Origin of the sequence: Arthrobacter sp. YD2 (genome assembly GCF_030410475.1) — a bacterium.
GTDB lineage: Bacteria > Actinomycetota > Actinomycetes > Actinomycetales > Micrococcaceae > Arthrobacter_B > Arthrobacter_B zhangbolii.
The window spans coordinates 112,885-170,058 of record NZ_JAUHHB010000004.1 but is presented as its reverse complement, the minus strand read 5'-3'; the positions used below and the strand labels follow the sequence as shown (position 1 = coordinate 170,058).

Annotated in this window: 52 protein-coding genes (2 of these 52 cut by a window edge); 27 read left to right on the top strand and 25 right to left on the bottom strand. The window is 67.1% G+C overall.

Annotated elements, in window-relative coordinates:
- The 6 genes from QWJ37_RS15555 to QWJ37_RS15530 all read left to right on the top strand — a co-directional run.
- A protein-coding gene (locus tag QWJ37_RS15555) for a 23S rRNA (pseudouridine(1915)-N(3))-methyltransferase RlmH (protein WP_227904966.1) crosses the window boundary here: on the top strand, positions 1-335 show its 3' portion. 121 nt of this gene lie to the left of the window's left edge; 335 of the gene's 456 nt are visible here — the last part of the coding sequence; its start codon lies off the left edge, out of view; the stop codon is at positions 333-335.
- Positions 336-446: 111 nt separating this feature from the next.
- Positions 447-1,058 (top strand): hypothetical protein, encoded by a 612-nt coding sequence (locus QWJ37_RS15550; protein WP_227904963.1) that lies wholly within the window; start codon positions 447-449, stop codon positions 1,056-1,058.
- 70 nt (positions 1,059-1,128) lie between these two features.
- The gene (locus tag QWJ37_RS15545) at positions 1,129-1,854 is read left to right on the top strand and encodes a YcnI family protein (RefSeq protein ID WP_290245871.1); all 726 of its coding nucleotides are present in this window, start codon (positions 1,129-1,131) and stop codon (positions 1,852-1,854) included.
- Between the two features lie 93 nt (positions 1,855-1,947).
- Entirely contained in the window at positions 1,948-2,616 is a 669-nt protein-coding gene (locus QWJ37_RS15540) for a DUF4232 domain-containing protein (protein ID WP_290245870.1), read from the top strand.
- Positions 2,617-2,685: 69 nt separating this feature from the next.
- Positions 2,686-7,572 carry an ATP-dependent helicase gene (locus QWJ37_RS15535; protein ID WP_290245869.1) on the top strand — a complete coding sequence of 1,629 codons (4,887 nt, stop codon included), beginning with the start codon at positions 2,686-2,688 and terminating at the stop codon, positions 7,570-7,572.
- 32 nt (positions 7,573-7,604) lie between these two features.
- Positions 7,605-8,402 carry a DNA-formamidopyrimidine glycosylase family protein gene (locus QWJ37_RS15530; RefSeq protein WP_290245868.1) on the top strand — a complete coding sequence of 266 codons (798 nt, stop codon included), beginning with the start codon at positions 7,605-7,607 and terminating at the stop codon, positions 8,400-8,402.
- 178 nt (positions 8,403-8,580) lie between these two features.
- Here the strand turns inward: QWJ37_RS15530 and QWJ37_RS15525 are convergent, their stop codons facing one another.
- Positions 8,581-9,447: a LysR family transcriptional regulator ArgP gene (locus tag QWJ37_RS15525; RefSeq protein WP_290245867.1), complete on the bottom strand. Its 867-nt coding sequence runs from the start codon at positions 9,445-9,447 to the stop codon at positions 8,581-8,583.
- Between the two features lie 69 nt (positions 9,448-9,516).
- On the opposite strand from QWJ37_RS15525, the gene QWJ37_RS15520 reads away from it, so the two are divergent.
- Entirely contained in the window at positions 9,517-10,113 is a 597-nt protein-coding gene (locus QWJ37_RS15520) for a LysE/ArgO family amino acid transporter (RefSeq protein WP_290245866.1), read from the top strand.
- Positions 10,114-10,205: 92 nt separating this feature from the next.
- Positions 10,206-10,625: a GNAT family N-acetyltransferase gene (locus tag QWJ37_RS15515; RefSeq protein ID WP_227904947.1), complete on the top strand. Its 420-nt coding sequence runs from the start codon at positions 10,206-10,208 to the stop codon at positions 10,623-10,625.
- Here QWJ37_RS15515 and QWJ37_RS15510 read toward each other — a convergent pair whose 3' ends face one another.
- The 5 genes from QWJ37_RS15510 to QWJ37_RS15490 form a co-directional block, all read right to left on the bottom strand.
- The gene (locus QWJ37_RS15510) at positions 10,626-12,176 is read right to left on the bottom strand and encodes an MFS transporter (RefSeq protein WP_227904945.1); all 1,551 of its coding nucleotides are present in this window, start codon (positions 12,174-12,176) and stop codon (positions 10,626-10,628) included.
- A gap of 92 nt (positions 12,177-12,268) precedes the next feature.
- Positions 12,269-13,744 carry a hypothetical protein gene (locus QWJ37_RS15505; RefSeq protein ID WP_290245865.1) on the bottom strand — a complete coding sequence of 492 codons (1,476 nt, stop codon included), beginning with the start codon at positions 13,742-13,744 and terminating at the stop codon, positions 12,269-12,271.
- Positions 13,741-14,622, bottom strand: coding sequence for an ABC transporter ATP-binding protein (locus QWJ37_RS15500; RefSeq protein ID WP_290245864.1), 882 nt, complete (start codon positions 14,620-14,622; stop codon positions 13,741-13,743). Before QWJ37_RS15500 ends, QWJ37_RS15505 begins: the two co-directional genes overlap by 4 nt.
- Positions 14,619-15,761, bottom strand: a complete 1,143-nt coding sequence (locus QWJ37_RS15495) for an iron ABC transporter permease (RefSeq protein ID WP_290245863.1) — start codon at positions 15,759-15,761, stop codon at positions 14,619-14,621. The genes QWJ37_RS15500 and QWJ37_RS15495 overlap by 4 nt, the downstream gene beginning before the upstream one ends.
- Positions 15,736-16,890, bottom strand: coding sequence for an ABC transporter substrate-binding protein (locus QWJ37_RS15490; RefSeq protein ID WP_290245862.1), 1,155 nt, complete (start codon positions 16,888-16,890; stop codon positions 15,736-15,738). The genes QWJ37_RS15495 and QWJ37_RS15490 overlap by 26 nt, the downstream gene beginning before the upstream one ends.
- Before the next feature lie 163 nt (positions 16,891-17,053).
- On the opposite strand from QWJ37_RS15490, the gene QWJ37_RS15485 reads away from it, so the two are divergent.
- Together QWJ37_RS15485 and QWJ37_RS15480 are read left to right on the top strand one after the other, a co-directional pair.
- A complete protein-coding gene (locus QWJ37_RS15485) occupies positions 17,054-17,560 on the top strand; it encodes a MarR family transcriptional regulator (RefSeq protein ID WP_290245861.1) in 507 nt (168 codons plus the stop codon).
- A 164-nt stretch (positions 17,561-17,724) separates the two neighbouring features.
- Positions 17,725-18,651: a serine/threonine-protein kinase gene (locus QWJ37_RS15480; RefSeq protein ID WP_290245860.1), complete on the top strand. Its 927-nt coding sequence runs from the start codon at positions 17,725-17,727 to the stop codon at positions 18,649-18,651.
- A 27-nt stretch (positions 18,652-18,678) separates the two neighbouring features.
- On the opposite strand, the gene QWJ37_RS15475 is transcribed toward QWJ37_RS15480, so the two are convergent.
- Positions 18,679-20,154, bottom strand: a complete 1,476-nt coding sequence (locus QWJ37_RS15475; RefSeq protein WP_290245942.1) for a SulP family inorganic anion transporter — start codon at positions 20,152-20,154, stop codon at positions 18,679-18,681.
- Between the two features lie 131 nt (positions 20,155-20,285).
- Between QWJ37_RS15475 and QWJ37_RS15470 the strand changes: the two genes are divergently transcribed.
- Positions 20,286-21,188 carry an RluA family pseudouridine synthase gene (locus QWJ37_RS15470; RefSeq protein WP_290245940.1) on the top strand — a complete coding sequence of 301 codons (903 nt, stop codon included), beginning with the start codon at positions 20,286-20,288 and terminating at the stop codon, positions 21,186-21,188.
- A 12-nt stretch (positions 21,189-21,200) separates the two neighbouring features.
- On the opposite strand, the gene QWJ37_RS15465 is transcribed toward QWJ37_RS15470, so the two are convergent.
- Positions 21,201-21,506, bottom strand: a complete 306-nt coding sequence (locus tag QWJ37_RS15465; RefSeq protein ID WP_227904933.1) for a hypothetical protein — start codon at positions 21,504-21,506, stop codon at positions 21,201-21,203.
- A gap of 43 nt (positions 21,507-21,549) precedes the next feature.
- Positions 21,550-22,020, bottom strand: coding sequence for a hypothetical protein (locus tag QWJ37_RS15460; protein WP_227904931.1), 471 nt, complete (start codon positions 22,018-22,020; stop codon positions 21,550-21,552).
- A gap of 354 nt (positions 22,021-22,374) precedes the next feature.
- On the opposite strand from QWJ37_RS15460, the gene QWJ37_RS15455 reads away from it, so the two are divergent.
- The 4 genes from QWJ37_RS15455 to QWJ37_RS15440 are packed head-to-tail and all read left to right on the top strand — an operon-like array spanning position 22,375 to position 27,699.
- The gene (locus QWJ37_RS15455) at positions 22,375-23,889 is read left to right on the top strand and encodes an aspartate aminotransferase family protein (RefSeq protein ID WP_279326975.1); all 1,515 of its coding nucleotides are present in this window, start codon (positions 22,375-22,377) and stop codon (positions 23,887-23,889) included.
- Positions 23,886-25,262, top strand: a complete 1,377-nt coding sequence (locus QWJ37_RS15450) for a SidA/IucD/PvdA family monooxygenase (RefSeq protein ID WP_290245859.1) — start codon at positions 23,886-23,888, stop codon at positions 25,260-25,262. The genes QWJ37_RS15455 and QWJ37_RS15450 overlap by 4 nt, the downstream gene beginning before the upstream one ends.
- Positions 25,259-25,795 carry a GNAT family N-acetyltransferase gene (locus QWJ37_RS15445; protein ID WP_290245858.1) on the top strand — a complete coding sequence of 179 codons (537 nt, stop codon included), beginning with the start codon at positions 25,259-25,261 and terminating at the stop codon, positions 25,793-25,795. Before QWJ37_RS15450 ends, QWJ37_RS15445 begins: the two co-directional genes overlap by 4 nt.
- Positions 25,792-27,699 carry an IucA/IucC family siderophore biosynthesis protein gene (locus tag QWJ37_RS15440; RefSeq protein ID WP_290245857.1) on the top strand — a complete coding sequence of 636 codons (1,908 nt, stop codon included), beginning with the start codon at positions 25,792-25,794 and terminating at the stop codon, positions 27,697-27,699. The genes QWJ37_RS15445 and QWJ37_RS15440 overlap by 4 nt, the downstream gene beginning before the upstream one ends.
- Positions 27,700-27,910: 211 nt before the next feature.
- Here the strand turns inward: QWJ37_RS15440 and QWJ37_RS15435 are convergent, their stop codons facing one another.
- Complete coding sequence (locus QWJ37_RS15435) at positions 27,911-29,107, bottom strand: acyl-CoA dehydrogenase family protein (protein WP_290245856.1); 1,197 nt, start codon at positions 29,105-29,107, stop codon at positions 27,911-27,913.
- Between the two features lie 5 nt (positions 29,108-29,112).
- Complete coding sequence (locus tag QWJ37_RS15430) at positions 29,113-29,886, bottom strand: SDR family NAD(P)-dependent oxidoreductase (protein WP_227904920.1); 774 nt, start codon at positions 29,884-29,886, stop codon at positions 29,113-29,115.
- Between the two features lie 141 nt (positions 29,887-30,027).
- On the opposite strand from QWJ37_RS15430, the gene QWJ37_RS15425 reads away from it, so the two are divergent.
- Positions 30,028-31,158, top strand: a complete 1,131-nt coding sequence (locus QWJ37_RS15425) for a glycoside hydrolase family 76 protein (protein ID WP_290245855.1) — start codon at positions 30,028-30,030, stop codon at positions 31,156-31,158.
- Positions 31,159-31,192: 34 nt separating this feature from the next.
- On the opposite strand, the gene QWJ37_RS15420 is transcribed toward QWJ37_RS15425, so the two are convergent.
- Both QWJ37_RS15420 and QWJ37_RS15415 read right to left on the bottom strand, forming a co-directional pair.
- Positions 31,193-32,065 (bottom strand): class II glutamine amidotransferase, encoded by an 873-nt coding sequence (locus QWJ37_RS15420; protein WP_290245854.1) that lies wholly within the window; start codon positions 32,063-32,065, stop codon positions 31,193-31,195.
- 21 nt (positions 32,066-32,086) lie between these two features.
- Positions 32,087-32,713, bottom strand: a complete 627-nt coding sequence (locus QWJ37_RS15415) for a YdeI/OmpD-associated family protein (RefSeq protein WP_227929340.1) — start codon at positions 32,711-32,713, stop codon at positions 32,087-32,089.
- Between the two features lie 126 nt (positions 32,714-32,839).
- Here QWJ37_RS15415 and QWJ37_RS15410 point away from each other — a divergent pair, with 126 nt between their 5' ends.
- Complete coding sequence (locus tag QWJ37_RS15410) at positions 32,840-33,379, top strand: NUDIX hydrolase family protein (RefSeq protein WP_227904911.1); 540 nt, start codon at positions 32,840-32,842, stop codon at positions 33,377-33,379.
- A gap of 68 nt (positions 33,380-33,447) precedes the next feature.
- The gene (locus tag QWJ37_RS15405) at positions 33,448-34,314 is read left to right on the top strand and encodes a DUF6707 family protein (protein WP_227904909.1); all 867 of its coding nucleotides are present in this window, start codon (positions 33,448-33,450) and stop codon (positions 34,312-34,314) included.
- Here the strand turns inward: QWJ37_RS15405 and QWJ37_RS15400 are convergent.
- Complete coding sequence (locus QWJ37_RS15400) at positions 34,311-35,348, bottom strand: FUSC family protein (RefSeq protein WP_290245853.1); 1,038 nt, start codon at positions 35,346-35,348, stop codon at positions 34,311-34,313. The two genes, QWJ37_RS15405 and QWJ37_RS15400, sit on opposite strands and share 4 nt — an antisense overlap.
- A gap of 186 nt (positions 35,349-35,534) precedes the next feature.
- Here QWJ37_RS15400 and tgt point away from each other — a divergent pair, with 186 nt between their 5' ends.
- Positions 35,535-36,809, top strand: a complete 1,275-nt coding sequence (gene tgt, locus QWJ37_RS15395; protein ID WP_227904907.1) for a tRNA guanosine(34) transglycosylase Tgt — start codon at positions 35,535-35,537, stop codon at positions 36,807-36,809.
- A 45-nt stretch (positions 36,810-36,854) separates the two neighbouring features.
- Here tgt and QWJ37_RS15390 read toward each other — a convergent pair whose 3' ends face one another.
- The 3 genes from QWJ37_RS15390 to QWJ37_RS15380 form a co-directional block, all read right to left on the bottom strand.
- A complete protein-coding gene (locus QWJ37_RS15390; protein WP_290245852.1) occupies positions 36,855-37,085 on the bottom strand; it encodes a hypothetical protein in 231 nt (76 codons plus the stop codon).
- Positions 37,086-37,130: 45 nt separating this feature from the next.
- Complete coding sequence (locus tag QWJ37_RS15385; protein ID WP_227904902.1) at positions 37,131-37,349, bottom strand: hypothetical protein; 219 nt, start codon at positions 37,347-37,349, stop codon at positions 37,131-37,133.
- Between the two features lie 113 nt (positions 37,350-37,462).
- Entirely contained in the window at positions 37,463-38,200 is a 738-nt protein-coding gene (locus QWJ37_RS15380) for a queuosine precursor transporter (RefSeq protein WP_290245851.1), read from the bottom strand.
- A 213-nt stretch (positions 38,201-38,413) separates the two neighbouring features.
- On the opposite strand from QWJ37_RS15380, the gene QWJ37_RS15375 reads away from it, so the two are divergent.
- Together QWJ37_RS15375 and thiD are read left to right on the top strand one after the other, a co-directional pair.
- Entirely contained in the window at positions 38,414-39,067 is a 654-nt protein-coding gene (locus tag QWJ37_RS15375; protein WP_227904897.1) for a TetR family transcriptional regulator, read from the top strand.
- A gap of 112 nt (positions 39,068-39,179) precedes the next feature.
- On the top strand, positions 39,180-40,025 hold the full coding sequence (thiD, locus tag QWJ37_RS15370; RefSeq protein WP_290245850.1) for a bifunctional hydroxymethylpyrimidine kinase/phosphomethylpyrimidine kinase: 846 nt from the start codon (positions 39,180-39,182) through the stop codon (positions 40,023-40,025).
- 89 nt (positions 40,026-40,114) lie between these two features.
- Here the strand turns inward: thiD and QWJ37_RS15365 are convergent, their stop codons facing one another.
- Positions 40,115-40,885, bottom strand: coding sequence for an Ltp family lipoprotein (locus tag QWJ37_RS15365; protein WP_290245849.1), 771 nt, complete (start codon positions 40,883-40,885; stop codon positions 40,115-40,117).
- Positions 40,886-41,247: 362 nt separating this feature from the next.
- On the opposite strand from QWJ37_RS15365, the gene QWJ37_RS15360 reads away from it, so the two are divergent.
- Positions 41,248-44,874, top strand: a complete 3,627-nt coding sequence (locus QWJ37_RS15360; RefSeq protein WP_290245848.1) for a S8 family serine peptidase — start codon at positions 41,248-41,250, stop codon at positions 44,872-44,874.
- A gap of 120 nt (positions 44,875-44,994) precedes the next feature.
- Here the strand turns inward: QWJ37_RS15360 and QWJ37_RS15355 are convergent, their stop codons facing one another.
- Both QWJ37_RS15355 and QWJ37_RS15350 read right to left on the bottom strand, forming a co-directional pair.
- Entirely contained in the window at positions 44,995-45,879 is an 885-nt protein-coding gene (locus QWJ37_RS15355) for a DNA-formamidopyrimidine glycosylase family protein (protein WP_290245847.1), read from the bottom strand.
- A gap of 33 nt (positions 45,880-45,912) precedes the next feature.
- Positions 45,913-47,430 (bottom strand): helix-turn-helix domain-containing protein, encoded by a 1,518-nt coding sequence (locus QWJ37_RS15350; RefSeq protein WP_356882794.1) that lies wholly within the window; start codon positions 47,428-47,430, stop codon positions 45,913-45,915.
- Between the two features lie 147 nt (positions 47,431-47,577).
- Here QWJ37_RS15350 and aceA point away from each other — a divergent pair, with 147 nt between their 5' ends.
- The 3 genes from aceA (at position 47,578) to QWJ37_RS15335 (ending at position 51,440) form a co-directional block, all read left to right on the top strand.
- Positions 47,578-48,876: an isocitrate lyase gene (gene aceA / locus QWJ37_RS15345; RefSeq protein WP_227929333.1), complete on the top strand. Its 1,299-nt coding sequence runs from the start codon at positions 47,578-47,580 to the stop codon at positions 48,874-48,876.
- Positions 48,877-48,971: 95 nt separating this feature from the next.
- Complete coding sequence (aceB, locus tag QWJ37_RS15340) at positions 48,972-50,603, top strand: malate synthase A (RefSeq protein WP_227929332.1); 1,632 nt, start codon at positions 48,972-48,974, stop codon at positions 50,601-50,603.
- Positions 50,604-50,723: 120 nt separating this feature from the next.
- Positions 50,724-51,440, top strand: a complete 717-nt coding sequence (locus QWJ37_RS15335) for a DsbA family oxidoreductase (RefSeq protein WP_290245845.1) — start codon at positions 50,724-50,726, stop codon at positions 51,438-51,440.
- A gap of 27 nt (positions 51,441-51,467) precedes the next feature.
- Here the strand turns inward: QWJ37_RS15335 and QWJ37_RS15330 are convergent, their stop codons facing one another.
- Positions 51,468-52,151 carry a LytR C-terminal domain-containing protein gene (locus tag QWJ37_RS15330; protein WP_227904875.1) on the bottom strand — a complete coding sequence of 228 codons (684 nt, stop codon included), beginning with the start codon at positions 52,149-52,151 and terminating at the stop codon, positions 51,468-51,470.
- The gene (locus QWJ37_RS15325) at positions 52,144-52,443 is read right to left on the bottom strand and encodes a type II toxin-antitoxin system VapB family antitoxin (RefSeq protein ID WP_227904874.1); all 300 of its coding nucleotides are present in this window, start codon (positions 52,441-52,443) and stop codon (positions 52,144-52,146) included. The genes QWJ37_RS15330 and QWJ37_RS15325 overlap by 8 nt, the downstream gene beginning before the upstream one ends.
- 145 nt (positions 52,444-52,588) lie before the next feature.
- Between QWJ37_RS15325 and QWJ37_RS15320 the strand changes: the two genes are divergently transcribed.
- Positions 52,589-53,488 carry a hypothetical protein gene (locus tag QWJ37_RS15320; RefSeq protein ID WP_290245844.1) on the top strand — a complete coding sequence of 300 codons (900 nt, stop codon included), beginning with the start codon at positions 52,589-52,591 and terminating at the stop codon, positions 53,486-53,488.
- Positions 53,489-53,494: 6 nt separating this feature from the next.
- Here the strand turns inward: QWJ37_RS15320 and QWJ37_RS15315 are convergent, their stop codons facing one another.
- On the bottom strand, positions 53,495-54,007 hold the full coding sequence (locus QWJ37_RS15315) for a glutathione peroxidase (protein ID WP_290245843.1): 513 nt from the start codon (positions 54,005-54,007) through the stop codon (positions 53,495-53,497).
- A 150-nt stretch (positions 54,008-54,157) separates the two neighbouring features.
- Between QWJ37_RS15315 and QWJ37_RS15310 the strand changes: the two genes are divergently transcribed.
- Entirely contained in the window at positions 54,158-55,189 is a 1,032-nt protein-coding gene (locus QWJ37_RS15310) for a 2-oxoglutarate and iron-dependent oxygenase domain-containing protein (RefSeq protein WP_227904872.1), read from the top strand.
- 85 nt (positions 55,190-55,274) lie between these two features.
- Here the strand turns inward: QWJ37_RS15310 and QWJ37_RS15305 are convergent, their stop codons facing one another.
- Both QWJ37_RS15305 and QWJ37_RS15300 read right to left on the bottom strand, forming a co-directional pair.
- The gene (locus QWJ37_RS15305) at positions 55,275-55,967 is read right to left on the bottom strand and encodes a glycosyltransferase (protein ID WP_290245842.1); all 693 of its coding nucleotides are present in this window, start codon (positions 55,965-55,967) and stop codon (positions 55,275-55,277) included.
- Positions 55,964-57,174, bottom strand: the 3' portion of a protein-coding gene (locus QWJ37_RS15300) for a bifunctional PIG-L family deacetylase/class I SAM-dependent methyltransferase (RefSeq protein WP_227904870.1). 139 nt of this gene lie beyond the right edge of the window; 1,211 of the gene's 1,350 nt are visible here — the last part of the coding sequence; its start codon lies beyond the right edge, outside the window; it ends in the stop codon at positions 55,964-55,966. Before QWJ37_RS15300 ends, QWJ37_RS15305 begins: the two co-directional genes overlap by 4 nt.

The following is a 57,174-nucleotide window of genomic DNA, read 5'->3' as shown; positions in this document are numbered from 1 at the left end:
CGGCCCGCGAGGGGGATGCTGCCCGCAAGGAGGAATCCGAGCGGCTGCTGGCCAAGGCGGGCTCCGACTATGTGATCCTGCTGGATGAGCGCGGCAAGGCCATCACTTCCCCTGCCCTGGCCAAGACACTGCAGAAACCGCTGGACTCGTCCCGCAACGTCACGCTGATCATCGGCGGAGCATACGGTGTGGATCAGAGCGTGCATGACCGGGCGGACTTTGTCTGGTCCCTCTCCCCCCTGGTTTTCCCGCACCAGCTGGTCCGGCTGATCCTGGCCGAGCAGGTTTACCGGGCGCAGGAAATTGCCGGCGGCCGCCCCTATCACCACGAATAGGCACGCCTCACATCCGGCCGGACCGGGCAGCGGACCGGGGTAAACTGGGGGCAGTTTTTTTAGCAGTCCGGCTGGCCCTGCGCCGCAGCCGGCAGGAGCGGAAAGGGAGCCATGCCCCAGCGCACTGACCCCTTCCGGCTGCTGCGTGCCGCAGCCGCCACCGCAGTAATCCTGGCCCTGGCCGTGGGTGCACACACGGCAGCGGGCGGAACGCTTCCCGCGCCCGTCCTGCTGTTCGCCCTCGGCGCTTTTACGCTCGCCGGCGTCACAGCCACGGCGGGGCGCAGGTTCCGCCCGGGGCGCCTGTTCCTGGTGCTCGGTGCCGCCCAGCTTGGCCTGCACCAGGCCTTCGCACTGCTCACGCCGGCCAATCCCGTCTCCTGCACTCCCGGGCCCGGGCACGGCGGCCACCATGGCGCGGTGCTGGACTGCCTGCCGGCGGCCGTACCTGCTGCGGCAGGGCACGGCCTGCACGACGCCGGCCCCGCCCTGTTCCTGGCGCACCTTGCGGCAGTGGTCCTCACAACTCTGGCACTGGCCCGCGGCGAAGATGCGCTGCACGCAGCTGCGGCCTGGCTGCGCCCGCTGTTCACCGCTCCGGTGCCCCACACCTTCCGGATCATTCGCCCCGCGGCCGTTCCTGCACCGACGCCCGGCCGGGCCCGCTCCCGGCACTGCCCCGCCCGCCCGGTGCGCGGACCGCCGTCGTACGCCTTGGCCTAAACCTTTTTCCTTATCCCTTGCCGCAATCTGCGGCTCCCGGCGCCCCTGCGCGCCATTGAAAGGCTTACCCATGCGTACCCGCACCTCTGCCCTGCTTGCCGCCGGCGGCACCGCCGCCCTGATGACCCTGGGCCTCGGCTCTGCCGCTGCCCACGTCCACGTCACTCCGGACACCACGGGCGCCGGCGACACGGCCCTGCTCACCTTTGACCTCTCGCACGGCTGCGAAGGCTCCCCCACCACGGCCCTGACCTTCACGCTTCCCGATGAGCTGACGGATGCCACTCCCACCGCGCACGCAGGCTGGGACGTCAAAAAGGTCACCGAGGAACTCTCCGAACCCCGGACCCTGCCCAACGGCTCACAGGTCAGCACGCGCACCAGCGCCGTGGTGTACACCGCCAAGGACCCGTTGGCCGACGGCGTGCGGGACACCTTTACGCTCAGCGTCACGCTGCCGGAGGATGAGGGCGCCACCCTGGCTTTCCCCGTCCTGCAGACCTGCACCGAGGGCGAAACCGATTGGGCGCAGGTGCCCGCGGAGGGGCAGTCCGCGCACGATCTGGACTCACCTGCCCCGGTGGTAACCATCACGGAGGCCGACGACGACCACAACGGCGGGCACGGTGACGACCACGGCACACCTGCCGGCTCCGACCGGGAAGATGCGGAGGAGCGGGACGACGATACCGAGGCCGCCGCAATTGCCGGGTACACCGGACTGGGTGCCGGGCTGCTTGGCCTGGCCGCCGGCGTCACCGCACTGATCCGTACCCGGGGCCGCAGCCGGGGCTAGCGCATTCCCGGGAACCCGTAACGGTTTTGCGTCTTTCCGCCCCGCCCAGCGGGGCGGATTGACGCACCCCCGGCGCCGGGACAGGGTGAGAGCATGAACACCCGAACCGCCGTTTCCCGCGCCGCTACAGCCCCAGCACGCAAGGCACTCACCCTGTTGGCCCTCCTCACCCTTTCCGGAGCGGCCCTGGCCGGCTGCGGTTCCGCGGACAGCGACGACGCCGGGTCCAGTTCCCCCTCCCCCACCGCTACTGCCAGCGCCCCGTCCGCGGCGCCTTCCACATCCGCTGCACCAAGCACCCCCGCGGCTGAACCCAGCACCGGGGCTGCGGCCGCCGGACCGGCCCCCTGCACGGCGGGCACACTTAGCGGCGCGGTGGAGGACGTCCCCGGCGGTGCGACCGGCGGCGGTGTGTACCGTGCCATGGTGCTTACCAACACCTCGGCCGATGACTCCTGCACGCTGGCCGGCTACCCCGGCGTCTCCTACCTTGACGCGGCGGGCACCCAGGTGGGCGCACCCGCTGCCCGGACAGAAGGCACCCAGGCGGTTCCGGTCACCCTGGCCCCGGGCCAGTCCGCCGCCGCGGAACTGCAGGAAACCGTGGCACAGAAGTACGGCGAGTGCCAGGTACAGCCCACCGCCTCCCTGCTGGTGTACCCGCCGGAGGACACCGCGTCCCTGACCATCACCTACCCCTCCACCGGCTGCCTGAACCAGGACATTGAGCTGCTGCACATTGGGGTTCTGCAGGCCCGCTGATATTCGGCCTGCAGCCAAACCCGCCGCGACGGCGGGGAAACTGTCAGCGCAGTGGGGAAGAATGGTGGCATGACATCGGCGTCCTCGGTGCAGGCCCTGTCCCGGCAGGCCCGGACCGTGCTCGGCAAGTTCACCCCAGCCACCCGGGAGTGGTTCGAGGGTGCCTTCGCCGCGCCCACACCGGCGCAGCTGGGCGCGTGGGACGCGGTGTCCGAAGGCGCCAACGCCCTGGTGGTTGCCCCTACCGGATCCGGCAAAACCCTGGCCGCGTTCCTCTGGGCGCTGGACAGCTTCATTGCCGCCGCGGCGCAGGACACAGATCCCACCCTGGACATTTCCCTGCCTGCCGAGACCAAGGTCTCCGGGTCCCGGCGCGCCAAGGAACCCAAACGCAAAACCAAGGTGCTGTACATTTCGCCGCTGAAGGCCCTGGGCGTGGACGTGGAGCGCAACCTGCGGGCCCCGCTGATCGGCATTACGCAGACCGCCAAACGGCTCGGCCTGCCGGCGCCGTCCATCACCGTGGGCGTACGCTCCGGCGATACCCCGCAGAACGAGCGCCGCGCCCTGCTGACCCGGCCGCCGGACATCCTGATCACCACGCCGGAGTCCCTGTTCCTGATGCTGACCTCGCAGGCCAGGGAAACCCTCGCCGAGGTGGAAACCGTCATTGTGGATGAGGTCCACGCAGTGGCCGGCACCAAGCGCGGCGCACACCTGGCTGTGACCCTGGCCCGGCTGGACGCGATGCTGGAGAAGCCGGTGCAGCGGATCGGGCTCTCCGCCACCGTGGAACCACATGAAACCGTGGCCCGCTTCCTGGGCGGCAATGCGCCGGTGCGGATCGTGGCGCCGGAGTCGAAGAAGAACTGGAACCTCACGGTCACGGTTCCGGTGGAGGATATGTCGGACCTGGGCGGCGCTCCGGCGGTCGAGGACACCGTTGAGGGCGGTTACGCTCCGCAGGCGAGCATCTGGCCGCATGTGGAGGAGAAGATTGTCGACCTTATTGAGGCCAACCGCTCCACCATTGTGTTTGCCAATTCCCGCAGGCTTGCCGAACGGCTGACCGCACGCCTGAACGAGATCCACGCCTACCGGTTGGAGGCAGCCGCCGCGGCCACCGGGACCGACGACGCCGCGCCCGCTCCGCGTACAGGAACCTCCCGTCCGCCGGCCCAGATCATGGCCCAGGCCGGGGTCTCGGTCCTGCGCCGCGAGGACCTGGCGGTCGACGACGACGGACCCCTCCTCGCCCGCGCCCACCACGGCTCGGTGTCCAAGGACCAGCGTGCCCTGATCGAGGATGACCTGAAATCCGGGCGGCTGCGCTGTGTGGTGGCCACCAGCTCGCTGGAACTGGGCATCGATATGGGCGCTGTGGACCTGGTGGTACAGGTGGAATCCCCGCCGTCCGTGGCCAGCGGACTGCAGCGCGTGGGCCGGGCCGGACACCAGGTCGGGGAAATCTCGCAGGGCGTGATGTTCCCCAAGCACCGCGGGGACCTGCTGAATTCCGCCGTCACCGCCGAGCGGATGCTGGCCGGCCAGATCGAGCCGCTGGCCATCCCGGCCAACCCGCTGGATATCCTAGCGCAGCAGACCGTGGCGGCCTGCGCCCTGGGTTCCATTGATGTGGAGGAATGGTTCGACGTCGTCCGCCGGTCCGCTCCGTTCGCCGGCCTTCCGCGCTCCGCGTTCGACGCCACCCTGGATCTGCTCTCCGGCCGTTATCCCTCGGACGAGTTCGCCGAGCTGCGCCCGCGGATTGTGTGGGACCGCACCGAAGGGACCATCACCGGCCGGCCCGGCGCCCAGCGGCTGGCGGTGACTTCCGGCGGCACCATCCCGGACCGCGGGCTCTTCGGCGTCTATCTGGTGGGTGATTCCGAAGGCAAAAACAGCCGCCGGGTCGGGGAACTCGATGAGGAGATGGTCTATGAGTCCCGGGTGGGAGACGTTTTCGCGCTTGGTGCCACCAGCTGGCGGATAGAGGACATCACCCATGACCGGGTGCTGGTCTCCCCCGCGTTCGGCCAGCCCGGCAAGCTGCCGTTCTGGCGCGGTGACTCCCTGGGCCGGCCGGTGGAACTCGGCCGTGCCCTGGGCGCCTTTGTCCGGGAAATGGCCGGCTCGGAGGACGCCGCCGCCCGCGAACGGCTGGCCGCCGTCGGGCTGGACGAGTGGGCCGCAGGAAACCTGATCACCTACCTGCGCGAACAGCAGCAGGCCACGGACGTGGTGCCCAACGATAAATCCCTGGTGGTGGAACGCTTCCACGATGAACTCGGCGACTGGCGGGTGGTCCTGCACAGCCCGTACGGTATGCCGGTCCACGCGCCCTGGGCACTGGCCGTGGGGGCCCGGCTGCATGCGAAGTACGGGCTGGACGGCTCGGCGATGGCCTCCGATGACGGCATTGTGCTGCGGGTACCGCTGATGGAGGATGAACCGCCCGGCGCCGAGCTGTTCCTTTTCGATCCCGAGGAACTCGACTCCATTGTCACCGCCGAGGTGGGCGGGTCCGCCCTGTTCGCCTCGCGTTTCCGCGAATGCGCGGCGCGCGCCCTGCTGCTGCCGCGGCAGAACCCGTCCAAGCGGACCCCGCTCTGGCAGCAGCGGCAGCGTTCCGCCCAGCTGCTGGATGTCGCCAAGAAGTACCCGACTTTTCCCATCGTGCTTGAAACCGTGCGCGAATGCCTGCAGGACGTCTACGATCTGCCGGCTTTGAAAGACATTGCGGCCGGGATCGAGCGGCGTGAGATCCGGCTGGTGGAAACCACCACCCCCTCGCCGTCCCCTTTCGCCCGGTCCCTGCTCTTCGGCTATGTTGGCGCCTTCCTCTACGAGGGTGACTCCCCGCTGGCCGAACGCCGGGCCGCCGCCCTGTCCCTGGACCCGACGCTGCTCAATGAGCTGCTGGGCCGGGCCGAGCTGCGCGAATTGCTGGACGCACGGATCATTCACCGGATCGAGCAGGAGCTGCAGCGCCTGGCTCCGGACCGCAAGGTCCGCGGATTGGAAGGCGTGGCCGACCTGCTGCGCCTGCTCGGTCCGCTGTCCGTTCCCGAGGTGGCTGCCCGGCTGCAGCCTGCGGAACCCGGCCCGGAAGGCAGCACCCCCGAACCGGCATCCCAGGACTACGCCGAGGAGCTGCTGGAGGCACTGGTCCGCGCCAATCGTGCCCTGAAGATCGGCATGGCCGGTACCACCCGGTACGCCGCCATTGAAGACGCCGCCCGGCTGCGCGATGCCCTGGGTGTTCCGCTGCCCATGGGTGTTCCGCTCGCCTTCATTGAGCCGGTGGCGGATCCGCTGGGGGACCTGGTGGGCCGCTACGCGCGCACGCATGGCCCCTTCACCGCGGCCGAGGCTGCGGCGCGGCTGGGCCTGGGTGTTGCGGTGGTGACCGGCACCCTGCAGCGGCTGGCGGGCGAAGGCCGGGTGGCTGAAGGCGAATTCCGGCCGGCGGAAACCCTGCTGCTGGACGCCAACGACGGCGTGGATTCCACTCCCGCCGCCACCGTCACCGTCCCGGGCACCCCGGGCGGCACCGAATGGTGTGACGTGGAGGTGCTGCGGCGGCTGCGGCGCAGCTCGCTGGCGGCACTGCGTTCCGAGGTGGAACCGGTGGACCCCGCCACCTACGGCCGGTTCCTTCCCGTGTGGCAGAACGTGGGAACCGGGCTGCGCGGGCTCGACGGCGTGGCCACCGTAATTGACCAGCTCTCCGGCGTGCCCATTCCGGCATCGGCCTGGGAGCCGCTGATCCTCGGGTCCCGGGTGCGGGACTATGCTCCGGCCATGCTGGATGAGCTGACCGCCACCGGCGAGGTCCTCTGGTCCGGCCACGGGTCCCTGCCCGGCAACGACGGCTGGATAGCCTTGCACCTGGCGGAGAACGCCCCGCTGACCCTGAACCCGTCTCCGGACTTCGAGCCGGGTGCCCTGCACCAGCGGCTGCTGGAAATCCTGGGCAACGGCGGCGCCTACTTCTTCCGCCAGCTCAGCGATACCCTCGCAGCGGTAGGGCCCGCCGAAACCGATGCCAATATTGTCTCCGCCCTGTGGGAACTCACCTGGGCGGGACAGATCAGCAATGACACGTTCACGCCGGTGCGTTCCCTGCTCTCGGGCGGGAAAACAGCGCATAAGCAGCGGGCTGCCACCCCGCGGGCACGCACCGCACGGATGGGACGGCTGGGCCGGGCACCGGGCGCTTCGCTCACGGGCAGTTCAATGCGCCTTGCCGCCGGAGGCACGGCCGCTGCGGCGCTGCGGAACGCCCCGCCGCTGGTCGCCGGACGCTGGAGCCTGCTTCCGCCCGTGGAGGCCGACGCCACCCTGCATGCGCACGCCACCGCCGAGCTGATGCTGGACCGCTACGGTGTGGTCACGCGCGGCTCGGTGGCCAGCGAGGGAACTGTGGGCGGCTTCGCCCTGCTCTACCGGGTCCTCGCCCGGCTGGAGGAAATGGGCAGGTGCCGGCGCGGCTACTTCATTGAACAGCTCGGTGCGGCCCAGTTTGCCGTTCCCGCTACGGTGGACCGGCTGCGGTCCTTCTCCGAAGACGCCCAGCTCAAAGCCCCCGAACCCGCCGCCGTCGCCCTCGCTGCCACGGACCCGGCCAACCCGTACGGCGCCGCGCTGCCCTGGCCGTCGCTGGACGGCGGGCACCGGCCTGGCCGCAAGGCCGGCGCGCTGGTGGTCCTGGTGGACGGCAACCTGGCCCTCTATGCCGAACGCGGCGGGAAGACCCTGCTGACCTTCACGGAGGATCCGGAGCTGCTGCAGCTCTCCGCCGCCGCCCTGGTCCAGATCATCCGGCGCGGTGCGGCGGAGAAAATGGCCATCGAGAAGGTCAACGGTGCGGATATCTTGGACACCGAGGCAGCGCGGGCATTGACCGCCGCCGGTTTTTACACCACCCCCAAGGGGCTGCGGTACCGTGTCTGAGACTTCCCTGCGGAATCCGGAAAGGAGGCGGCGTGCCTGAAGGCGATACCGTCTGGCGGGCCGCCCGCGATCTCAACGCCGCACTGGCCGGTCAGGAGCTTACCCGGTGCGATCTCCGGGTCCCCAAGTTTGCCACTACCGACTTCACCGGTGACACGGTGCAGGACGTCGTCTCCCGCGGCAAGCATCTGCTGATCCGCGGCGGCGATCCTGCGGAGGGCTGGATCCTGCACTCGCACCTGAAAATGGAGGGCCTCTGGCACGTATACCCCCGCGGCGGGAAGTGGCGGCGGCCGGCGTTTAAGGCCCGCGCCGTGCTGGAAACCGCCACGCACCAAATAGTGGGCTTCGACCTGGGCTTCCTGCGCGTGGTGGCGCGGAAGGACGAGGACGACGCCGTGGGCTACCTGGGGCCCGACCTGCTGGGTGCGGACTGGGACGCGGAAGAGGCGCTGCGCCGGCTGCGGGCCGAACCGGACCGCCCCATTGGCCTGGCGCTGCTGGACCAGCGGATCATGGCCGGGGTGGGCAACGTGTACCGGTGCGAGCTGTGTTTCCTGGCCGGCGTGCATCCGAAAACCCCGGTTTCCCAGGTGCCGGATCTGTCCCGGCTGGTGGACCTGTCCAAAAGGCTGCTCGAGGCGAACAAGAACCGGTCACGCCGGATCACCACCGGTACTGCGGGCCGGGACCAGCTGTGGGTCTATCGCCGGGAGAAGCGCGGCTGCCTGCGCTGCGGTACCAAGGTGGCCCATGAGCTGTTCGGCGACAACGAGCTGGAGCTGCGGGACCTGTATTACTGCCCGCACTGCCAGCCCCTGCGGGGTTAGTTTCCCGGCCCGGTTCGGGTTTTTCCGACCGGTTTCACTGTTTCCGACCAGTTCCTGAGTTTCCGACCGGTTCGGGTGTTTCCGACCGGTTTAAACACGCCGGAAAGACGCAAAGTGGTCGAAAATCCGCAGTCCTGACGCAGCCGGGCCCGCTGGTTGGAAGGTTTCGTGCCCGCCGCTACCTCAGGTGCCGGGCGGCCCGCCGCACGGAGGCGCCGATACGTTCCAGCCGCTCCGAGTCCAGCTTCCACGCCTGCCAGTACAGCAGGACATCCTCATGGGCCCGGCCGTCCAGCAGCACCAGCGCTCCGTCGTCGAGGTCTGTCCCCAACTGCAGTTCCGGCAGCATGCCCCAGCCCAGTCCGGCGCGGACCGCAGCCAGGAACGCTTCAGAGGACGGGACGGTGTGCCGGGGCGGATCCCCCGTTGCACCGCGGACCCGCAGGAACCGGCGCTGCAGCTCATCCTTGGCGTTGAACCGAACCACGGGCATCGCTTCCCAGTCGATCCCGCCTGCTCCGGTAAAGCGTTCCCGGAGTTCCGGCGTGGCCACCGGGAGGTAGCGCATGGCCCCCAGCGGCTGGACCCGGCATCCGTTCACCGGGGCCGGTTCGGCGGTGACGGCGGCAATAACGTCGCCGCTGCGCAGGAGCCGGGCACTGTGGTCCTGATCTTCCACATGCAGGTCCAGTGTGCTGTCGGTCCAGCCGGCTGCATCCGAGAGGACCGGCAGGAACCAGGTGGCAAGGGAATCCGCATTCACGGCCACCGGCGTCGTGGCCCGGGTGGATGATCCGCCGGACAGTGTGTGCCGCGCTTCGGATTCCAGCAGCTGCACCTGCCGGGCCATCCTCAGCAGCACTGCCCCGGGCTCCGTGGGGGTACACGGTGCTCCGCGCCGGACCATGATCTGCCCCTCAGCATTTTCCAGCGCCTTGATGCGCTGGCTGACGGCCGAGGGGCTGACGTGCAGCCGGTCCGCGGCCGCTTCGAAGGTTCCCTCCTCGACGACGGCGGACAGGGCACGCAGATGTTCAAAGTTCATGAAGCAAAGCTAATGCATCCTGAAAAAGAATCGTTGGTCTGATTCGCATCGGAGAACTACGTTGGAAGCATGTGGAGCATAGCGGCAACCGGCATGGTCACCGGACTGGGATTGATTGTGGCCATCGGGGCGCAGAACGCGTTTGTGCTGCGCCAGGGTCTGCGCCGGGAGCACATTGGAACCGTCACCGCCCTGTGCATCATCAGCGACGCACTGCTCATCTTCGGTGGGACTGCCGGGATCGGCGCACTGGTGAGCCGCTTTCCCGCAGCGCTGGAGATCCTCCGCTGGGGCGGCGCGGCCTACCTCACCTGGTGGGGTATCCGTTCCCTGGTTTCTGCCCTGCGCCCCTCGGCTCTGACCGCCCAGGCGCCGCGCAGCAAAGGCACCGTCATTCTGACCACTCTCGCGCTGACCTTCCTGAACCCGCACGTCTACCTGGATACGGTGGTGCTGCTGGGGAGTCTGGCGAACCAGTACGGACCGGACGCCCGATGGACTTTCGCCGCGGGCGCCGCCGTCGGCAGCCTTCTCTGGTTCACGGCACTGGGCTACGGCGCGCGCTCACTGTCCGGTGTGCTGAACCGGCCGAGGACCTGGCAGGTGGTGGACCTGCTGATCGGCATTGTCATGCTGGTCCTGGCCGCGCGGCTGGTGCTGGGCTGAGCAAACCCCGGCAGGGTCCGGCACCGCCGCAGCCCGGTGCCGCCCCGTAATAAAACGGCGTCCGGGCCAGCGGACGTGGAAGCATTTCCTCCATGACTGATGAACCGTACCGCCTGCTGCACACCGCCCCTCCGGTGGAGGCCTACCTCCGGTTGCGCGCGGAGTCCGGGCTCAGCCCGAAGCGGGCGGACCAGGCCCGGGCGGCCCTGCCCGGCAGCTGGGCCGCCGTCCACATTGTCGAAACAGCCACCGGGACGCCGGTGGCCATGGGACGGGTGATCGGTGACGGCGGCTGGTACTTCCATATTGCGGATATGGCCGTGCTGCCCGGCCACCAGCGGCAGGGACTGGGCGACCGCGTGCTCACCGAGCTGCTGGCCCAAATTCGGGCCGAAGCCCCGGCCGGCTCCTGGGTCACGCTGATGGCGGATCCGCCCGGACGGCGCCTGTATGCCCGGCACGGTTTCCTCGAAACCGCGCCGGACTCCCTGGGCATGGCCCTGACCCTGTAATCAAGACGTGCGAGGCCTGTTGTCCGGGGCCGTGGTGGTGCGGGCCTGAGCCGTCTTCGTACGGGTGCCAAGGGACGGGATGTTCAGGGCGGCCACAGCGATGCTGCAGACCAGCAGCGCCATCCAGACCCACCCGCCCACGTGGCGGTAGGCGTTCGCAAAGTCCGCCGAGGCTGCGGACAGGATCGTGCCAACCACCGCGATGCCCAAGAGCTGACCGGTCTGCTTCGACGTCGAGAAGAGCGACGAGGCCAGACCCGCCTCCGAGTCGGGAAGCGCTGCGAGCTCCTCCACGCTGAGCGGATCGTTGAGCAGTCCGTAGCCGAAACCGAAGACCACGAACGACGCCGCCTCCACCCACAGCGAGCCGTCCGACCACAGCAGCAGCATCACCGAGCCCAGTGCCATGATCCCTCCACCCGCCACCAGGTCCTGCCCCGCCCGACCGGCCGCAACGATCCGCCCGGACAGCTGGGCAGAGACCAGTGCGGCGATTGCGAGCGGAAGGAGGAAGATGCCCGCTTCCAGCGCGCTCTCCCCGCGGATCGAGCGCAGATACTGCGGGGCGATGTAGAAGAACCCGGCGGCGGCGGCGAAGCCGATGATCGAGGTGAGCGACGCCCGGACGAATGGGCGGTCAGCGAAGAGGCGGAGCGGGATCAGGGGATCCGGGCGGCGCCGGGCACGCAGCAGCCAGACGATGAGGAGGACGGCCGCGGCGCCGAGCGAGATCAGGATCGGTGCAGAGGTCCAACCCAGCTGTGTGCCCTCGATCATCGCGAAGGCCAGCGCGGCGAGGAACCCCGACACCAGTAGCTGCCCGACGACATCGAACGGGAGCGGCGAGGGGTTGCGCGACTCCCTGACGGCAATTGGCACCAGGGCCAGGCCGATGAGGGCTACCGGGACGCTCATCCAGAACACGCCGCGCCATCCGAAGAACTCGCTGACGACGCCCCCGATGAAGGGTCCTGCGGCCAGGGCGACGCCGCCGATCGCGGCCCACCACGCGATCGCGCGGACCCGCACCGCGGTGTCGGACGACCGGGCAGAGACGGCGGCGAGCCCGGACGAGGCGAGCATGGCTGCGCCGACGGCCTGCACGACGCGGCCGACGATGAGCACGACAACATCGGGACTCAGCGCGCAGACGACGGAGCCGATCAGGATGACGGCGAGTCCGGCAAGCAGGATGCGACGGCGACCGAGTCGGTCCGCCATGTTGCCCGCCGCTGTCAGGAGGCAGGCGAATGCGAGGACGTAGACCCCGACCGTCCACTGCAGCATCGTCATCGAGGAGCCGAACTCCTTCGCGATGTCGGGCAGGACGATGCTCACGATCGAGCCGTTGACCGTCAGGACGAACTGCGCGATGCAGCACGCAATCAGCGCGACGACGGCTTTGCCCGCCGGCTTCATGAACGACCAGACGTGTGGACCGGGGCGAATGCTGCTTGCCGGCTGCACCCTGCGCGGTGACTCATGGCCCCAGTGTGGCACCACCCACAGCGGATGCGGAGCGGGTCCGGCGGAAAACTGCGTGTCTTCCAATAACCCGCTCCGCAGCCTCTCGGCATCGATCCCGCCGAACTCCCCTGGGCATGGCCCTGACCCTGTAGTCCCCCGTCCCCCGCAAGCGCAGGTCAGGGGTGTTTCCCCGCGGACGGATGTGTGGCGGTCACCCAGCGCAGCAGTGAGTACAGCAGCTGTGAGGCCCCGGGCATAAACCCGGATCCGTGGTGGTACACCGGGTCCATGGTGGTCACCAGCAGACGGGCGGGCTGGTTGACCTCATCCACATACATCAGGGTCCCCACCTCGGCACCGTCCTCTTCCATGACCACCAGTGACCGGGCCCCGGGGCGCGGGTGCAGCAATCCGTGATGGTGCCAGGACACGGACCACGGGGTAAAGAACTCCCACATCGGGTCCTCCGGCAGCCGCAGCCGGGTGCCGTTGTCCTCGCCCGTGCGCCATTTCCAGAACACTGTGGGCCGGAAGGTGTAGCCAACACCGGGCAGCCATTGCTCCACCTTGTTTTCGCCCAGTACGATCACCGTTTTCCCCGGATCCTCCAGCGCCGCAAGCAGTGCCGGGACAAAACGCTCCAGCTGGCCCTGGTGCAGCCGGTCGCTGACCAGCACCACGTCCAGGTCCGCCAGCACGGCCGGATCAGCGTCCGGGAGGTACACGGATTCCAGCCGGTAGGGTGCCAGCGCCGGATCAGCAAGGGTGCGCAGCGGCTGGAAGGCGCCGCAGTGCAGCAGCCCGATCCGCGGCGCGGCACCCGGTGCGCGGGATTCGCGGGATTCGCGGGATTCGCGGGATTCGCGGGAAACCCTAGCATCGCGGGCTGCGCGGGCGACGGCGGCATCCGCCGGGGCGGTGGCGGGGAGAACGCGGGCGACGGCGGCATTAGTGCCGCCGTTCTGCGCGCCGTCGTGCACGCTGGTCCCGCCGTCCTGTCCGCCGTCGTTCCGTCCCGCTTCGAGCCAGGCCACCAGGTTCGGGCCAAGCACCCGGGTGCTGTAGCCGTCGTCGCTGAAGCTCTCCAGGTCATTGCCGCCGTGCACCAGCACTTCGCCGGCGCCGATGCGGTAGGCGTAGTCCAGCGGCAGCCGGTAGGAGCCAATGCCGGTGATGACCTGGGCTCCTTCGGGCAGGTCCAGGTGGTAGCCGCGGCCGTAGAAACCGGCTACGCCTATCTCCTCCAGCCGCTCATAGCTGTGGATACCGGGCACGCCGGTGCGGTAGTGCAGGTCCCGGTCATCGATCCCGTTCCAGACCGGATGCTCGCTGACGGCGTGTGGACGGACATCCTGCGCACCGCGGAATTCCAGCTTCCGCCACACGGCCAGCCCGTCGATGAACGGCTTGACCACCTGGCCGTTGACCAGCACCCGGCCGCCGGAGCGGACAAAAGCCGTCAGTTCCTCCCGGTAGCGGCCCAGCAGCAGGTGGTCCACGCTGCCGCTGATCACCAGAGCGTTGGCGGAGAGAATCCGGGCACGGGCGGCGTCGTTGGTCAGGTCGTAGGCATCGGCGTCGGTGATGGCACCGCGCCAGGACGGGTCGGCCTGACCGCGCATGGGCGTGCCGCCGATCAGTCGGATAATCACGGAAGGTCCTTTCGGATAGGCAGGGGAAGGTCAATCAACGGTGCCCCGACGGCTTCGGGCACCGGGCAGGCGCGGCAGGACGGGCCGAAGTCCGGGACCGCGATCACGCGTTCGCCCGAGACGGTTCCCACGGTGGGGGTGCAGATGGGCAGGCCGTACACCTCGGACAGGGCGGGGCCGGTAAGCAGTTCATCGGTGGGACCCCAGCGGACGTCATGGCTGCCGACAAACAGCAGCGCATTTTTGGACACGTGCAGGGCGTGGTCCGGGTGGTGGGTGGTCATGATGACGCCCATACCGTCGGAGGCCAGGCCGGACAGTACCGCCAGCACGCGGGACTGGTTGTTCAGGTCCAGGGCGGAGGCCGGCTCGTCCAGGATCAGCAGCTCGCAGCCGGAGGCCACCGCCCGGGCAATAAGTACCAGCTGCCGCTGCCCGCCGGACAGCTCGGAGTAGTCCCGTGCCGCCCAGGCGGCCACGCCCACCCGCTCCATGGCGGCCTCGGCGGCGTCATGGTCCTCGCGCCGCGGAGTCTGGTAGGCCCGCAGGTGCCGGGTGCGGCCCATCAGCACCATTTCGGCGACGCTGAAGGAAGGGCCGGCGCCGTGGTCCTGAGGCACGTAGCCGATTCCCGGGGCGCAGGACACGGATCCTTCGCGCGGGGCCAGCAGGCCGGCCAGGCATTTGAGCAGCGTGGTCTTGCCCCGGGCGTTGGGCCCCAGGATGGAGAGGATTTCGCCGGGCTGCAGTGTGAAGCCCAGGTTGCGGAACAGCCAGGGCCGCAGCCGTGAGTAGCGGAACCCCAGGTCCGCCACCTGCATCAGCGGGTCCTGCCCCTGGTTTCCGGACGCGGGGCGCGGCATGGAAAGCACGGTCATGAGACCTGGCCTTTCTTCTGTGATCGGGCCAGCAGCGCCACGAAAACCGGCGCGCCGATAATGGCGGTAAGGATGCCCAGCGGCAGTTCGCTGCTGGTGACGGAGCGGCTGAGGGTGTCGATGAGCATCAGGTACGTGCCGCCCAGCAGCAGCGACGCCGGCAGCAGCACCCGGTGATCTGGTCCCACCCAGAGCCGGGCCAGATGCGGAACCACCAATCCCACCCAGCCGACGGCGCCGGCCACGGCCACTGTCCCGGCGGTCATCAGGGCGACGGCGCACAACAGCAACACGCGTGAGCGCTGCGGGTTCACGCCCAGCGCGGCGGCGTCGTCGTCGCCCAGCGAGAGCACGTTCAGCCGCCAGCGCAGGGCGAGCACGACGGCGGCGCCCAACGCCACCGGGACCAGGGCGGTGAGTACCTTGTCATAGCTTGCTGCGGCAATGGAGCCCAGCAGCCAGTGCACAATCGAGGGCAGTTCGGAGTACGGGTCCGCTATGTAGGTCATAAAGGAGACCAGGGCGTTGAAGAAGGCTGCCACCACAATTCCGCCGAGCACAATCATCAGCATCGCGTTGTCCCGTCCGCCCAGCCGGCCCAGCAGCAGCACGCCGGCCAGGGCGGCGAGGCCGAACCCGAAGGCTCCGCCCACCATCCAGCCGCCGGAGAGGCCAAGGGTCAGTACCAGCACGCCGCCAAAGGATGCCCCGGCCGTGACGCCGATGATGTCCGGGCTGACCAGCGGGTTGCGGAACAGTGCCTGCAGGCAGGCACCTCCCAGCGAGAGTGCCCCGCCCACCAGGAAGGCCAGCAGCACGCGCGGAAGCCGCACGTCCAGGACCACGGTGGCTTCCTGGTCAGTCCAGGTCCGCCGGAGCATTCCCTCCCCGCCAAAGACGGTGGTGGCCTCATTGGCGAGGATGCGCAGGATCTCGTTCGGGGGAACCCAGTAGCGGCCGGCTGCCATGGACACCAGGGCCACCGCGCAGAGGATCAGGAAGCACAGCAGCAGGATCAGCCGGCGGCGTGCAGCTGTGGGGGTTCCGCGGCGTGCTCCCGCCGGTGGTGCGGGGGCTTTCCGCGCGGGACCAGCGGCGGGTGCCGTGCCCATCTCAGCGGCGGAAGACGTCGTAGCCAACACTGGCACCGTTCATGTCCAGCCGCAGGGCGGCGTCGATCTGCCCTTCGGAGACGTCGTATCCGTAGAGGTAGCTGATCTTTTCCTTCATGGCGGCACGCAGTGTGTGGCCGGTGCGGTCGGGGTGGTAGATTTCCGCCGCCCACTGCCACATCAGCGGCGACTCGGCGCAGGGCACCTCCCAGCGGTAACCGCCCAGTGGGGCCTTGTAGACCCGGCGGTTCTTCACGGCGGACACCGAGGCAAGGGACTTGTCCGCATAGACCTCTGCAGGAGTGCGGGCGTCGAAGCCGCCCAGTGTGATGACCTCCGGATCCCATTCGATCAGCTGTTCGGCACTCACCACGTTCTCGGCGGAGATGTTGTCTGCGGCCATGTTCTGCCCGCCGGCCAGTTCCATCCAATAGTGCATGTAGGAGGTTTTGTTCGAGGCCGAATAGCCGTCACCGGACTGGCCCAGGTGCACCACCCGAACGGGCGTTGTGACGCCGGAAAGTTCCTCCTGCAGCCGCGAGATTTCGGTGTGCATCCAATCGACAATTTCGGTGCCGCGCCCTGGCTTGCCGAGGATGGTGGAGAACAGGGACACCCAGGTTTCCAGGTACTCCTGTGTGCCGTAGAGCAGGCAGACGGTCTTGAACCCGGCATTTTCGAGCGGCTCCACGAGGCCGTCGCCCTGGTCCGCCCACTGGAAAACAACGTCGGGTTCCAGGTCGGTGATGGTTTCAATGTTCGGCGTGAAGCTGGACGGGGAGATGGTGGTGGTCTTTTTTGATTCCGGGAACATCTCGCCGAACAGGCCCTGCTGGTTGGCCTGCAGGGTGGACTCATTGATGCCCACAATCCGGCCGTAGCCGCCGTCCACGGCAGCCAGCATGGACGGGGAGGGGATCACGGTGGTGGCGATTCGCTGCACCGGAGCGTCAAAGGACACCTGCACGCCGCGCATGTCCGTCACGGTGAAGCTTCCGGACCCGGCGGAGGCTGCCGGGTTGCCCGCACCCACGGTCTCCCGGGATGAGCAGGCGCCAAGCGCCAGGGCAAGGAAGCCCAGACCGGCTCCGCCAAGGACGGTTCGGCGCGAAGGCCCGATGGAGGACATGGACGGCGGGACGCTGGGTGCGGGCAAGGGTGTTCCTATCAGTCTGAAGTAAGGCTGTCCTAAATCGGACAAACAACATCAGACCACACCCGAACGCATTAGCTCATATTTTTATGTCCTAATTACAGTGTGAATTGTGTCGCACCGTTCCCTAGCCGGGCTAGCCTTCAGGAGGACTAGGATTGGGCGAATGGACATCCCCCAGCAGCCCGGCGATCAGGGCGGGTACTGGTACACCCCGGATCCGGAGCACCCGCGGGCCCGCGACGTACTCGACGCCGTGCGGAGCTACCGTGCCACCGAAACGCAGATCCGCCGGCGCACCCAGGACTCCATGGGCATGAATGAGAATGACCTGCTTGCCATGCGCTACCTCATGCAGGCACGCCAGGCGGGCGGAAGCCTGGGACCCAAGGATCTCAGCCGGCTGCTGGGCATTTCCACTGCCTCCACCACGGCGCTGATTGACCGCCTGGAACGCGGTGGCTATGTCCAGCGGCGCGCACGCCCGAATGACCGGCGGGCCTGGGAGATTGTCCCTACCGAAACGTCCGATGAGGAAGTCCGGGAGACCGTTGGGGACATGCACCGGCGCATGATGCAGGCGGCCGCCAAACTCTCCCCCGCCGAGGCCGACGTCGTCATCCGCTTTATGAACCGGCTGCGGGACGCGCTGCCTGAACCGCCCGCCGGCTAGCCCCTGCCGCAACCCACCCCATTCCGGCCACACACTTCCCGCCGCCTTATTTCTGCCGGCCCCACCGGCCGCGCCGCACCCGTACTGGACTTTCCGATCCCGCCGCAGGTATCTTAGCTTTTCTAGTAACTAGACAAGCTAACTATCCATGGGGGAGCGGGACAATGAGCGGCTCGGCGCCTGCGGCTATTCGGCATTCCCGGCCGGTGGCCGAACAGCCCCGTTCCGTCCCGTCCGGCCGCCCGGACTCGTCCGGTTTCAGTGCCCACGTTCTCCTCGACGGACGGTACTGCCTGGATGAACCCATCGGACGCGGCGCCGCCGCGTATGTCTGGCGGGCCACCGACCTTGCCTCGCTGGAGAAGGTGGCCGTGAAAATCTTCTCCGCTCCCCTGGGGCACGCACCCCAGGGCCACGAAGCCTCACACGAGGCCGCCGTGCTGGCAGCGATACCCCATCCGCATGTGGTGGGGCTGTTGTCCCACGGCGCCATCAGCCACCCCGACACAGGTGCTCAGGCCCCCTATCTGGTGCTGGAGATGGTGCCCGGACCCAACCTGCGCCAGGACATTGCCAGCCACGGCGCCATGCAGCCCGCCGCCGCGGCACGTCTCGGCAGGGACGTGGCCGCCGGACTCTCCGCCATACATGCGGCCGGATATATCCATCGGGACATCAAACCCTCGAACATCCTGCTCGACCCGGGGTCGGGGACCGCGAAGATTGCCGATCTGGGAACAGCCGTGGACGCCCAGGGCGGCGGGGAGCAGCAGTCCTACGGGAGCCTGCCGTATATGAGTCCGGAACAGGTCCACGGAACAGACCTGACCGGCGCCACCGACGTGTACTCCCTGGGACTCGTCCTGCTGGAGTCCATCACGGGTGTCCGTGCCTTCGACCTGCCGCAGGTTGAATCCATGGTAGTCCGGACGGTCCGCGGCCCGGAGATTCCGGCCGCGCTGCCGGCCGGCTGGAGGTCCCTGCTGACGGCGATGACGTCGCTTTCCTTCCGGGACCGCCCGACGGCGGAGGAATGCCGGACGGCGTTCACGGCCCTTCTTGGGGACTCGCCGGCACTGCGCGCCGCCTGACCACGGCCGCCCGGTGAGCGCTCCGCGTCAGCCCAGCTTCCCGGTCATCCGGTTCCGCATCTGCACGCTGGCGTCATTGAGCCCGGCAATCTGCACCTCGGTTCCGCGCCGGCGGTACTTTTCCGTGACCGCATCCAGGGCGGCAACCGTGGAAGCGTCCCAGACATGCGAACCGCTGAGGTCAATGACCACACGGGCGGGATCGCGGACATACTCAAACTGGGAGTAGAGATCATTCGAGGAGGCGAAGAACAACTCGCCGTTGACCGTGTAGGTGGCCACGGCGCCGTCGTCGTCAACCGTGCGGTCCACGGTGACGAAGTGGGCTACCCGCCGGGCGAAGAGCACCATGGCCACGAGCACGCCGACGCCGACGCCGATGGCCAGGTTGTGGCTCCAGACCGTGACGGCCACGGTGGCGAGCATAACGGCGGTCTCGCTCTTCGGCATCATCTTCAGTGTGGACGGGCGGATGCTGTGCCAGTCGAAGCTGGCCACTGCCACGAAGATCATCACGGCCACCAGGGCGGCCATGGGAATGACCGCCACAACATCGCCGAACACCACCACCAGTACCAGCAGGAACACGCCGGCGAGGAAGGTGGAAATCCGGGTGCGGGCGCCCGAGGCCTTTACGTTGATCATGGTCTGCCCGATCATCGCGCAGCCGCCCATCCCGCCGAAGAATCCGGTCACAATGTTGGCCGCTCCCTGGCCCCAGGCTTCCCGGGTCTTATTGGAGCGGGTGTCAGTGACGTCATCCACCAGCTTGGCCGTCATGAGGGATTCCAGCAGTCCGACAAACGCCACGGCCAGCGCGTAGGGGAAAATCACCTGCAGGGTGTCCAGACTAAACGGGACGTCAGGCAGCAGCAGGGAGGGCAGGCTTTCCGGCAGTTCGCCCTTGTCCCCGACGGTCGGCACGGTCAGGGACGCTCCGACGGTAATCGCGGTGAGCACCACAATGGCCACCAGGGATGCCGGTACCGCTGTGGTGAGCCGGGGAAGGCCGAAGACAATCAGCAGCCCCAGCGCCACCAGCGGGTAGACCAGCCACGGGACGCCCAGCAGCTCGGGCACCTGTGCAACGAGGATCAGGATGGCCAGCGCGTTGACGAAGCCCACCATGACCTGGCGGGGAATGAAGCGCATGAGTTTCGCCACCCCCAGCACGGCCAGCAGCACCTGGACGACGCCGGCCAGCAGCACGGCGGCAATCATGTAGTTCACGCCGTGGGATGCCACCAGCGGTGCGATGACCAGGGCCACGGCTCCGGTGGCCGCGGAGATCATTGCCGGGCGGCCGCCGAGGAAGGAAATGGTCACGGCCATGGTGAAGGCGGAGAACAGGCCGATGCGCGGATCCACCCCGGCAATCACGGAAAATGCCAGCGCCTCGGGGATCAGTGCCAGGGCCACGACGAGCCCGGCCAGGACCTCGGTTTTGAGCAGTTTTGGTGACCGCAGGGTGCGCAGGACGGACTGGCGCTCTTCGGGCGTCAGCGCCGTCGTCGTGCTCGGCTCAGCAGGAGGAATAACTGGTTTGGTGGCCACCGGGCTCCGTTTCGCAGGGTTCGCGGGCAGAAGGGCCCAGCCCAAATTTAAGCCCGGGCACCCGATATCCTGAAACCGTGATGCAATCCCCGCTTCCCGTGCGCAACGGAGTCAATGCCACCCGCCTGCGCTTGCCGTCAGAGGGGCCGTGGAAGACCGCCATGGACTATGTGCTGGAGCGTTTTGGCCATGTGGATCCGGACGGGATTGTGAACCGTTTTGAGCGCGGCGAGGTGGTGGGCCTGGGCGGTGTTCCGCTGACCGCAGCCACGCCCCTGAACGAGCACACTTTCATCTGGTACTACCGTGAGCTCCCGCCGGAAGAGCGGATACCCGTGGACATCGGCATCCTGCACCATGACGAGAACCTGCTGGTGGTGGACAAGCCGCATTTCCTGCCGACGACGCCGGGCGGGATGTATGTGGCCGAGTCGGCCCTGGTGCGGCTGCGGGTGCAGCTGGGAATCCCGGACCTGATTCCGATGCACCGGCTGGACCGGATGACGGCCGGCGTGCTGCTGTTTTCCACCAACCCCGAGACCCGGGGCAAGTACCAGATCCTGTTCGAGAAACGGCGGATCAGCAAGGAGTACGAGGCCGTGGCCCCCGTCCGCGAGGACCTGGCGCTGCCGCTGACCGTCCGCAGCCGCATGATCAAGTCCCGCACCTACCTGCTGGCCCAGGAAGTGGAAGGCGAGCCGAATGCGGAAACCCTGATTGAGCTGATGGAAAGCCGGGACGGACTGGGCCGGTACCGGCTGTCCCCGCACACCGGCAAAACCCACCAGCTCAGGGTGCATATGGCGTCCCAGGGCATCGGGATCCTCAACGATTCCTTCTACCCCGAACTGCTGCCGCAGGCACCGGATGACTATGCCAGGCCGCTGCAGCTGCTGGCCCGGTCGGTGCGCTTTACGGATCCGCTCACCCGTGAGCCGGTGGAGTACCGAAGCCGGCTTTCCCTGGACGCTTTTCCCGGCTGATTCTTCCGGTGCCTACAGCACCGTCCAGCGTCCGCGCATCCGGCGGAGCACCCGGAGGTCCCGACCGTTGGCTACTTCCTCGACGGCGGCGCGCATGTTGATGGCCGCACGGCGGGCGCGGGAGTTTTCCACGGAGAATTCGTCATCCGGCACGGTGAACCGCAGCGTGATCCGCGGCACCCCGGAGACGATGTCCAGCTGGTTGGCCTCTACGTGGTGGGCCGATCCCAGGGCGGCGACGGCTGTTTCCATTACCGCTTCGGGCGGGTTGCCCGGCTTCAGACCGAGGATGTTCAACTGCACGCGGAAAGAAGGCATGGAACCAGCCTAGTGCCGCCCCGGGAGTGACCTTGGGCAGGAATTAGCGCTCTGCGTCCGGATCCGGCTCGTCTTCGGGATCAAAATCGGCCAGGGGGTTGCCGCCAAGGTGCGCCGGGTCGTCGCTGGCGTCTTCCTCGTCACCCACGGTCGGATCACCGAAATCAACGTCGGACGCCGCTTCGCCGATGGTGGGTTCCTCCGGCGGAATCTGGCTCTCGCCGTCGAGGAAGCGTTCCTCAGCCGTCTCCTCGCGCAGGGCCTGGTCGGAGAGGGCGCCGGGCTCATCCAGCGGAGCTTCTCCGCGGATCAGCGGGTCTGCCTGCCAGTTGTCGGGGTTGTCTTCGGCCGCGCCGGGATAGGTGAGGTCTTCGGCGTCCGTCAGCTGGTCCTGCTCCAGCAGCTCGTCTTCGGAGACCACCGTCAGTTCGTCCGGGGTGGCAACCGCTGCGACGTCGTCGGCCAGAACCGGATCGTCGCCGAGTTCGGGATCAGGAATGCTCTGCTCGCTCATAAACCTTGCCTTTCACGTCCGGGAAACCGGACCGCAACCCGTGCGGCCCATTTAGTAAGCCTACTGATTCATCCGGGCCGGTGCCACCCGCAGGGGATGCGAACCGCCGGGTACACCCTGCTGTTCACTGCATCTGCAGGCCGGTTCCGCGCGCGTCATTATGCCCGTGCAACCCGGGATTGGGACAACTATGACCTCCATTCCACCCCGGATTCCCGCGCTTTTCTGAATTACGTCATGAAATATTGACGTAATTCGCCCGAGTGGTCCACTGTTTCTTCGTTACCTTTCCGAAATGCACTTTCAAGGGAGTCCGCAGTGTCCTTGCTGCATCACGCCGGCCCGTCCGGCGACATCCGTTTCCACGTTGACGAGGCCTTCGCAGGCGGGCATTTGTTCAATGCCGGCAACAGCGCCCGCTATGCCGCCGGTATGCGTCTGGCCATCGATGCAGTCGCGGCAAAAGTCGAAACCGCTGCCGGCCCGTTCAGCGGCATTGCGCCGGCAGATCTGGCCCCGGCCGTGGCCGGCGTGGATCTGGACACCCCGCTGCCGGACACCGCCGCGGCCCTCGCCGAGCTGGAATCGGTGTACCTGCGCGATGCCGTGTACTTCCACCACCCCAAATATGCCGCGCACCTGAACTGCCCCGTGGTTATCCCTGCCCTGGTGGGCGAGGCGATCCTTTCAGCGGTGAACTCCTCCATGGACACCTGGGACCAGAGCGCCGGCGCAACCCTGATTGAACAGCGGCTGATCCGCTGGACCGCAGACCGGCTCGGACTCGGACCGCAGGCCGACGGCGTGTTCACCAGCGGGGGCAGCGCCTCCAACCAGCAGGCACTGCTGATCGCACGGAACCGCGCGGTGGCAGCGCTGCGCACGGACCCCGGCCATAAAGGGCGGCGGCTGCCCGAGCTGCTTGGCGGGCTGCGTATCTTCGCCTCGGAAGCCAGCCACTTCAGCATCCGCAAATCCGCATCGATGCTGGGCCTGGGGTACGACGCCGTCATTCCGGTTCCGTGCGACGCCAACCGCCGCATGGACATGCAGGCCCTCGAGGCAGCCATGTCCGCGAGCGCTGCACGGGGCGAACGCGCCATGGCGGTGGTCGCCACCGCCGGGACCACGGATTTCGGCAGCATCGATCCCCTGCTTCAGACCGCCCGGCTGGCCGAGGAGCACGGCGCATGGCTGCACGTGGACGCAGCCTACGGCGGCGGGCTGATCACCTCCCGGCGCCACCGCCACCTGCTCGACGGCATCGGCGCCGCAGACTCAGTCACGGTGGATTACCACAAGACGTTTTTCCAGCCGGTCAGCTCCAGCGCCCTGCTGGTCCGCGAGGCCGCGATGCTCGGGCACGTGACCTACTACGCCGACTACCTCAATCCCGAAAGCGCCGCCCGGGACGCCATCCCCAACCAGGTGGACAAGAGCATCCAGACCACCCGCCGGTTTGATGCACTGAAGCTCTGGCTCACCCTGCGGATCATGGGGGCCGACGGCGTGGGCGCACTTCTCGACGCGGCCATCGATCTGGCAGCCGCCACCGGGGAGCTGGTGGAAGCTGACCCGGACTTCGACACCGCAGCACCTGTCCAGCTGAGCACACTGGTCTTCCGGTACCGGCCGGCCGGCCCGGACGGGCGGAAGGTCGATGAGGAGACGTCCGACGCGCTGAACCTGCACATCCGGCGGGCCCTCTCCGCTTCGGGCAAGGCGCTCGTGGCCGGCACCACTGTGGCCGGACGGCACTTCCTGAAGTTCACCCTGCTCAACGCGGACACCACGCTGGAGGACATGCGCCAGATCCTCGCGCTCATTCGCCGTGCCGGAGCCGACTACCTCGCCGGAGCCGCAGCATGAGCGCCGCGGAAGCCGCTGCAACCGAACCGCTCTATGACCTGCTGGGCATCGGCGTCGGGCCCTTCAACCTAGGTCTGGCCGCACTCACTGATCCCCTGCCGGAACTGAACACCCTGTTCCTGGACAGCAGCAGCGGCTTTGACTGGCACCCGGGCATGATGCTCGAGTCCGCGCACCTGCAGGTGCCGTTTATGGCCGATCTGGTGACGCTGGCCGATCCGTGCTCGCGCTATTCCTTCCTGAACTTCCTCAAGCAGACCCACCGGCTGTACCGGTTCTACATCCGGGAGAACTTCTATCCGCTGCGGGCTGAGTTCAACGCGTACTGCCGCTGGGTAGCCGATCAGCTCCCCGGCGTTCGGTTCGGGCACCGGGTCACCGGCATCGTGCACCTGTCCGACGGCGGCGAATCCGTGTACGAGGTGACCGCACAGAGCGCGGCAGGCATCCGGAGGTACCGGACCCGGCGGCTGGTGCTGGGCACCGGGACCCGGCCCTACCTGCCGCCCGCCGCGCAATCCCTGCGGCAGACCGGCGCCACCGTGCTGCACAACAGTGACTACCTGGCACGCAAACAGGAGCTGCAGCAGAAGCGATCCATCACCATTGTCGGGTCCGGCCAAAGCGCCGCCGAGCTGTACCTGGACCTGCTGGAGGAGATGGACGGCCACGGGTATGAGCTGAACTGGGTCACCCGGTCCGGCCGGTTCTTCCCGCTGGAGTACACCAAGCTCACCTTGGAAATGACTTCGCCGGACTATGTCGACTACTTCCATGCCCTGCCCGGGGCGTCCCGCGACCGGCTCATCGCGCAGCAGAAGAACCTGTACAAGGGCATCGATTCCGATCTGATCAACACCATTTACGACACCCTGTATGCCAAGAGCCTGCGCGCGGAACCCCGGACCCGGCTGCTCACCCACATGGAGCTGCGCGGGGCAACAGTCAACCCCGCGACGGGAGCATCCACGCTGGAGCTGCACCACACCGAGCAGGACCGCCCGTTCAGCCTGCAAAGTGACGCCGTGGTCCTGGCCACCGGCTACACCTACCGGGAACCGGAGTTCCTGACAGGCATCGCACGGCGGATCCGCCGTGACGCCGCGGGACGCTTCGACGTCGACCGCTGGTACGGAATCGGCACCGAACCGGGCGAGATTTTCGTGCAGAACGCCGAACTGCACACCCACGGTTTTGTCACCCCGGACCTGGGGATGGCCGCCTACCGTAACTCCGCGATTATCCGCGCCGTGCTGGGCCGGGAGGTCTACCCCGTGGAAACCTCCATCACCTTCCAGGAGTTCGGCGCCCCGCAAAACACCGCGGTGCCGGTCCAAGACGAACCTGCCGAGCAGTCGGAGGCCCGCGCATGAACTTCAGCTTCACTCCCGTGAACCCCGCCGCCGACGCCCCGCTACTGCACAGCTGGATGACCCGGGACTACGCAAGGTTCTGGGGCATGCTCAATGCCTCTGTGACCGACGTCGAACGCGAATACACCGGCATTGCCGCCAACCCGCACCACCATGCCTGGCTGGGCCGCGGGGAGGACGGCACCCCGGCGTTCCTGGCGGAAAGCTACGCCCCGGGGCATTCCACGCTGGCCGGAACCTATCCGGTGGAGAAGGGCGATCTGGGAATGCATCTGCTGGTGGCACCGCCGGACGCGCCGCAGCCGGGCTTCACATCCGCTGTGTTCCGCGCCGTGCTGGAGTTCCTCTTCGCCGATCCCGCCGTGGACCGGATTGTCGTGGAGCCGGATGTCCGCAACACCAAGATCGCCGCCCTGAATGCCCGCTTCGGATTTGTCCCGGACCGGCTCATCGAACTGCCGGACAAAACCGCCAGCCTCAGTTTCTGCACCCGCGCCGGCTTCGCCGCTGCGCTCAAAGGAGTTACCCCGTGACACGCACAGCCGCCCCCGCTGCCACACCCGCTGCCCCGGCCCCTGCCCCGGCCCCTGGCCCGGCCCCTGGCCCGGAAACCACCTCACCCGGCACCACCGCACACCTCACGCCCGAGCGCTGGAACCGCGCCAACCGGCATCTGGTTCGCAAGGCGATTGCCGAGTTCTCCCACGAGCGCATCCTGCAGCCGTTGAAAGAAACCGGCCGGGACGGCATGTTCCGGCTGACGTCGGATGACGGCCGTGCCGTATACCGGTTCCGGGCCACCGTGCTTGCGCTGCAGCACTGGAATGTCGCCGCCGAGAGCATCGAACGCACCCTGGACGGGGCGGACACCGCCCTGGACGCCCTGGATTTCATCACCGAATTCGCCGGCACGCTGGGCATCAATGAGCAGATGCTGCCCGTGTACCTGGAGGAGATTTCCTCCACGCTCGCCTCCGCCGCGTTCAAGGATGCCCCCGATGCTCCGGACTCCGGGCTGCTGGCAGCCGGTCTTACCGGCGGCGCGGATCCGGCAGCGGATTTCCAGGCCGTGGAGCGTTCCATGACCGAGGGGCATCCCTGCTTTGTGGCCAACAACGGGCGGCTGGGGTTCGGATCCGGTGATTACCTGGCCTACGCCCCGGAAGCGGGCGCGCCTATCCGGCTGGAGTGGATCGCGGTACGGGCGGACCGGACCCGGTTCACTGCGGTGGCCGGGATGGATTACCGGCGGCATCTGCACAAGGAACTCGGCGCCGCCACACTCGCGGCCTTTGAGTCGGCCCTCGCCGCCGCCGGCCTGGACCCGGCCGGCTACTACTATCTGCCCGTCCACCCCTGGCAGTGGCGGAACAAGCTCAGCGTCACCTTCGCCGCCGACGTCGCCAACCGGCACATTGTCCATCTGGGCACCGGCGAGGACACCTATCAGGCCCAGCAGTCCATCCGTACCTTCTTCAACCGGTCCAAGCCGTCCCGCTGCTACGTAAAGACCGCACTGTCCGTGGTGAACATGGGCTTTATGCGCGGCCTCTCCCCCGAGTACATGGTGGCTACCCCGGCGATCAATGACTGGCTGCACGGCCTCGTCTCTGCGGATCCCGCCCTGCAGGCGGCGGACTTCCGGATCCTGCGCGAGGTGGCCGCCATCGGATACACCAACCGCTACTACGACGCCGCGGCGCCCAAGGGCTCCCCGTACCGGAAAATGCTGGCGGCGCTATGGCGGGAAAGCCCGCTGGACCAGCTCCACAACGGCGAGCAGCTGGCCACCATGGCCTCCCTGCTGCACACGGACGCGGCCGGGACGCCGTTTGCCTCGGCGCTCATCAGCCGGTCCGGCCTGCCCGCCCGGCAGTGGCTCCGCCGGTACCTGGAGGCCTATCTGGTGCCGCTGCTGCACTGCTTTTACGCCTACGACCTGGCCTTTATGCCGCACGGAGAAAACCTGATCCTGGTGCTGCGCGACGGCGTGCCGCAGCGGGTCTTTATGAAGGACATTGCCGAAGAGATTGTGGTGATGGGCGAGAAAGTGGAACTGCCCGAAGAGGTATCCCGTGTCCGCGTGCAGATCCCGGCGGAGGAAAAGGTCCTCTCCCTCTTCACTGATGTCTTCGACTGCTTCTTCCGCTTCCTGTCCGCCCTCCTGCATGAGGACGGCATCCTGGACCAGCAGGACTTCTGGGCAGAGGTGGCCGAGACCGTGGCGCGCTACCAGGACGCCCATCCCGAATTTGCCGGTGATTTTGCGGCATCGGATCTCTTTGCGGAGGATTTCGTCCTCTCCTGCCTGAACCGCCTGCAGCTGCGCAACAACCAGCAGATGCTGGACCTTAGCGATCCGTCCGGCGGCCTCCAGTTCTCCGGGCGCATCCCCAACCCGCTGGCCGGGTTCCGTCCTGCGCCGCGCGGGCACTAGCCCGCCCCTGTCTGCTGCCGGTTTGGGAAATCCCTCCGCTGCGAAGTGGCAGGGGTTTCCCAAACCGGTCGCTTTCTCCCATACCGGCAGCGAATGCGGCGCCGAAGGGGTCCTGGAGGAAGGCGGCTTTAATATTCCCGCGAGCTCTGCGAGCGCGGAATTTCGTTGCCGCCGTTCCAGGCCCCCGCAGGCGCCGGGACGGGACAGAGCACTACCGCAGCGCGGAAACCCCGGTAATGTCCCGCCCGACAATCAGGCTGTTGATTTCGTAGGTGCCCTCGTAGGTGTAGATCGCCTCTGCGTCGGCAAAGATCCGGGCCATCCGGTAATCCGTGACTATCCCGTTCCCGCCCAGCAGGCTGCGGCCGATTGCCACGCTTTCGCGCATCCGTGCACTGGCGTAGGACTTGGCCAGTGCAGCCCGGGCCATCTCGCCGGGTGAACCGCCGCGCGCTGCGTAGCCGCCGTGTTCCAGTTCCGTGACCCGCGCCAGCATTCCGGTGCTGGCCACCGTGTTGCCCAGCATCTGGACCAGCTGCTGCTGGATGAGCTGGAAGGAGGCGAGCGGGCGGCCGAACTGCAGGCGCCCGACGGCGTAGTCCCGGGCGACGTCGAACGCGGCCATCTGCGCGCCCACTGCCTGCCAGCCCACCATGATCCGTGAGCCGCGCAGCAGCTGCTTGGTGTCATCGAAGCTGTCCACGCCGGCGAGCAGGTCCGCTTCGGGCACGCGGACATCGGTCAGGACAATGTCCGCGTTCTGCACGGTGCGCAGTGCGGTCTTGTTTTCGATCCGGGTCCGGGTGACGCCGGGCAGGTTGGCGTTCAGCAGGAACCCGCGGGTCCGGCCGGTTCCCGGCTCCTTCGCCCACAGGACCATGTAGTCGCAGAAGGTCCCGTTGCCAATCCAGCGTTTGGTGCCGTTGAGGATCCAGGTGTCCCCGTCCCGCACCGCGGTGGTGGCCATCCCGCCGGCGACGTCGGAACCATGCTCAGGCTCGGTCAGTGCGAAGGCGCCGGTGATGCGCAGGGCCCGTGCGTCCTCGAGCAGCCGGTCCTTCTGCTCCTCGGAGCCGAAGGCATGCAGGGCCTCCACAAAAAGGTCATGGTGGACCATAAAGAAGGTGGCAATGGAGGTGTCCGCACGGGTAATCTCCGCGATCACCAGTCCCGCGAACAGCGGCGAGTAACCCTGCTGTACGGGTGTGGACAGGCCCAGGTCCGCCAGTTTCGGCAGCAGCTCCGCCGGGAAGCGGGCCTCGTTCCACCAGGTGTCGGCGTACGGGAGCACTTCATCGGCGAGGAAGCGGCGCAGTTGCGCCAGTTTCTCCTGCTCGGTTTCACTCAGCAGACCTTCGAAACCGTAAAAGTCGGCGTCGGGCAGATTCAGTTGCGGGGCGTGCGTCATCAGGGTCAGCGCGGTCCCATCCGGATGGCGCCGTCCAGCCGGATGGTTTCACCGTTGAGCATCTGGTTCTCGATGATGTGCGCGGCCAGGGAGGCGTACTCCGTGGCCCGGCCCAGCCGCGAGGGGTGCGGAACCTGTGCGGCCAGCGAGTCCTGGGCGGCCTGCGGCAGCCCGGCCATCATGGGTGTCTCGAAGATCCCCGGCGCAATGGTGACCACCCGGATCAGGTGCCGGGCCAGTTCGCGGGCCATGGGCAGGGTCATTGCGGCAACGCCGCCCTTGGACGCGGCGTAGGCGGGCTGGCCGATCTGCCCGTCAAAGGCCGCCACGGAGGCGGTGTTGATGATGACCCCGCGCTCCTCGGTGCCGTTGGCCGTCACCGGGTCCGTTTCGGCCATCGCCGCGGCGGCCAGCCGGGACACGTTGAACGTGCCGATCAGGTTGACGCTGACCACCCGGGCGAAGTCCTCCAGCGGCAGCACACCGTCGCGGCCCAGGACCTTCCCCGGGGTGGCGATACCGGCGCAGTTCACGGCCACCCGGAGCGGCCCTGCGGCCATGGCGGCTTCCACGGCGGCCTGCATCTGGTCCGGATCGGTGACGTCGCCGGGGACAAAGTGCGCGTTGTCGCCCAGTTCTTCGGTGTAGGCGAGCCCGCCGGACTGCGGCAGGTCCACCACCACCACGGAGGCGCCGGCGTCGTAAAGTTTCCGTGCCGTGGCCCGGCCGAGCCCGGAGGCTCCCCCGGTCACTATTGCCGACGCACCTGCGATGTCCATGCATTCCTCCTGAAGTACCGAATTCGAACCGGGGTACCTGCCCCGGCCGCCGGAGAACTGTCGCGCAGATCACACCGGTAGGTCGAGCCTACTGTGCGCGGGCCGGTGCCGCATCCTCGGCTGCTGGTCTAGGGTGGGCGCATGCTCTTCGAGGATCCGGACATGGATGCCGACGCCCGCGCCGAGGCGGCCGGCGCTGCCGTGAGCGCCGCCTTTGGCCGCCAGCTCGCGGGGCTGCCGGGAACCCATCTTGCCGCCACCAGCCGGCCGGCGTCCCGCCTGCAGCAGCTGCGTCAGCCCTGGCACTACTGGTGGCAGGCGCACTATGTGGATGCCCTTCTGGACGCCGCCCTCCGCGAGCGCCGCACCGGCACTCCGTTCCGCGGTCCCGATCTGCCGTCCGCAGCGGACCTGGCGGCCACCCTGGTAAGGACCATCGGCCTGCGCAACCGGATGCGCTACACCAACCGTTTCTACGACGACATGGCCTGGCTCGCCCTGGCCGTGGGCCGGCTGAACCTGCTGTCCGGATCGCGGGACCGGCAGCGGCCCTACCGGAAAATCCTGCAGGCGCTGAACGCCGCGCTGGTCTCCGCGCACACGCCGGAACTGGGTGGCGGGTTGTACTGGAACCGGGACCGGACGTTCAAAAACACGCCGGCCACCGGCCCGGCGGCCCTGCATTTTGTCCGAAGCGGTTCCCGGGACCGTGCGCAGGAACTGGTGGACTGGCTCAACGCCACCCTGATAGATCCCCAGACCGGCCTGTACATGGACGGCGTGAAGATGGTGGGCGGGCATCCGCAGCTGGAATCCCGGGTGTTCAGCTACAACCAGGGCCCGATCCTCGGTGCCCTGCTGGAGCTTGGCGGCAGCGCCAACCTGTCCCGGGCAACGGACCTGGTGAACGGCGTGGCCGCGCACCTGACGGATAACGACGGCGGGGTGCGGGTTTTGCGCACCCACGGCACCGGTGACGGCGGGCTCTTCACCGGCATCCTGGCGCGGTACCTGGCGCAGGCGGCGGTGTCCCCCGCACTGCCGGAATCGGACCGCCGCACGGCTGCCGCGCTGGTGGATGCCACCGCGCAGGCACTCTGGGACGGGCGGAGTAAACGCGGTGACTGGCTGGTGTTCGGCATCCGCCCGCTGGAACCGGCAGCGGCTGCCTACCCGGGCGGTTCCGCCGTCGGGCTCTCCACCCAGCTGCAGGCCTGGATGATCCTGGAGGCCGCCGCCCGCGTGCACCGGGCGGGCGCGGACCCGGGCTAACCCGTGCCGGTTCCGGCCGGGGATCCCCGGCGGTTCAGCTGACCTTTAGCGGATGCTGCGACGCGGCGGCCGTCGGGTCCAGGTCCGCCAGGGTGATGAGGTGTTGCGGATGCTCCGGCAACGGGAAGCTCCTGTCCACCTGCAGGTTGCTGTCCACATGCAGCAGCTCCCCGGAATCCAGCAGCCGCCAGTTGGGATTGGCATCCATCTTTTCCGTCGCCAGCAGAACCGCGGGCCGCTGCTCCCGGCCCATCTGCTCGCTGTGGAGGGAGATCCGCTCGCTGTGCTTTTCGTTGTGGGGGCCTTCCGGCGCCTCCTGCAGGACGTACAGCGGGTGTGTGTCCGGGTAGCGGACGGCCCAGACGTCGGTGGGTGTGGTGAGGATGATGTTCACGGCGTAAAGCCGGAGGTTCCGGGCCACCCAGGTCAGTGCCGTGCCGATGGCCGCGCCCACGTTTCCGCCGTTGTTCCTTGCCTCGGCGGTGATGAGGGCAAACACGCGTTCGCTGTCGGTTTCGCCCCGCACCAGGTCATAGGCATCGAGCTGGCGCAGCCGGTTATCCAGCACATCCAGGTCTTCCACCACCCCGTTGTGTGCCAGCAGCCTGTTGTCCTGCACAAAGGGGTGGGTGTTCACCGCGGTGTTTCCGCCGGTGCTGGCGTAGCGGACGTGGGCAAGGAAGGTTGTGCTTTCCAGCTCCCGTGCTTCCTGCGCGTATTTCACGTCCTCATACGCGGCGACCGGGGCCTTGTCGACTTCCGGTGTTCCGTCCGGGGCAAAGGTGCCTATCCCGAACCCGTCGGCTTCCTTGCGGCTTTGCCGGGCCAGGCTGTCCGGTGCCGTCAGCAGCCAGAAGGTCGCGTGGACGGGGGTTTTCCCTGCGTGCATCCCAAAGAGCCGGCACATCGTGGACCTCCTGGTTGGATCCTAAGCGTCCCGCGGGCCGTCGGCGGATGGCAAGGGCCCGGGCATTCGTTTCTGCGGGTAGGGGGCACGCTGTTCGCTCAGCATCTGCACAAAGGCGGCAATCCGGCGTTCGCGGGCGGCCTGCGTTTTGAGGGTTTTCAGCCGAAAGTACAGCGCATACCGGTTCTGCGCGGTCAGGACGTCATACATCGCCTGGGCCTCGGGGACCTGTGCGATGGCCGCGCGCAGGTCATCGGGGATTTCAGCCGCCGCGGACCCGGCGTACGCGGCATCCCAGCGCCCGTCCACCTTGGCACTGAGCACCGCATCCCGGCCGGCCGGATGCATCCTGCCTTCCGCTTCGAGCCGGGCAATATGCCCTACGTTGCGCAGCGACCAGATGCTGCGCGGACCGCGTGGCTGGAAACGCTGCAGGTAGCTTTCCTCGTCCCGCTTGTTCGCCTGCCCGTCAATCCAGCCAAAGCACAGGGCTTCGTCCAAGGCAGTGCGGTACGTCAGGCTGGTGACGCTGCCGCCCTTGCGGCCCAGCACCAGGCGCACTCCCTGGGACTGTGCGTAGCTGTGTTCCAGCCACTGCCGCCATGCCCCCGCGTCCGGCAGGAGGAGCTCGGGAAACTCCCGTGTCATGGCCCAAGTCTAGGCACCGGCGGAGGGGGCGGGAAGCGTCCGGTGCGGTTCCGCACCGGTTCAGCCGATGGCCGAAGCCCAGCGTGCCGAATGACGGGTGCGGGGGCTTTGGGGTAGAACACTCCTATGAACGTTCGTACTCCTGATCCCTATCCAGGCTGGCTCTCCGAGGAAGACCTCTATGAAGCCAGGCAGCGGCTCCCCATGGTTTACGTGGAAGCAGTGCCGGTCCGCTGCGACCCGCTGGGCTACGTCACGGAAGTCGGGCTGCTGCTGCAGGCCACGCCCGAAGGCCGGATGGTGCGTTCCTTCGTGTCCGGGCGCGTGATGTACCGGGAGACCATCCGGGGCGCCCTGCTGCGCCACCTGGAAAAGGATCTTGGTCCGCTTGCCCTCCCGCAGCTGCCGCCCACCCTGGTGCCGTTCGCCGTCGCCGAGTTCTTCCCGTCGCCGTCGCAAAGCGGGCTGACGGACGAACGCCAGCATGCCGTGGCCCTGGCCTACCTGATTCCGGTGACCGGTGAGTGCAGTCCGCGCCAGGATGCCCTGGAACTGTCCTGGCTCACTCCGGAGGAAGCCCTGAGTCCGGAAATCTATGCCGAGTTCTCCGGCGGCCGCGGCGACCTGCTCCGTCAGGCCCTCGCCTCGGCCGGATGGGGCCGCTGAGCGGCGTAACCAAAGCTTTATATAATGGGGGCTTTGGGGAGCCGAGGTTCAACCACGAAGGAATCGCCATGTCTGAGAGCCAGCCGGAATCGTATACATTCCGGGTCAATGCGGAGCTGCTTTCCCCCGGGCAGCAGCTGGTCCCGGGCGACGGCGCCGCCGCACCGCTGGCTCCAGTGGCGGGCACCAGCCTGGAGGATGATGACTTCGGCACTCCGGCGCTGGTCATCGTGAAGCTTGAGGACGGGGAAACCGTGCGCCTGGCGTACGCCTCCTCGGTCCGGGTGCTGGCTCCGGCACCCGAGGGCTCGCCGTCGGACGCCGTCCGCCGGATCCCGTCCGAAGAGGACAACGCGGCGGAGATCCTCTCCACTGCCGCGGCGGCCCATCCGGAGAATGCGGCAGTACAGGAGATCACCTCCCGGCTGGAACGCGGACTGAACGTGAAGTCCGGCAGCAACCTGCAGGACGTGCGTGATCTGGCGCATCTCCTGTTTGTGGACCTCGGCGATGCGGAAAACGCCCTGAAGGTCTGCAACATCATCACCGGGCTGCCCTTCGACGGGAACTTCGGGCGCTGGAACTGGATCCAGGGCACTCTGGCGCTCGCTGCGCACATCACCCATGAGGCCGGCGACGACGAGAGTGCCGCCGCCTACAGCCAGGCGGTCCGCGCGGCGGACGCCTCCGAAACGGATCCGCTGAAGGCCAAGCTGGCCGCCGAGCTGCTGCAGCGGCAGCTGAACGAGCCGAACCTGTATGACCGGGAGATCCACCGGGCGGCCGAGGCCGGCAACGCGGACAGTGAGCGGGAATGGCGGATCCTGCGCCTGAACTCGCTGCTGTACCTGCGTGCCCACGGCGGGTCGCAGACCCTTTCCGACGCCGAACTTGAGCGCCGGATCCGCACCGAACTGATCGCCGTCCGGGGCTAGTTCAGCGGCCCCGGCGCACCGCTGCGCCGGTGCTTCCGGCGCAGGTGCATGGCCAGCACAACGGCCATGCCGACGGCGGCGCCGATCAGTGTTTCAATGCCGCGGTCCTGCAGCAGGTGCATCGGATTGCTCGGGTGGGCCAGCTCGGTGCTGACCAGGGCCAGCGGCGTCACCACCACTTGGGCCAGGGCGTATTGGCGGGCGATGAACATTTCCGCGCCGAACTGGCAGGCCGCGATGACCAGGACCATCTGCCACGGTTCCAGTCCGGGCAGCAGGATGAGTGCGGTCAGCAGCAGGCCGCCGAACGTCCCCAGGATGCGCTGCAGGCCCCGGTAGACCCGGTGCCGTACGGTCTGGCCCACCAGCGGAACGGTGGCCGCGACCATGGCCCAGTAGTTGTGGCCGATCCCCAGCAGGGTGGCAATGGAGCCAGCCAGCGAGGCGGCCACGGCATACTGCAGCCCGTCCAGATAGATGAACCGCCGCTGGGCAGCGGAGAACCGCGGCCGTGCGGGTTTGTCCCAGGCGGTCCGGTACTTCCTCAGGAACATCCCGGACTGGCCAATCAGGATGGAAAAGGACACGGTCAGCACTGCGGTGAGCATGCCCTGCCAGACCGGCGGCTGGTTGGGCACGGAGGAGATGGCTGCAAAGGCGAAGATATGGAACAGCGATCCCGCCGGCCGCAGCCGCCAGAAACCGGTGGCCACGGTTCCCAGCCCGGCAACCAGGGTAGTGCCCACCACGGTGCCCCAGGCATCCAGGTCCAGGCGCGCGCACAGTGCAGCCGCCAGGATGACCGCCAGCATCAGGGCGCCGGCCCGGCCCTGATGGCCCAGGCGCTGGCGGTGCGGTTCGTTCCGCCCGTAGATCCCGGTGAACGCACCGAAGCTTGCAAAGATGGCCAGGTCTATCCGCCCCAGGAACAGCACCAGGAGCAGCGGCAGGCCAATGCCGACGGCGCAGCGGACCGCCGCGTGGTGATCGTTGTGCGCGGGCCCCATCCTGAACATCTCCTGCAGGTGCGTCAAAGCTGTAGCTGCTGCCTTTCCTGTTGTTCGGCGTCGGGGTTATCCGTGACGGGCCCTGGTCTCTGTGGAGTTTTACTTCCGCCGTCCAACGTATCGCCGCCTTATGGCAGGCCTGAATAAATGTGGTGAACCTCCCAGCTCCGGGCTGCGGCACTCGGCGCCCCGGGGGTAGGGCAAAATGGAAGGGTGTCTTCCTCAGCCTTCTCCTTCACCCTCGGTAAGCGCCTGCGCGAAACCGCTCCCGCAGCGGCAGATGCCCGCGTAGAGGCGAACGGAGGCGGCTTCCAGGGCCGGACCGGCACCATCTCCACCCCGCATGGCGAGATCAAGACGCCGGCGTTTATTGCCGTGGGCACCAAAGCCACGGTGAAAGCCGTCCTGCCGGAGTCCGTGGCGGATCTGGGGGCCCAGGCGGTGCTGGCCAACGCCTACCACCTGTACCTGCAGCCCGGCCCGGACATCCTGGACGAGGCCGGCGGCCTGGGGAAGTTCATGAACTGGTCCGGACCCACATTCACCGATTCGGGCGGTTTCCAGGTCATGAGCCTGGGCGCAGGGTTCAAGAAGGTCATCAATATGAACGCCGACGGCACCACGCATGCCACCGGCGCGGACGACGACGTCGCGCCCGGCAAGGAACGGCTCGCGCATATTGACGACGACGGCGTCTGGTTCAAGTCGCACCTGAACGGGGATAAGCACCGGTTCAGCCCCGAGATTTCGATGCAGGTGCAGCACAAAATCGGTGCGGACATCATGTTCGCCTTTGATGAGCTGACCACGCTGATGAATTCGCGCGGCTACCAGGAAATGTCCCTGGAGCGGACCCGGCTGTGGGCGCTGCGGTGCCTGGCCGAACACGCTCGGCTCACCGAGGAACGCGTTGGCAAGCCCTACCAGGCCCTGTTCGGGGTCCTGCAGGGCGCCCAGTATGAGGATCTGCGGCGCAAGGCTGCCCGCGATCTGGGTGCCATGGACTTTGACGGCTTCGGCCTGGGCGGTGCCTTCGAGAAGGAAAACCTCGGCACGATTGTCCGCTGGTGCACCGAGGAGCTGCCGGAGAACAAGCCCCGCCACCTGCTGGGCATTTCCGAACCGGATGACATCTTCACCGCCATCGAGAACGGCGCCGATACCTTTGACTGCGTCTCCCCCACCCGGGTGGCCCGCAACTCTGCGTTCTACACCCCGTACGGGCGCAAGAACCTCTCCAACGCGAAGTACAAGAAGGACTTCGGTCCGCTGGTGGACGGCTGCGACTGCTACACCTGCACCCACTACACCCGGGCGTACATCCAGCACCTGTTCAAGGCCAACGAGATGGTCTCCCACACGCTGATCTCCATCCACAATGAGCGCTTCACCGTGAAGCTGGTGGACGATGCCCGGCTGTCCATTGAGGACGGGACGTTCTTCGACTTCAAGGCCGAGGTCCTGGGCAAGTACTACAGCGGCACGTAGGTTCCCTGCCGCTGCAGCACCTGGCGCCGGGGTTTACCCGGCAGGCTAGTTCCAGGCCCGGGGCAGCGGCTCGTTGTCCTGGTCCGGCTCACCCGTCGGGTTCTGCTGTTCAGCGCCTGGATCCTCCGCGCCGCCCGTCGGGGAACCGTCCGCGTGGCCTGCCTGCTGCTGGCCGCTTTCTGCGTCCTCGTCCTGTCCGGGAACCGGCGGATCAACTATCTGCAGCTGTTCCTCAGCCTTGGTCTCATTGTGTTCGAAATCTTTGTCCTGGGGCACTGTGTCCTCCTGTGGATTATTCGAAAAAGCCGGGGTATCCGGCGGTTATGAATTGTCCGGCTTTGCCAGGGTGTCTTCGTCCTCTTCGAGGGCGGATTGGGAATCACGCTCGGTATCGCCGGGGCTGGAATCCTCGCGGGATTCCTCGATCAGTGCCTTCGTGACCTCGTCGTTGAATTCATCCCGGGTGCCTGCCAGGTTTTCATCTGCTGCCTTGGCGCCGGGGTTGGAAACCGGTTCTTCAGTGTTCATGCCGTTGCTCATGCTTTTGCTCCCGCCGTATCGGTGAAGGTAAACGCGTGCGTTCCCCTACCCTTGCACATCACGGGACGGATTTCTCCCCGGCAGGGCAGGCCCCGGGAGAGCGTATTCGGAGCCTAACGCCCGGCCGCGGACTCCAGCTCAGGTGCGGCGTACGTTGGTTCACGCCGCTTGATGACCTTGATGACGGCGGCGGTGACGGGCACAAACAGGAACTCGACCAGGGTTTTGTAAAGGAATCCGAAGATCACGTAGTTCAGGAACCCGGCGGCGTCGGTAATCCCGATCACCGGTGCCGCCACGGCGCAGAAAATCAGGGTGTCCGCGAACTCCCCCACACCGGTGGAGGCCATCAGCCGTCCGGCCAGGGCTTTTTCCCGGAACCGTTCCTTCATCCGCACCAGCACCAGCGAGTTCAGCAGCTGGCCCGCAAGGAACCCGAGCAGGCTGGCCAGCACTATCTGCCAGACCGGGCCCAGCGCCACCTCCAGCGCGGCCTGCTTTTCCTGCCCGTAGGCATCATCGAAACCGGGCAGCGCAATGATGATCGCGAAACTGACGACGGCGAGCAGCGCCATGCCGAATCCGGTGAAGATCGCACGGCGGGCAGCCTTAAAGCCGTACACCTCGGACACCACGTCGCCGAGGATGTACGCCAGCGGGAACAGGAAGAACCCGCCGTCGGTGACAATCTCCAAACCGCCCGGCAGGTCAAAGTGCACGCCCTTGCTGGCGCCGATGTTGGAAATGACAATCACCACGCACATCAGCGTGAGGATCAGGTCATACTGGGAGCTCCCGCGGGAGGCGTAGATTGCAGGGGTTTTTGCAGCTGCCCGTGGCTGTGCAGTCATGGCATTTCCGTTTCGGTAGTGGTTCGCCTGGCGTCCGCCGGCTGTATTAGCACTGTGCCCGCTGCCCCGGGCAGCCCCGCAGGGCCGCATCCATTCTGCCATGTCCGGCCGCCCGTCCGCTCCGGCGTATATTTCCCCATCCGGTACCGCTTTTTGAACGTGTTCAAAACTGTGGTCTACTGAACGCTGGAAATACTGCATAAGGGAGCATCATTGGCCGTCACCGTCAAGAGCGAACAGACGCGCCGGCTCCTCATAGACACCGCGCTGCACCTGTTCACTCGCCAGGGCTACGAAAAAACCACCATGCGCACCATCGCACTGGAGGCGGGCGTCTCCGTGGGCAACGCCTACTACTATTTCCGCTCCAAGGATGACCTCATCCACGAGCTGTACCGCTCACTGCAGGATGAGCACCGGTCCCTGGCCCTGCCGCTGATCCGCGAGGGACAGAACCTCGGCGAGAACCTCGCGGTCATCCTGGGCACCTGGCTGACCACCCTTGAGCCTTACCACGCCTTCGGCGCACACTTCCTGCGCGATGCCATGGCACCGAACCGCCAGGCCGACGCCGCCGTCGGACGCGGGAAGTCCATTGCCCTTTTCCGCCAGGCGGTTACCAGCGCCCGGCCGCAGCCGCCGCTGGCCATCCGCGATGACCTGCCTGAACTCCTCTGGCTTGTCCACATGGGCATCAGCCTGTTCTGGGTCTATGACCATTCCCCCGGGCAGCGGCGCTCCCACCGGCTGGCTGCGAACCTTGCCCCGCTGATCGCCAAACTCGTTATCCTGTCCCGGCTTCCCGTGGTCCGGAACATCGTGGAGGACGTGGTCTCGCTGCTGCGCGGCATCCGCCGGGATCCGTAACCGAACGACGGCGGCAGCGGCAGGTGTGCCGTCACGGCACGCGCCGGCGGCGTGCCGTCAGCGCATAGCGGACGGGTGGCAGCTTCTCCCGTTTTGGGTGGAAGATGGACCCATGTCTGCAAACACACACTCTTCCGCGGCCACAGCTCCGGCCGTCACGCTGACCATTGCCGGTTCCGAGGCCACCGGCGGTGCCGGTGCCCAGGCCGATCTGAAGACGTTCCAGGAACTGGGCGTTTACGGGATCACGGCCCTGACCTGCATTGTGTCCTTCGACCCGAAGGACTCCTGGAACCACCGCTTCGTGCCGGTGGATCCGCAGGTCATCGCGAACCAGCTCGAGGCCATTACTACGGCTTATGACCTGGATACCGTCAAAATCGGCATGCTCGGCACCCCGGCAACCATCGACGTCGTTGCCAAGGCACTGCAGGCCCAGGACTGGAAAAACCTGGTGCTGGACCCGGTTCTCATCTGCAAGGGCCAGGAACCCGGCGCGGCCCTGGACACGGACCAGGCACTCAAGGCCCAGATCCTTCCGCTGGCAACCTTCGTGACCCCCAACCACTTCGAATCCATGTCCCTTTCCGGCATGGATTCCATCGAGACCGTTGAGGACCTGAAGGAAGCGGCCCGGCGCATCCACGAGGCCAGCGGCGCGGTGGTGCTGGCCAAGGGCGGTGTGCGGATGGAAGGCGACGACGCCGTCGACGTGTTCTACGACGGTGAAACCATGGAGGTGCTGCGCGCGCCCAAGGTGGGCGATGTAGCTGTCAGCGGCGCCGGCTGCACCCTCGCTGCCGCCATTACCGCCGAACTGGGCAAGGGCGCCACCCCGCTGGAAGCGGCAAAGACCGCCAAGGCCTTCGTGACCGAAGGTATCCGCAACCGGGTCTCCTCGAATGCGCCGTTTGATGCCCTGTGGCAGGGCAAGGCCGGGCAGGGTCCCGCTCTGTAGTTCCGAGTCATTACCCTCCGCAAAAATACGCAAGGACCTCCCGGCCAGGGGAGGTCCCTTTTGCGTATGCAGCCTGTTCCAGGCCCTGACTACTTCTGGTTCTCAATGGCGTAGTCGGCTTCCTCGGGGGTGAACTTTGCGCCGTACTGGGAAGTGGACGCCAGCTGTTCCCTCAGTTCCTCGGTGGGCAGGGACAGTTCTTCCTGGAGAATCTTCGCGTATTCCAGTGCATTGGTCTTGTAGTCGGCGGTGATGTTGTCGACGGCGTACTGCGCAGCCTCCGGGGTGTACTTGCCGTATTCCGAGCCGAGTTGGTCGAAGATGGCGGCCTTGCTCATATGCATGTCATCGCTGAAGAACTGGGCACTGCTCAGGGCCTGGGCCCTGTCATCACTCTTCGGGACGGCAGGAGCGGCAGGAGCAGGGGGAGCGGCCTGGGCCGGTGCGGAGTAGGTCGGGGCCGGCATCGTGTTGTTGGTTTCGGCTGCCGCCTCGTTTTCCTCGACAGCCGCGACGACAACCGTCGTCAGGGTGAAAACCATCACCACCGAGAGGATCACATTGAGAACCCAGACAATGGCGGTAACAATCCACGCCGTCTTCCTGTTCTGCTTGTAACCCTCCAGCGGGCGGCCCTGCTTGTCCTTCTGGTTACCCGTCAGGGTGATGATCAGGTCAACAAGCGCCCAGATACCGAAGCCGCCACCAGTCAGGAGTTTCAGGACGCCGGTGCCGATCTTGCCCAGATAAAAGCGGTCAATGCCCAGACCACCAAGGAAAAGCGAGAGGAGCCAAGTGACGACAAAGGACTTTCCGGTGATCGTCGCACTCTTGTAATCGGTCGCAGCGGTAGTGCTCATAGCAGGATGTCGCCTTCCAATAATGCGGCTCGTATTTCGTACGGTCGAAACCATAATGCCGCAGCCCGCGTCCGAATCCCGACAATCTGCGGATTCCTCCGGCGCGGTGGAGAAAATACAGTCAAGTCCCTCCAAAAACAAGGTTAGGGCAACTAATTCACGCCTATTAATGCGAACCTTTGCAGCATTGGAATGCTCCTCTATTGTGTCCCTACGGCTTGGTTTTTGGGGGCCGTCACGTGCACGCTGACACTCCTCGACGGGGGTTGGGGGCACAACGGAAAACCTGCCGCAGTGTGTCAGCAGCCGGAAACAGTCCCTGGACGTCCCGGTAGCGCTCGGTGGAATGTTCAAGGAGCGCAATGAGATTGTCCATTCATCACAAACCCGGCGCGGTGCTCACTGCCGCCTTCGCCGGGGTAGCACTCACCGCGGCCCTGGGCCTACCGGCCCAGGCCACCGAGACCACCACTGACGCCAACGGGCTCACCGGAGGAATCTCGGTTGAGCAGTTCGAAGCCCTGAAGGTCGCCCCCAGTTTGCGGGACGCCTCCGGCACGGTTTCGGTCTATGTCCAGTTCACCGGCGAAGGCGCCTTTGAACAGACGCAGCCCGAGGAAGTCAAGGAGGGCAAGGCCGATCCGGTGGTCAACAAACCGCTGGTCGAAGAAATCCGCAGCAACATCGCCTCCCAGGCTGACTCCGTAGCCGCCGAGGCCGACGCCAGCACCCTCTACACCACCACCAACACCCTTCCGGGAACCGCGATTATCGGAGATGCCGAGGCCATCCGTGCCCTCGCTTCCCGCGACGACGTCGCCCGGATCACCAAGATTGTCCCGAAGACCATCGGGAACAAGGGCGCGGATATTGACACCCGCGCACTGAACTCCTGGGTGGAACGGAAGCAGACCGGCGAAGGCATCACCATCGCTGTCCTGGACACCGGCATTGACTACACCCACAGCGACTTCGGCGGGCCCGGAACGTTGGAGGCCTACGCGGCCGCCCAGGCTTCCCCCACCATTCCCGCCGCGGACACCGGTCTGGTGGATCCGGCCAAGTTCATTGGCGGATACGATCTGGTGGGCGACGACTACGACGCCGACCCCTCCTCCCCCACGTACCAGCCTGTTCCGCGCCCGGACCTGAACCCGCTCGACTGCGGCGGGCACGGCAGCCATGTGGCGGGCACAGCGGCGGGCTACGGCACCAACGACGACGGCACCACCTACCGCGGCGACTACTCGACCCTCACGGCCGAGCAGGTCAACGGCATGCGGATCGGCCCCGGCTCCGCTCCCAAGGCACAGCTGGTCAGCATCCGCGTCTTCGGCTGCGCCGGTTCCTCCGAGGTGGTCGGCCAGGCACTGGACTACGTCCTGGACCCCAACGGCGACGGCGACTTCTCGGACCGCGCCCAGGTGGTCAACATGTCCCTGGGCTCCGATTACTCCCCGGTGGATGATCCCGAAAACGACATTGTGGACAAGCTGACCCAGCAGGGCATCCTGTCCGTGGTCGCTTCCGGCAACGCCGGCGACGTGTACGACATCGGCGGCTCACCGGGCAACGCACGCTCGGCCCTGACCGTTGCCAGCACCATCGGCAGCCAGGTCACCCTGGACCGCGCCGATGTCCTGGCGCCCGAGGAACTCGCCGGCCCCGTAGCCGGACAGTACTCCGCCAACTTCAACTACTCCGATCCGGCCGTCACCGAAGAACAACTCACCGGCGACGTGGTCGCGGCTCCCGCGAACAATGCCTTCGGCTGCAACCCGTACCCCGCAGGTTCGCTGGCGGGCAAGTGGGTCTGGATCCAGTGGGAAGAGAACGGTGCCTTCCCCTGCGGCTCAACCGTGCGTTTCAACAACGCCCAGAACGCCGGCGCCACCGGCGTTGTGCTGGATTCCCCCCGTTCGGTTTTTGAGTCCGGCATCGGCGGAAACGCCACCATCCCCGGCATCCAGCTCAACGCCGAATCCTCGGACCGCCTGCGGCCGGCCGCCGTGGCCGGAACCCTGACACTGAAGCTGTCCCCGTCCTACATGGCCACCGCAGGTGCCCCTTCAGGCGAGGGCGACACCGTCAGCCCGTTCACCTCCCGCGGAGTCCATGGCTCCAACGGCATTGTGAAGCCCGACGTCGCTGCCCCCGGTTCCTCCATCGGTTCGGTGGCAGTCGGCTCCGGAGACGGTGCATCGGTCAAGAGCGGCACGTCCATGGCCACTCCGCATGTGGCCGGCATTGCCGCCTTGGTTTACGCCGCCACGGATCTGAACGCCTACGAGGTCAAGTCCGCCATCATGAACACCGCCACCCATGACCTGCTGACCGCGGACGGAGCCGTACAGGGCCCCAACCGCGTCGGTTCCGGCCGGGTGGACACTTTGGACGCCCTGAACAACAAGACGCTGGCCTACGCCACGGATGACCAGGCACTGACCAGCGTGAACTTCGGTGTCCTGGAACTGGGCAAGGAAGCTCTGGTGCTCACCAAACAGGTCACCGTGGAGAACAAGTCCGACCGCCCGCAGAACTACACCGTGAGCTACCTGGGCGCAACGACCATGCCCGGCGTCGACATCAGCACCACCCCCTCAGTCAACGTGCCTGCCAATGGCAAGGCGACCGTGGATGTCACGCTGAGCATCTCCGATCCGTCGGCACTGACCAAGACGGCTGACTCCGCTGCCGCCCTCGAGCAACTCGGCCTGTCACGCCAGTTCCTTTCCGACGTTTCCGGCCGCGTACAGCTGGAAGGCAAGGGAACTCCCACCCTGCGCGTTCCGGTCTACTCGGCTCCCAAGCCGACCTCGGACATGAGCGCCGGCACGGAGATCCCCTTCGCTGACGCGGATACCCTCACCAGCACCGTCACCTTGCAGGGACGGGACCTGAACCAGGGCGAGGGCGCTTCACGCTACCTCTCCATGGTGGCGCCTCTGGTGCTGGGCGCCGAGAGCCCCCGCCTCGAGACCGTGAAGATGGATTCGATGTACGCCATGGATGTGCAGTCCGTGGGTGCTTCCTCCAACATCCCGACGCTCAAGTCCGCCGGTGAAGACCCGCAGGATGCCGTGGTGAACTTCGGTGTCAGCACGTGGGGCAACTGGGCGATCCTGGGTGCTTCGAATGAAATCGACGTGGAAATTGACACCAACGGGGACTCCGTTCCGGACTACGTCGCCTTCACCACCCGCGCCGATGACCTGGACCTGGTCCTGATCTCCACCTACCGGCTGAACCCGGACGGCAGTGCCGAACTGGTGGACCAGACGGGTGCCAACGGCGTCCTCGGCGACACGGACAGCAACACGTTCGACACCAACGCGGTGACCCTTCCGGTTTCCGCCTTGGCGCTGGGCCTGGACGTCAATGCGGCGTCCGCACCGCTGCAGTACCGTGTCACCACGTGGAGCCCCTACAACGTGGATGACCAGGGCAACAGCGTCCCGGTTGACGCCACGGAGTACATTCCCTTCGACGCCGCCAACCCGGCACTGACGTTCAAGGGCGCCACCGCGGATGCCCTGTTCGCCGACGTCGACGGCGGCAAGCTGGACGTGACCCGCAGCGCCGGCACCACCGACGCCAAGGCACTGTTCCTGCACCTGCACAACGCCACCGGCGATCTCAGCGGCACCAACGGCGACGGCGGCCGGGCGGAAGTCCTGCCGATCAACGTTCCGGCCAAGGTGGTCAACCCGGTAAGCGCGGTCAGCAAGTGCAACGCCTTCAAGGCCGAAATCACTGTGACCGTGCAGAACAACGGCGACCGCCGCGCGGACGTTGACCTCAACAGCCCGTACGGCAAGGCCAAGGTCATGAAGCTGGAGCCGGGCGAGACCGGCACCGCGGTCATCAAGACGCGCCAGCTCTCCGTCACCGCCGGCGAGGTAACGGCTTCCTACAAGTTCCTCGGTAAGGGGAAGGCTGAGAAGGCCGAGTACACGGCCGCCTACGGCGCTCTGAAGTGCAGCAGGTAGCTAAGTGCAGTACGTAGCCGAGTGCAGCAGGTAGCCCCCGGCTAGGCAAAAGCGGCGGGTCCCGGAGAAATCCGGGACCCGCCGTTTTTTGTTTTGTGCCTTGCCTTTGCCTGCGAGGGCCTACTTCTGCAGCTTGGACATCCGCCGGTCCGCCAGGATCTTCCCGCCGGTCTGGCAGGTGGGGCAGTACTGCAGGGAGGAGTCCGCGAAGGACACCTCGCGGACCGTATCCCCGCACACCGGACAGGGTTCGCCGGTCCGGGCATGGACCCGCAACGCCTTACGCTTGGAATCCTTCAGCGCCGACGCCGGCCGTCCGGAGGCCGTGGCGATCGCTTCCTCCAGGGTGGTGCGCATGGCCACGAACAGCCGCCCGGCGTCGTCGGCGTCCAGCTTCGCGGCATTGGCGAACGGTGACAGGCGTGCCGCGTGCAGGATCTCGTCGCTGTACGCGTTGCCGATCCCGGCAATCACCGACTGGTCCCGCAGCAGCCCCTTGACCTGTCCGGAGTGGCCGGCGAGCAGTGCGGCAAAGTCATCAAAGCCAACGTCCAGCGCTTCCGGTCCCAGCCGCGCAATGCCGGGCACTTCCTCCAGATTCCGCACCAGGTAGACCGCCAGGGATTTCCGGGTGCCGGCCTCGGTGAGATCGAATCCGGGTTCCTTGCCGGCGTCGTCGGCGGCGAACCGCACCCGCAGCGCCATGGCCCCCTTGCCGGGCCGCAGCCGTCCCGGTTTGAGGGCATCAGACCAGCGGAGCCACCCCGCCTTGGCCAGGTGCATCACCAGGTGCACGCCGCCGGCGGAAAGGATGATGAATTTCCCCTGCCGCTCCACACCCTGCACCGGCTGTTCTCGCAGTTCCTCCACCGGAACCCCGGCCGTTTTCAGCACGGAGAAGGAGAGCACCTCCACATCGGAGACCACGGCCGGGGGCGCGTCGGCGGGCAGCAGCTTGGTCCGCAGGAAATCAACGAGTCCCTGCACTTCGGGCATCTCGGGCATGGCACCTACCCTAATCCGTGGCCGGGGGCAGCGTCACTGCTCGGAATGGGACTGTAGGAAGGAATACACCTCGGTCTCGTCCACTCCCGGGAAGGCGCCGGGCGGCAGTGCCGCCAGCAGGTGCGAGTGCGCCCGGGCGCTGGGCCAGGCGAAGCCGGACCATTCCGAGGACAGCTCGCCTGGCGGCGTGCGGCAGCAGTCCGAATCCGGGCAACGGGACTTGGACCGTTCGGTGGTGTCCCGGCCGCGGAACCACTTCACATGCTGGTACGGCAGCCCGATGCTTACGGAGAACTTCCCCGCCGAGCCGCGTTCCACCCGGGCCGTGCACCAGTACGTGCCGGCCGGGGTGTCGGTGTACTGGTTGAACGCACTGAACTGGTCCGGCACGGAGAAGACCTCCCGCGAGGTCCAGTACCGGCAGATCGGCTGGCCCTCAATGGCGCCGGTGTGGTCCGCAGGGAAGGTCACGCCGTCGTTCTCATACGCCTTGTAGACAATCCCGCTCTCGTGCACCTTCTGGAAATGGGTGGGGATGCCCAGATGCTCGGTGGCGAGGTTGGTAAAGCGGTGCGCCGCGGTTTCATAGGACACGGCAAAAGCATCACGGATGTCCTCCACGGCTATTTCCTTCGCGGCCTTGGCCCGCTGCAGGAACTCCACCGTGGCTTTCTCCGGCAACAGCAGCGCGGCGGCAAAGTAGTTGGTGGCCACCCGCTGGCTAAGGAATTCGCCATAGCTGCTGGGAGTCTGGTGCTGCAGCACGTAATGGCCCAGTGCCTGCAGCAGCACCGAGCGCGGATCGTGGTCCGAGCGCTGGGACTGGGTGAGGTAGATGCGCCGGTTCTTCAGGTCCGTCACGGAGCGGGTGGAGTGCGGCAGGTCATTCACGTGGTGCAGGCTGAACCCCAGGTGCGCGGCGATGTCCGCGATCACGTGCTGGGACAGCGGGCCGGAGGTGTGCCCCACCGAATCCAGTACCTTCTGTGCCTCGGCCTCGTATTCGGGAAAGTAGTTGTTCCGCTCGCGCATCATGGCCCGCAGCTCGCCGTTGGCCCGGCGGGCCTCCTCGGGAGTGGCCACCTGTTCGTTGAGCCGGCGCTCCAGCTCGGCCTGCAGCCCGACCAAGGATTCCAGCACGTCCAACGGCAGCCGGGAGCCGATCCGCACCTTGGGCAGGCCGAGCGAGGCATAGAGGGGGCCGCGCTGCGCCCGCTCCAGTTCAATTTCCAGTGCCGCCCGCCGGCTGGGCGGCTCGGCGCCCAACAGGGAATCGATGCTGACGTCCAGGGCGGCTGCCAGCGCCTGCATCATGCCGAGCTTGGGTTCGCGTTTCCCGTTTTCGATCAGGGACAGCTGGGAGGCGACGGTTCCGACGGCGGCGCCCAGATCATCGAGGGTCATCCCCTTGGCCTTGCGCAGATGCCGCACCCGGCGGCCCAGGCTGATCACATCCAGCGTGCGGTCGGAGTCGCCTGCGGACTGCTTTCCGGCGGCCGATCCGCGCTTGCGGGGCTCGGGACTGGGCCGGTTCCATGTTGCACTCGTCACGTTTTTCACAATACGCGAAGAAACGCATTTCTTTTCATAGAAAAACCCTAGAAGAGGGGTTGTTGTTGGCACAGGCTTAGTTCACAGCAGGAAATTCCGGTTTGAAGCGGACCGGAACGAGTGAGATGAATTCGAGGAGATTTAGTAATGAGCCAGGACCAGAACACCGCCCCCACGGCAGAACAGCTCACCCAGGAATGGGCCACCGATCCCCGCTGGGAAGGCATTGAGCGCGACTACACCGCCGAAGATGTCGTCAAGCTGCGCGGCCGCGTCCAGGAAGAGCACACCCTGGCCCGCCGCGGTGCCGAGAAGCTCTGGGATCAGCTCCGCAACGCCGGCGACGAAGGCTACACCAACGCACTGGGCGCCCTCACCGGCAACCAGGCAGTGCAGCAGGTCAAGGCCGGCCTGAAGGCCATCTACCTCTCCGGCTGGCAGGTGGCAGCCGATGCGAACAACTCCGGCCACACCTACCCGGACCAGTCCCTGTACCCGGCCAACTCCGTGCCCACCGTGGTCCGCCGCATCAACAATGCGCTGCTGCGTGCCGACCAGATCGAGTTCGCCGAAGGCATCCAGAGCGTGGATGACTACCTGGTGCCGATCGTGGCTGACGCCGAAGCCGGCTTCGGCGGCCCGCTGAACGCCTACGAGCTCATGAAGTCCATGATCCAGTCCGGCGCCTCGGGTGTGCACTGGGAAGACCAGCTCGCTTCGGAGAAGAAGTGCGGCCACCTCGGCGGCAAGGTCCTGATCCCCACCGGCCAGCACATCCGCACCCTTAACGCCGCCCGCCTTGCGGCCGACGTCGCCGGTACCCCCACCGTGGTGATCGCCCGCACCGACGCCGAGGCAGCCACGCTGATCACTTCCGACGTCGATGAGCGCGATCAGGAATTCATCACCGGCGAGCGCACGGCCGAAGGCTTCTACAAGGTCCGCAACGGCATTGAGCCCTGCATCGCCCGGGCCAAGGCCTACGCTCCCTATTCGGACCTGATCTGGATGGAAACCGGCACCCCGGACCTTGAAATGGCCCGCAAGTTCGCCGAAGCCGTCCGGTCCGAGTTCCCGGACCAGATGCTGGCCTACAACTGCTCGCCGTCCTTCAACTGGAAGAAGCACCTGGATGACGACACCATCGCCAAGTTCCAGCGCGAACTCGGTGCCATGGGCTTCAAGTTCCAGTTCATCACCCTGGCCGGCTTCCACGCCCTGAACTACTCCATGTTCGATCTGGCCCACGGCTACGCACGCAGTGGCATGAGCGCCTACGTGGAACTGCAGGAGAAGGAGTTCGGTTCCGAGTCCCGCGGCTACACCGCCACCAAGCACCAGCGCGAGGTCGGCACCGGCTACTTCGATGCCATCTCCACCGCGCTGAACCCCGAAGGCAGCACCCTGGCCCTGGCCGGCTCCACGGAGTCCAGCCAGTTCCACTAACCCCGGCTATTTAGCCGGCGGGGGCTGGCGGCCACACCGGCCGCCGGCCCCCGCCGGATCACCCCACAGCTTTGAATCACCCCAAGGAGAACGCCATGAATGACCCCATTACCCTGAACGGCATTTCCCTCACCGCTCCCGCAGTGCGGCGGCAGGAGGAAATTCTGACTCCGCAGGCATTGGACTTCGTCAAGGCGCTGCACCGGGCCACGGCCACCCGCCGGCAGGAACTCCTTCAGCAGCGCCAGGCCCGCCGCCAGCAGATCTCCAACGGCGCGGATCCGGCCTTCCTGGCCGAAACCCGGCACATCCGCGAGGATGAGTCCTGGCGCGTGGCCCCCACCGCACCCGGCCTGGAGGACCGCCGCGTGGAAATCACCGGCCCGGTGGACCGCAAGATGACCATCAACGCCCTGAACTCCGGCGCCAAGGTATGGCTGGCGGACATGGAGGATTCCTCCACCCCGTCCTGGTCCAACGTGGTCAACGGCCAGCTGAACCTGCGCGATGCCCTGGACCGCCGCATCGACTTCACCTCCCCGGAGGGCAAGGAATACCGGGTGCAGGGCGCCTCTCTCACCGACCTGCCCACCATTGTGGTCCGCCCGCGCGGCTGGCACCTGCCGGAAAAGCACATGCTGATCGACAACACCCCCATTGCCGGCGGCATTGTGGACTTCGGCCTGTACTTCTTCCACAACGCCCAGCGGCTGATCAGCCAGGGCCGCGGCCCCTACTTCTACCTGCCGAAGATCGAGAACCACCTCGAAGCCCGCCTGTGGAATGACATCTTTGTCCTGGCCCAGGACCTGCTGGGCATCCCGCAGGGCACCATCCGCGCCACGGTACTGATCGAAACCATCACCGCCGCCTTCGAGATGGAGGAAATCCTCTACGAACTGCGGGACCACGCCGCCGGCCTGAACGCCGGCCGCTGGGACTACATCTTCTCGGTGATCAAGAACTTCCGCACCCGCGGACCCCGGTTTGTCCTGCCGGACCGCAACATGGTGACCATGACCGCGCCGTTCATGCGTGCCTACACCGAGCAGCTGGTTCGTGCCTGCCACCGCCGCGGGGCACACGCCATCGGCGGCATGGCCGCCTTCATCCCGAACCGCAAGGACGCCGCAGCCAACGACGTCGCCATGGAGAAGGTGCGCGCGGACAAGACCCGCGAGGCCGGCGACGGTTTCGACGGTTCCTGGGTGGCTCACCCGGACCTGGTGCCGGTGGCCATGGAGGTGTTCGACGGCGTGCTCGGCGACCGCCCCAACCAGCTGGAGCGCACACGCGAGGACGTAGTGCCCAATGACAAGGCACTGCTGGACGTTGCCTCCACGCCCGGCGTCATCACGGAGGCCGGCATCCGCAGCAACATCGAGGTGGGCATCCGTTACATCGAGTCCTGGCTGCGCGGCAACGGCGCAGCGGCCATCAACAACCTGATGGAGGATGCGGCCACCGCCGAAATCTCCCGTTCGCAGATCTGGCAGTGGATCCACACCTCCGCGGTGACCGACGAGGGCGAGATTGTTACCCACCACTGGGTGGAGGAACTGCTGGATGAGGAGTTCGACAACCTGCAGCGTTTCGAGGGCGACCGTTTCAACGACGCCCGCGAGCTCTTTGAGGAAGTAGCCTGCGGGGAACACTTCCCCACCTTCCTCACCGTGCCCGCCTACGCCCGTTTCCTGCACGAAGCGCAGGAACTGGCCGCGGCGTAGCCCCTGGGGGGCGGGTGCGGATACCGCTTCAGTATCCGCACAGGAAAGGACCGGGACCGTTTCCGCGCAGGCTCAGGCCGTGCGGGAATGGCACCCGGTCCTTTCCGCGTTGCAGAGGGTATGAAGATTGATATCTGGTCCGACATTGCCTGCCCGTGGTGCTACATCGGCAAGCGCCGCTTCGAAGCCGCACTGGCCACCTTCCCGCACCGGGACGAGGTGGAAGTGCAGTGGCACAGCTTCCAGCTTGATCCCACCCTGCCTGAGCACTATGACGGCACCGAGGTCCAGTACCTCAGCGAGCGCAAGGGCATTGATCCCGAACAGCTTGCCGGCATGCTCGAACAGGTCACCGTTCAGGCCGCCGGCGAGGGCCTGTCCTATGACTATGACTCCCTGGTGGTCGCGAACAGCTTCTCCGCGCACCGGCTGATCCACCTTGCCCGTGCCGAAGGCGGCAACGCAGCCGCCGACGCCGCCAAGGAAGCACTGCTCTCGGCCCACTTTGAGAAGGGCCGCGACATCGGTTCGGCGGAAACCCTCGCGGAGATCGGTGCCGGTCTGGGACTCGACGCCGGGCGGGTGCAGGCCATGCTTGCCTCCGACGAATACACCGACGCCGTGAACGCGGACATCGCGCAGGCACGCGCCCTGGGGATCAGCGGGGTGCCGTTCTTTGTCCTGGATGACAAGTACGGCATCTCCGGAGCCCAGCCCGCGGACCTGTTCTCCTCGGCGCTGGAGCAGGCCTGGCAGGAGTCACACCCGCTGGTTAACCTCACGCCCGCCTCCGGCTCCGCCGACGGTCCGGCCTGCGGCCCGGACGGCTGCAGCTAGGACCGCAGCCAGGTGCCGGGGCCCCGGCTACCCCGCGGCAGGTGAGGTATCCGCGCCGGGACAGCTGAGCGGCCCGGGACCGGCGGCCACTGCCTGTTCGGCCGGCTGCAGGTTTTCATACCCGGAGCCGATCACCACGTCCACGGACGCGTCAGTCCGGTCATCGTGCACATACTGGGTGCCGGGAATGTGCTGCTGGACTGTGTAGGCGGCGGCGAAGCCGGAGGTCCCGGACAGCACCAGCGCCGTCATCCCGGCCCGGTTCACGCTGGAGTTGCCCACGGTGCCTATCTGGAAGCCCCGGTCCCCCAGATCCGTGGCCACGCTGCCGGCCAGGCCCGGCGCCGCCGTCGAGTTGTAGATATTGATGCTCACCGTGGCCGGGTCCAGATACGGAAAAGGCCCGGCCGGACATTCGTCCGCCGGGCCTGCCTGGGCAGTGGGCGCCTCTGCAGCGGGCAGCCGCACCCAGCCGGATACCAGTCCCTGCGCCAGCACCACCGCCAGCAGCAGCAGGAAAGCCAGGAACCCCAGCACCGCGGTATGCAGCCGCCGCCGACGTGCTGACCGCTGGATCAGTTCCGGCTCATCGGAAGGCGCAAACACCTCGTCCAGTTCGCCGCCGGTAATGATCCGGTGACCGTGCCATTCCCTCGAATCATCCTCAACGGGCGTGCCGTCGGGAGCTTCGTCGGGAGGCTTGTTAGTCATCGAGGACCAGCACGCGTGCGTGCAGGATAGTCCGCTGGTGGAGGGCCGTCCGTACGGCCCGGTGCAGTCCGTCTTCGAGATACATGGTGCCCTTCCATTGGACGACGTGCGGGAACAGGTCTCCGAAAAAGGTGGAATCCTCGGCCAGCAGTGCACCAAGGTCCAGCGTGGCCTTCGTAGTTACCAACTCATCCAGCCGAACCTGCCGGGGAGGTACAGCCGCCCAGTCCTTCGGTGTTACGTATCCATGGTCAGGGTAGGGGCGTACGTCGCCAACAGCTTTGAAGATCACTAGTACAGAGTAAAGAACAACGGCACCCAAAGAAACAGCGACGCTCGGGCGCGGGCCCGTCAGAATGCCAGATTGGCACTCTTTTACCTTCCGCCGCCGTGCCGGCCCGCACTCTGGACTCCGCCAAAGACGCGATACTGGAGTGGTGAACTTATCCGCTTCCCGCCTTGGTCTCCTGCTCGACGTCGACGGCCCCGTTGCCAGCCCTGTCTCCCGGACCGTCCGCCCGGCCATCATCCGCGACCTGGTCTCGCTGGCCGTGGCCGGCTGGCCCGTCATCTTCAACACCGGACGCTCCGATGACTTCATCCGGCAGCAGGTCATGCAGCCCATGATCGCTGCCGGGCTGCCGGAGGGCGTCCGGGTCCATGCCGTCTGCGAGAAGGGCGCGGTCTGGTTCTCCTTCGACGGAACCGGCCCGGACCAGCCGCAGGTGGATCCGGATCTGAAGGTCCCCGGCGATTACGCCGAAACAATCCGCAATCTGGTGGATGAGAAGTACTCGCGCACCATGTTCTTCGACGAGACCAAGCTGGCCATGCTGTCCGTGGAACAGCACGTACACGTGGACAATGCCGACTACCTCTCCGAGCAGGGCCTGTTCGACGCCGACGCGCTGGAGCAGCTGGGGCTGGCGGGCCTGGGCGGGCAGCGGCTGGACCGCACCATTCCCGATGCCGCCGGGAACGTGTCCTTCCGGATTGACCCGACCATCATCTCCACCGACATTGAAGCCGTGGGGGTGGGCAAGGACCTTGGTGCGCGCCGGGCCCTGGCGATGCTTGAAGCGGAGGGCACAGAGGTGCCGCGCACCTGGCGCACCGTGGGCGATTCCCGCACCGACTACGCCATGGCGGATGAGCTGTCCAGGCTGGGCTTTGAGGTGGCGCACGTGGACGTCCGGCCCGCGGACGGCGTGCCGGAGACGGACTATCCGGTCCTCACGGCCGGGTCCCTGATCCACGACGACGCCGGCGCGCTTTACTTTGAGCGCTGGGTGGCGATGGCCGCGGGCGAGGCTGCGGACGACGCCGTCGTTCTCTGAGCCTGCCTACTCGAGGCGCAGTACGGCCTCCACGGACTCCTGGATTTCCGGGGCGCCGGGAGCGACGGCGGAGGCGAAGCGGCCCACCACCTCACCGGAATCGGTAACCAGGAACTTCTCGAAGTTCCAGCCGATCTCCTCACCCAGGTCCCCGTCGCGGAACTTCGTCAGCTCGGCGTAGAGCGGGTGCCGGGCGGGTCCGTTGACGTCGGTCTTGGCCGCGAGCGGGAAGCTCACGCCGTAGTTGCGCGAGCAGAACTCGGCGATGTCCTCTGCCGTGCCCGGTTCCTGCCCGGCGAACTGGTTGCTGGGCACACCAAGGACGGCGAAGTTCCGGTGCTGGTAGGTCTCGTAGAGGGCCTGCAGCCCTTCGTACTGCTGCGTGTATCCGCAGCGCGACGCCACGTTGACCACCAGCACGGCCTTGCCGCGGAACAGGTCCCCGAACGTGGTTTCGGTGCCGTCCAGAAGGGTCAGGGGAATCCCGTAGAGGGTGCTGTTCTCGGTGCTGTTCTGCACGGCGTGCCTTTCCGTTGACGTGCTCCCATTTCATCGCATCAGCGGACCGGACACCCAATTCCGGTTATCCGCAGCGGGTTGGGAGGGTGGCGGATAGCACTTCGTAACATTCGGTTCAGAGTTGACTCGGCCCGGTGATACGTTGCCGGAATGAGTGCGATTCCCGAGTCAATTCCTGTTCTTGACCTGAGCACGGCCCGCAATGCCGACGGCTCCTTCAACCCCGAATTCATTGACCAGCTGCGCGATGCGACGCACCGGATCGGCTTCTTCCAGCTCGTTGGCTACGGTGCCGGCGAAGCGATGGTGGAGGACCTGTTCAGTGTGACCAAGCGGTTCTTCGACCTCCCCCTGGAGGACCGGCTTGCCCTGGACAACCGCAAGTCCCCGCACTTCCGCGGCTACACCCGGCTCGGCACCGAAATCACCCGCGGCCGCCCGGATTCGCGTGAACAGGTGGACTTCGGACCGGAACGCGAGCCCGCCGCGGACTACCCGGCCGATCAGCCGTACTGGCTGGTACAGGGCCCGAACCTGTTCCCGGACGAGGTACTGCCCGAGCTGCGCAGCACGTCCATGGCCTGGGCCGAGCGGATGTCCGAGGTGGGTGCGGAGCTGCTCGCCGCCATCGCCGTGTCCCTGGAGCTGCCGGAGGACCACTTCACCGAACCGTTTGAGGGCACCCCGGCCTGGATGGCCAAGCTCATCCACTACGTGGGCGGCGTGGTGAAGGAAGCGGGCACGCAGGGAGTTGGCTCGCACGCCGACTACGGTTTCGTCACGCTGCTGCTGCAGGATTCGGTGGGCGGGCTGGAAGTGAAGCCGCACGAGTCCGACACCTGGATCCCGGTGGAACCCATCCCCGGCGCCCTGGTGGTGAACCTGGGCGAGATGCTGGAGGTAGCCACCCAGGGCTACCTCTCGGCCACCATCCACCGGGTGCTGGCACCGGCACCGGGCGTGGACCGGTACGCCATTCCGTTCTTCTGGTCCCCGCGGCTGGACGCCGTCATTGACCCGGTGCAGCTGCCGCCGGCGCTGGCCGGTCAGTCCCGCGGGATCTCTGATGATCCGGACAACCCCATGCTGGCCTCCTACGGCGCCAACGTGCTTAAGGGCTGGCTGCGTGCCCACCCGCAGGTGGCCAAGCTGCACCACCCGGAGCTGGTGGCGGGCAAGTAGGCCTGCTTCCAGGACCACCGCGCCGACGGCGCCGCCCGCCTCTTCGCCGGGCGGCGCCGTCGGCGTTTTCCTGCCGGGGTGAAGCTCAGGCCCCGAGCCGGCGCAGGTAGCCGGAAAAACCGCCCGGAGCCCTGCCGTCCAGCCGACCGGAGGTGACCGCCCGCATCCGGTCGGTGGCGGTCCAGCCTGCCCCGGCGGCCCGGATCCGTGAGACCAGCTGGACGTCTTCGTGGATGTGCAGGGGTTCGAAGCCGCCGGCGGCGGTGTAGGCACGTGCGGAGAAGGCCATGTTCGCCCCGTGGATGTGGGGGTGGCCTTCGGTCAGCCGGTGTTCGGCATGCCAGCGTGCCAGGTGCTCCGCGCTGAGGTCAGCGGCGTCAGGCTCCACGGTGCCCAGGACCAGCTCATAGCCGGCGTCGGCGAAGCCCAGCTGAATGACCAGCCAACTGGCCGGCACCACAGTGTCCGCGTCCGTGACGGCAATCCACTGCGCACCAAGCCCAAGCATGGCGGCGGTGCCAACATGACGGGCCGCACCCACCGACCCCGCATCCGTCTGCAGCAGGTGCAGGTCCAGGCCCAGCCGCCGGCCCGCCTGCGCAGCCGCCCGGGCGGAGCCGTCGGTACAGGAGTCAAGCACCACGGCCACGCTCACCTCCGCGGGGACAACCCGGCCCTTTAGTGCCGCCACGGCGGCGGCCACTGCAGCCAGGCAGCGGGGCAGCAGCTGTTCCTCATTGCGGGCAGGAATGACGACGCCGACGTGCGGCCGGGTCACAGCAGCCCTTCGCGTTCTGCCACGGACCGGGCCGGCGGATGTACCAGCACGTCGATGCGGAAGTCGGCTTCAGAGTGTTCAGCCAGCAGTTCCAGGCCGCTGCCGGCGCGGAACACCTCGTGCACCTCGTCCGCGTCCATCGGCCAGTCCCGGATCGGATGCCGCCAGTGGCAGAGCAGCAGCACGCCGTCCCGGTCCAGGGTGGCCGCCGCCCGCTGGACCGTTTCGCGCAGCTGCTCCCGGGTGAGGAAATAGCCGATCTCGGAGAGGACCACCAGATCGAAGCTGCCCTCCGGCCAGTCCTCGGGAATGGAGCCCTGGCTAAACCGGATCCGCTGGTCCGCCCCGATCCGCTGCCGGGCCAGTTCCAGGGCGCGCGCGGAAATGTCCATGGCGGTGACGCTGTCCGCGCGCCGGGCCAGCTCTTCGGTGAGCACGCCGATGGAGCAGCCGGGTTCAAAGACGCGGCCGAACCGTTCCCGGGGCAGCAGGGCCAGGGTCAGCTCCCGTTTGCGCCGTTCGTAGAAGCTGTCGCCGAAGTTCCAGGGGTCCGGCGAGGAGGCATAGAGGTCCTCGAAAACCTGCTTGCCGGTCCGCGGTACGGTCACGATGAAGGTTTCGAAGGGGCGCTCGAAGTGCGCCAGGACCTCCGGCGCCAGGAGCGCCTCGTCCCCCGGCCGGTCCGAAAGCGGAGCCACCTGGCTGCGGTGCTCCCCCATTGCCGCGGCCTTGGCTGCAGCGGCGTCCCGGGGCAGGGCGAGCGTGTGCATGCCCTGCGGCAGGTCCGCCGCGGTGCCCCAGTGCCAGAGCCAGATCGGGTATTCCAGCAGCGGTACCCGGGCCTTGGCGGCCAGCCGGGCGGCAGCGGCTCCGGCGGCGTCGTGGTCGGTGTGCCCGTCCCGGCGCCAGGGGGCAGCTAGCCAGAGGCCGTCCGTGTCGGTGCCGACCAGCCCGGCCAGGAAGGTGTCCAGCTCCGCGCATCGGGCGGCCAGCTGCCCGTCCGGCAACCCCAACAGGTGAACCCTGGCATCCGGAGCGAGCCGCGCGACGGCGGCGCGCAGCTCCGCTTCCCGCAGCACGGTCAGGGTCTGCGGCGTGTGGGTCGGGGAATCGGGGTGGGAGGCTTCCCCGGCGGTTGCCACCACCACGTCGACGGCGGCGCCGGCGGCCGCGAGGGTCGCGATCAGCCCGCCGGCGCCGAGGGACT

Coding starts and splice junctions, on each gene's coding strand:
- QWJ37_RS15550 (WP_227904963.1), top strand. CDS start 447: ATGCCCCAGCGCACTGACCCCTTCCGGCTGCTGCGTGCCGCAGCCGCC.
- QWJ37_RS15545 (WP_290245871.1), top strand. CDS start 1,129: ATGCGTACCCGCACCTCTGCCCTGCTTGCCGCCGGCGGCACCGCCGCC.
- QWJ37_RS15540 (WP_290245870.1), top strand. CDS start 1,948: ATGAACACCCGAACCGCCGTTTCCCGCGCCGCTACAGCCCCAGCACGC.
- QWJ37_RS15535 (WP_290245869.1), top strand. CDS start 2,686: ATGACATCGGCGTCCTCGGTGCAGGCCCTGTCCCGGCAGGCCCGGACC.
- QWJ37_RS15525 (WP_290245867.1), bottom strand. CDS start 9,447: ATGAACTTTGAACATCTGCGTGCCCTGTCCGCCGTCGTCGAGGAGGGA.
- QWJ37_RS15520 (WP_290245866.1), top strand. CDS start 9,517: ATGTGGAGCATAGCGGCAACCGGCATGGTCACCGGACTGGGATTGATT.
- QWJ37_RS15515 (WP_227904947.1), top strand. CDS start 10,206: ATGACTGATGAACCGTACCGCCTGCTGCACACCGCCCCTCCGGTGGAG.
- QWJ37_RS15500 (WP_290245864.1), bottom strand. CDS start 14,622: ATGACCGTGCTTTCCATGCCGCGCCCCGCGTCCGGAAACCAGGGGCAG.
- QWJ37_RS15485 (WP_290245861.1), top strand. CDS start 17,054: ATGGACATCCCCCAGCAGCCCGGCGATCAGGGCGGGTACTGGTACACC.
- QWJ37_RS15480 (WP_290245860.1), top strand. CDS start 17,725: ATGAGCGGCTCGGCGCCTGCGGCTATTCGGCATTCCCGGCCGGTGGCC.
- QWJ37_RS15470 (WP_290245940.1), top strand. CDS start 20,286: ATGCAATCCCCGCTTCCCGTGCGCAACGGAGTCAATGCCACCCGCCTG.
- QWJ37_RS15465 (WP_227904933.1), bottom strand. CDS start 21,506: ATGCCTTCTTTCCGCGTGCAGTTGAACATCCTCGGTCTGAAGCCGGGC.
- QWJ37_RS15460 (WP_227904931.1), bottom strand. CDS start 22,020: ATGAGCGAGCAGAGCATTCCTGATCCCGAACTCGGCGACGATCCGGTT.
- QWJ37_RS15450 (WP_290245859.1), top strand. CDS start 23,886: ATGAGCGCCGCGGAAGCCGCTGCAACCGAACCGCTCTATGACCTGCTG.
- QWJ37_RS15445 (WP_290245858.1), top strand. CDS start 25,259: ATGAACTTCAGCTTCACTCCCGTGAACCCCGCCGCCGACGCCCCGCTA.
- QWJ37_RS15435 (WP_290245856.1), bottom strand. CDS start 29,107: ATGACGCACGCCCCGCAACTGAATCTGCCCGACGCCGACTTTTACGGT.
- QWJ37_RS15430 (WP_227904920.1), bottom strand. CDS start 29,886: ATGGACATCGCAGGTGCGTCGGCAATAGTGACCGGGGGAGCCTCCGGG.
- QWJ37_RS15425 (WP_290245855.1), top strand. CDS start 30,028: ATGCTCTTCGAGGATCCGGACATGGATGCCGACGCCCGCGCCGAGGCG.
- QWJ37_RS15420 (WP_290245854.1), bottom strand. CDS start 32,065: ATGTGCCGGCTCTTTGGGATGCACGCAGGGAAAACCCCCGTCCACGCG.
- QWJ37_RS15415 (WP_227929340.1), bottom strand. CDS start 32,713: ATGACACGGGAGTTTCCCGAGCTCCTCCTGCCGGACGCGGGGGCATGG.
- QWJ37_RS15410 (WP_227904911.1), top strand. CDS start 32,840: ATGAACGTTCGTACTCCTGATCCCTATCCAGGCTGGCTCTCCGAGGAA.
- QWJ37_RS15405 (WP_227904909.1), top strand. CDS start 33,448: ATGTCTGAGAGCCAGCCGGAATCGTATACATTCCGGGTCAATGCGGAG.
- QWJ37_RS15385 (WP_227904902.1), bottom strand. CDS start 37,349: ATGAGCAACGGCATGAACACTGAAGAACCGGTTTCCAACCCCGGCGCC.
- QWJ37_RS15380 (WP_290245851.1), bottom strand. CDS start 38,200: ATGACTGCACAGCCACGGGCAGCTGCAAAAACCCCTGCAATCTACGCC.
- thiD (WP_290245850.1), top strand. CDS start 39,180: ATGTCTGCAAACACACACTCTTCCGCGGCCACAGCTCCGGCCGTCACG.
- QWJ37_RS15365 (WP_290245849.1), bottom strand. CDS start 40,885: ATGAGCACTACCGCTGCGACCGATTACAAGAGTGCGACGATCACCGGA.
- QWJ37_RS15360 (WP_290245848.1), top strand. CDS start 41,248: ATGAGATTGTCCATTCATCACAAACCCGGCGCGGTGCTCACTGCCGCC.
- QWJ37_RS15355 (WP_290245847.1), bottom strand. CDS start 45,879: ATGCCCGAGATGCCCGAAGTGCAGGGACTCGTTGATTTCCTGCGGACC.
- aceA (WP_227929333.1), top strand. CDS start 47,578: ATGAGCCAGGACCAGAACACCGCCCCCACGGCAGAACAGCTCACCCAG.
- aceB (WP_227929332.1), top strand. CDS start 48,972: ATGAATGACCCCATTACCCTGAACGGCATTTCCCTCACCGCTCCCGCA.
- QWJ37_RS15335 (WP_290245845.1), top strand. CDS start 50,724: ATGAAGATTGATATCTGGTCCGACATTGCCTGCCCGTGGTGCTACATC.
- QWJ37_RS15330 (WP_227904875.1), bottom strand. CDS start 52,151: ATGACTAACAAGCCTCCCGACGAAGCTCCCGACGGCACGCCCGTTGAG.
- QWJ37_RS15310 (WP_227904872.1), top strand. CDS start 54,158: ATGAGTGCGATTCCCGAGTCAATTCCTGTTCTTGACCTGAGCACGGCC.